This window comes from Lysinibacillus sp. BPa_S21 (assembly GCF_023337795.1).
Classification (GTDB): domain Bacteria; phylum Bacillota; class Bacilli; order Bacillales_A; family Planococcaceae; genus Lysinibacillus.
This window is the reverse complement of record NZ_JALIRS010000001.1, coordinates 576,716-629,221: the sequence shown is the minus strand read 5'-3', so window position 1 is coordinate 629,221 and position 52,506 is coordinate 576,716. Positions and strand designations below refer to the sequence as shown.

General features: G+C 36.5%; 50 protein-coding genes, 4 pseudogenes and 1 riboswitch (1 of these 55 running past the window's edge). Of the genes and pseudogenes, 14 read left to right on the top strand and 40 right to left on the bottom strand.

The window, feature by feature from the left end:
* Together MOK21_RS03290 and MOK21_RS03285 are read right to left on the bottom strand one after the other, a co-directional pair.
* A partial coding sequence (locus MOK21_RS03290; protein ID WP_483869388.1) for an alpha-helical endospore appendage domain-containing protein occupies nucleotides 1–701 on the bottom strand: 701 nt, incomplete at its 3' end.
* A 547-nt stretch (nucleotides 702–1,248) separates the two neighbouring features.
* Nucleotides 1,249–1,416 (bottom strand): hypothetical protein, encoded by a 168-nt coding sequence (locus MOK21_RS03285; RefSeq protein WP_249072558.1) that lies wholly within the window; start codon nucleotides 1,414–1,416, stop codon nucleotides 1,249–1,251.
* A gap of 243 nt (nucleotides 1,417–1,659) precedes the next feature.
* Here MOK21_RS03285 and MOK21_RS03280 point away from each other — a divergent pair, with 243 nt between their 5' ends.
* Together MOK21_RS03280 and MOK21_RS23975 are read left to right on the top strand one after the other, a co-directional pair.
* Nucleotides 1,660–1,926 (top strand): hypothetical protein, encoded by a 267-nt coding sequence (locus tag MOK21_RS03280; protein ID WP_249072545.1) that lies wholly within the window; start codon nucleotides 1,660–1,662, stop codon nucleotides 1,924–1,926.
* A 504-nt stretch (nucleotides 1,927–2,430) separates the two neighbouring features.
* Nucleotides 2,431–2,717: pseudogene (locus tag MOK21_RS23975) on the top strand (Lrp/AsnC family transcriptional regulator).
* 58 nt (nucleotides 2,718–2,775) lie between these two features.
* Here MOK21_RS23975 and MOK21_RS03275 read toward each other — a convergent pair.
* Entirely contained in the window at nucleotides 2,776–3,261 is a 486-nt protein-coding gene (locus MOK21_RS03275) for a hypothetical protein (RefSeq protein WP_249072544.1), read from the bottom strand.
* A gap of 134 nt (nucleotides 3,262–3,395) precedes the next feature.
* On the opposite strand from MOK21_RS03275, the gene MOK21_RS03270 reads away from it, so the two are divergent.
* The gene (locus tag MOK21_RS03270) at nucleotides 3,396–3,575 is read left to right on the top strand and encodes a hypothetical protein (RefSeq protein WP_249072543.1); all 180 of its coding nucleotides are present in this window, start codon (nucleotides 3,396–3,398) and stop codon (nucleotides 3,573–3,575) included.
* A gap of 293 nt (nucleotides 3,576–3,868) precedes the next feature.
* On the opposite strand, the gene MOK21_RS03265 is transcribed toward MOK21_RS03270, so the two are convergent.
* The 3 genes from MOK21_RS03265 to MOK21_RS03255 all read right to left on the bottom strand — a co-directional run bounded on the left by MOK21_RS03265 (nucleotide 3,869) and on the right by MOK21_RS03255 (nucleotide 8,379).
* A complete protein-coding gene (locus tag MOK21_RS03265; protein WP_249072542.1) occupies nucleotides 3,869–6,976 on the bottom strand; it encodes a hybrid sensor histidine kinase/response regulator in 3,108 nt (1,035 codons plus the stop codon).
* 347 nt (nucleotides 6,977–7,323) lie between these two features.
* Nucleotides 7,324–7,953 (bottom strand): HAD family hydrolase, encoded by a 630-nt coding sequence (locus MOK21_RS03260; RefSeq protein ID WP_249072541.1) that lies wholly within the window; start codon nucleotides 7,951–7,953, stop codon nucleotides 7,324–7,326.
* Between the two features lie 9 nt (nucleotides 7,954–7,962).
* Nucleotides 7,963–8,379 carry an NUDIX domain-containing protein gene (locus MOK21_RS03255; RefSeq protein WP_249072540.1) on the bottom strand — a complete coding sequence of 139 codons (417 nt, stop codon included), beginning with the start codon at nucleotides 8,377–8,379 and terminating at the stop codon, nucleotides 7,963–7,965.
* Between the two features lie 213 nt (nucleotides 8,380–8,592).
* Here MOK21_RS03255 and MOK21_RS03250 point away from each other — a divergent pair, with 213 nt between their 5' ends.
* On the top strand, nucleotides 8,593–8,697 hold the full coding sequence (locus tag MOK21_RS03250; RefSeq protein WP_249072539.1) for a YjcZ family sporulation protein: 105 nt from the start codon (nucleotides 8,593–8,595) through the stop codon (nucleotides 8,695–8,697).
* Between the two features lie 195 nt (nucleotides 8,698–8,892).
* Here MOK21_RS03250 and MOK21_RS03245 read toward each other — a convergent pair whose 3' ends face one another.
* Nucleotides 8,893–9,177 carry a hypothetical protein gene (locus MOK21_RS03245; RefSeq protein WP_249072538.1) on the bottom strand — a complete coding sequence of 95 codons (285 nt, stop codon included), beginning with the start codon at nucleotides 9,175–9,177 and terminating at the stop codon, nucleotides 8,893–8,895.
* A gap of 62 nt (nucleotides 9,178–9,239) precedes the next feature.
* Nucleotides 9,240–9,776, bottom strand: coding sequence for a GNAT family N-acetyltransferase (locus tag MOK21_RS03240; RefSeq protein ID WP_249072537.1), 537 nt, complete (start codon nucleotides 9,774–9,776; stop codon nucleotides 9,240–9,242).
* Between the two features lie 669 nt (nucleotides 9,777–10,445).
* Here MOK21_RS03240 and MOK21_RS03235 point away from each other — a divergent pair.
* The gene (locus tag MOK21_RS03235; RefSeq protein WP_249072536.1) at nucleotides 10,446–10,580 is read left to right on the top strand and encodes a YjcZ family sporulation protein; all 135 of its coding nucleotides are present in this window, start codon (nucleotides 10,446–10,448) and stop codon (nucleotides 10,578–10,580) included.
* A 376-nt stretch (nucleotides 10,581–10,956) separates the two neighbouring features.
* Here the strand turns inward: MOK21_RS03235 and MOK21_RS03230 are convergent, their stop codons facing one another.
* The 3 genes from MOK21_RS03230 to MOK21_RS03220 all read right to left on the bottom strand — a co-directional run bounded on the left by MOK21_RS03230 (nucleotide 10,957) and on the right by MOK21_RS03220 (nucleotide 13,670).
* Nucleotides 10,957–11,595 carry a class I SAM-dependent methyltransferase gene (locus tag MOK21_RS03230; protein WP_249072535.1) on the bottom strand — a complete coding sequence of 213 codons (639 nt, stop codon included), beginning with the start codon at nucleotides 11,593–11,595 and terminating at the stop codon, nucleotides 10,957–10,959.
* Between the two features lie 416 nt (nucleotides 11,596–12,011).
* Nucleotides 12,012–12,797 carry a glucose 1-dehydrogenase gene (gdh, locus tag MOK21_RS03225; RefSeq protein WP_249072534.1) on the bottom strand — a complete coding sequence of 262 codons (786 nt, stop codon included), beginning with the start codon at nucleotides 12,795–12,797 and terminating at the stop codon, nucleotides 12,012–12,014.
* 15 nt (nucleotides 12,798–12,812) lie between these two features.
* On the bottom strand, nucleotides 12,813–13,670 hold the full coding sequence (locus MOK21_RS03220; protein WP_249072533.1) for a RhaT/GlcU family sugar-proton symporter: 858 nt from the start codon (nucleotides 13,668–13,670) through the stop codon (nucleotides 12,813–12,815).
* A gap of 468 nt (nucleotides 13,671–14,138) precedes the next feature.
* Here MOK21_RS03220 and MOK21_RS03215 point away from each other — a divergent pair, with 468 nt between their 5' ends.
* Nucleotides 14,139–14,285, top strand: coding sequence for a YjcZ family sporulation protein (locus MOK21_RS03215; RefSeq protein ID WP_249072532.1), 147 nt, complete (start codon nucleotides 14,139–14,141; stop codon nucleotides 14,283–14,285).
* A 274-nt stretch (nucleotides 14,286–14,559) separates the two neighbouring features.
* Here the strand turns inward: MOK21_RS03215 and MOK21_RS03210 are convergent, their stop codons facing one another.
* The 4 genes from MOK21_RS03210 to MOK21_RS03195 form a co-directional block, all read right to left on the bottom strand.
* Nucleotides 14,560–14,802: a hypothetical protein gene (locus tag MOK21_RS03210; RefSeq protein WP_249072531.1), complete on the bottom strand. Its 243-nt coding sequence runs from the start codon at nucleotides 14,800–14,802 to the stop codon at nucleotides 14,560–14,562.
* A gap of 210 nt (nucleotides 14,803–15,012) precedes the next feature.
* Nucleotides 15,013–15,660: a DUF2306 domain-containing protein gene (locus MOK21_RS03205; protein WP_249072530.1), complete on the bottom strand. Its 648-nt coding sequence runs from the start codon at nucleotides 15,658–15,660 to the stop codon at nucleotides 15,013–15,015.
* Between the two features lie 201 nt (nucleotides 15,661–15,861).
* Complete coding sequence (locus MOK21_RS03200) at nucleotides 15,862–16,167, bottom strand: DUF4131 domain-containing protein (RefSeq protein ID WP_249072529.1); 306 nt, start codon at nucleotides 16,165–16,167, stop codon at nucleotides 15,862–15,864.
* Nucleotides 16,168–16,401: 234 nt separating this feature from the next.
* On the bottom strand, nucleotides 16,402–17,289 hold the full coding sequence (locus MOK21_RS03195; RefSeq protein ID WP_249072528.1) for a DMT family transporter: 888 nt from the start codon (nucleotides 17,287–17,289) through the stop codon (nucleotides 16,402–16,404).
* A gap of 314 nt (nucleotides 17,290–17,603) precedes the next feature.
* Here MOK21_RS03195 and MOK21_RS03190 point away from each other — a divergent pair.
* Nucleotides 17,604–17,768, top strand: a pseudogene (locus MOK21_RS03190) (NUDIX hydrolase); the annotation flags it as partial.
* 447 nt (nucleotides 17,769–18,215) lie between these two features.
* Here the strand turns inward: MOK21_RS03190 and deoD are convergent.
* The 7 genes from deoD to MOK21_RS03155 all read right to left on the bottom strand — a co-directional run bounded on the left by deoD (nucleotide 18,216) and on the right by MOK21_RS03155 (nucleotide 23,782).
* Nucleotides 18,216–18,923, bottom strand: coding sequence for a purine-nucleoside phosphorylase (gene deoD, locus MOK21_RS03185; RefSeq protein ID WP_132357991.1), 708 nt, complete (start codon nucleotides 18,921–18,923; stop codon nucleotides 18,216–18,218).
* A gap of 113 nt (nucleotides 18,924–19,036) precedes the next feature.
* On the bottom strand, nucleotides 19,037–19,255 hold the full coding sequence (locus MOK21_RS03180) for a YozE family protein (protein ID WP_249072527.1): 219 nt from the start codon (nucleotides 19,253–19,255) through the stop codon (nucleotides 19,037–19,039).
* Nucleotides 19,256–20,295: 1,040 nt separating this feature from the next.
* Nucleotides 20,296–20,724: a peptide-methionine (R)-S-oxide reductase MsrB gene (gene msrB, locus MOK21_RS03175; protein ID WP_249072526.1), complete on the bottom strand. Its 429-nt coding sequence runs from the start codon at nucleotides 20,722–20,724 to the stop codon at nucleotides 20,296–20,298.
* Nucleotides 20,721–21,251, bottom strand: coding sequence for a peptide-methionine (S)-S-oxide reductase MsrA (gene msrA / locus MOK21_RS03170; RefSeq protein WP_249072525.1), 531 nt, complete (start codon nucleotides 21,249–21,251; stop codon nucleotides 20,721–20,723). Before msrA ends, msrB begins: the two co-directional genes overlap by 4 nt.
* A gap of 12 nt (nucleotides 21,252–21,263) precedes the next feature.
* Nucleotides 21,264–21,839, bottom strand: a complete 576-nt coding sequence (locus tag MOK21_RS03165; RefSeq protein WP_249072524.1) for a YpmS family protein — start codon at nucleotides 21,837–21,839, stop codon at nucleotides 21,264–21,266.
* A gap of 4 nt (nucleotides 21,840–21,843) precedes the next feature.
* Nucleotides 21,844–22,776: a GDSL-type esterase/lipase family protein gene (locus MOK21_RS03160; protein WP_249072523.1), complete on the bottom strand. Its 933-nt coding sequence runs from the start codon at nucleotides 22,774–22,776 to the stop codon at nucleotides 21,844–21,846.
* Between the two features lie 163 nt (nucleotides 22,777–22,939).
* Nucleotides 22,940–23,782: a DegV family protein gene (locus MOK21_RS03155; protein WP_249072522.1), complete on the bottom strand. Its 843-nt coding sequence runs from the start codon at nucleotides 23,780–23,782 to the stop codon at nucleotides 22,940–22,942.
* Between the two features lie 274 nt (nucleotides 23,783–24,056).
* Here MOK21_RS03155 and trhA point away from each other — a divergent pair, with 274 nt between their 5' ends.
* On the top strand, nucleotides 24,057–24,692 hold the full coding sequence (gene trhA / locus MOK21_RS03150) for a PAQR family membrane homeostasis protein TrhA (protein WP_249072521.1): 636 nt from the start codon (nucleotides 24,057–24,059) through the stop codon (nucleotides 24,690–24,692).
* A 48-nt stretch (nucleotides 24,693–24,740) separates the two neighbouring features.
* Here trhA and MOK21_RS03145 read toward each other — a convergent pair whose 3' ends face one another.
* The 3 genes from MOK21_RS03145 to MOK21_RS03135 form a co-directional block, all read right to left on the bottom strand.
* Nucleotides 24,741–25,235 carry an HIT family protein gene (locus MOK21_RS03145; protein WP_249072520.1) on the bottom strand — a complete coding sequence of 165 codons (495 nt, stop codon included), beginning with the start codon at nucleotides 25,233–25,235 and terminating at the stop codon, nucleotides 24,741–24,743.
* A 56-nt stretch (nucleotides 25,236–25,291) separates the two neighbouring features.
* Entirely contained in the window at nucleotides 25,292–26,743 is a 1,452-nt protein-coding gene (locus MOK21_RS03140; RefSeq protein ID WP_249072519.1) for a vWA domain-containing protein, read from the bottom strand.
* 373 nt (nucleotides 26,744–27,116) lie between these two features.
* Nucleotides 27,117–27,596, bottom strand: coding sequence for a dihydrofolate reductase (locus tag MOK21_RS03135; RefSeq protein ID WP_249072518.1), 480 nt, complete (start codon nucleotides 27,594–27,596; stop codon nucleotides 27,117–27,119).
* A gap of 172 nt (nucleotides 27,597–27,768) precedes the next feature.
* On the opposite strand from MOK21_RS03135, the gene MOK21_RS03130 reads away from it, so the two are divergent.
* The 3 genes from MOK21_RS03130 (at nucleotide 27,769) to MOK21_RS03120 (ending at nucleotide 30,820) form a co-directional block, all read left to right on the top strand.
* Complete coding sequence (locus tag MOK21_RS03130) at nucleotides 27,769–28,686, top strand: alpha/beta hydrolase (RefSeq protein WP_249072517.1); 918 nt, start codon at nucleotides 27,769–27,771, stop codon at nucleotides 28,684–28,686.
* Nucleotides 28,687–28,748: 62 nt separating this feature from the next.
* Nucleotides 28,749–29,945, top strand: a complete 1,197-nt coding sequence (locus tag MOK21_RS03125) for a class I SAM-dependent rRNA methyltransferase (protein WP_249072516.1) — start codon at nucleotides 28,749–28,751, stop codon at nucleotides 29,943–29,945.
* Nucleotides 29,946–30,277: 332 nt separating this feature from the next.
* A complete protein-coding gene (locus MOK21_RS03120) occupies nucleotides 30,278–30,820 on the top strand; it encodes a GNAT family N-acetyltransferase (protein ID WP_249072515.1) in 543 nt (180 codons plus the stop codon).
* 174 nt (nucleotides 30,821–30,994) lie between these two features.
* Here MOK21_RS03120 and MOK21_RS03115 read toward each other — a convergent pair whose 3' ends face one another.
* Together MOK21_RS03115 and MOK21_RS03110 are read right to left on the bottom strand one after the other, a co-directional pair.
* Nucleotides 30,995–31,876 carry a M23 family metallopeptidase gene (locus MOK21_RS03115; protein WP_249072514.1) on the bottom strand — a complete coding sequence of 294 codons (882 nt, stop codon included), beginning with the start codon at nucleotides 31,874–31,876 and terminating at the stop codon, nucleotides 30,995–30,997.
* The gene (locus tag MOK21_RS03110; RefSeq protein ID WP_249072513.1) at nucleotides 31,836–32,468 is read right to left on the bottom strand and encodes a TetR/AcrR family transcriptional regulator; all 633 of its coding nucleotides are present in this window, start codon (nucleotides 32,466–32,468) and stop codon (nucleotides 31,836–31,838) included. Before MOK21_RS03110 ends, MOK21_RS03115 begins: the two co-directional genes overlap by 41 nt.
* 104 nt (nucleotides 32,469–32,572) lie before the next feature.
* Between MOK21_RS03110 and MOK21_RS03105 the strand changes: the two are divergent.
* Nucleotides 32,573–32,725, top strand: a pseudogene (locus tag MOK21_RS03105) (glycosyl transferase family 2); the annotation flags it as partial.
* Between the two features lie 317 nt (nucleotides 32,726–33,042).
* Here MOK21_RS03105 and MOK21_RS03100 read toward each other — a convergent pair.
* Together MOK21_RS03100 and MOK21_RS03095 are read right to left on the bottom strand one after the other, a co-directional pair.
* Nucleotides 33,043–33,513: a hypothetical protein gene (locus tag MOK21_RS03100; RefSeq protein WP_249072512.1), complete on the bottom strand. Its 471-nt coding sequence runs from the start codon at nucleotides 33,511–33,513 to the stop codon at nucleotides 33,043–33,045.
* Between the two features lie 455 nt (nucleotides 33,514–33,968).
* The gene (locus MOK21_RS03095) at nucleotides 33,969–35,957 is read right to left on the bottom strand and encodes a S9 family peptidase (protein ID WP_249072511.1); all 1,989 of its coding nucleotides are present in this window, start codon (nucleotides 35,955–35,957) and stop codon (nucleotides 33,969–33,971) included.
* Between the two features lie 277 nt (nucleotides 35,958–36,234).
* Here MOK21_RS03095 and MOK21_RS03090 point away from each other — a divergent pair, with 277 nt between their 5' ends.
* Entirely contained in the window at nucleotides 36,235–38,196 is a 1,962-nt protein-coding gene (locus tag MOK21_RS03090) for an elongation factor G (RefSeq protein WP_249072510.1), read from the top strand.
* 779 nt (nucleotides 38,197–38,975) lie between these two features.
* Here MOK21_RS03090 and MOK21_RS03085 read toward each other — a convergent pair.
* From MOK21_RS03085 to MOK21_RS03035, 11 genes and pseudogenes are all read right to left on the bottom strand, one after another.
* Nucleotides 38,976–39,713 (bottom strand): hypothetical protein, encoded by a 738-nt coding sequence (locus MOK21_RS03085; protein ID WP_249072509.1) that lies wholly within the window; start codon nucleotides 39,711–39,713, stop codon nucleotides 38,976–38,978.
* Nucleotides 39,714–39,958: 245 nt separating this feature from the next.
* Nucleotides 39,959–40,142: riboswitch (cobalamin riboswitch) on the bottom strand.
* A 156-nt stretch (nucleotides 40,143–40,298) separates the two neighbouring features.
* Nucleotides 40,299–41,269, bottom strand: a pseudogene (locus MOK21_RS03080) (DUF2268 domain-containing putative Zn-dependent protease).
* Between the two features lie 231 nt (nucleotides 41,270–41,500).
* Complete coding sequence (locus MOK21_RS03075) at nucleotides 41,501–42,970, bottom strand: amidase family protein (protein WP_249072507.1); 1,470 nt, start codon at nucleotides 42,968–42,970, stop codon at nucleotides 41,501–41,503.
* 545 nt (nucleotides 42,971–43,515) lie between these two features.
* A complete protein-coding gene (locus tag MOK21_RS03070) occupies nucleotides 43,516–44,763 on the bottom strand; it encodes a methyl-accepting chemotaxis protein (RefSeq protein ID WP_249072506.1) in 1,248 nt (415 codons plus the stop codon).
* Between the two features lie 255 nt (nucleotides 44,764–45,018).
* On the bottom strand, nucleotides 45,019–46,437 hold the full coding sequence (gene aspA / locus MOK21_RS03065; protein ID WP_249072505.1) for an aspartate ammonia-lyase: 1,419 nt from the start codon (nucleotides 46,435–46,437) through the stop codon (nucleotides 45,019–45,021).
* A gap of 173 nt (nucleotides 46,438–46,610) precedes the next feature.
* Nucleotides 46,611–47,240, bottom strand: a complete 630-nt coding sequence (locus MOK21_RS03060; RefSeq protein WP_249072504.1) for an NAD(P)-dependent oxidoreductase — start codon at nucleotides 47,238–47,240, stop codon at nucleotides 46,611–46,613.
* 74 nt (nucleotides 47,241–47,314) lie between these two features.
* Nucleotides 47,315–47,725 carry an Rrf2 family transcriptional regulator gene (locus tag MOK21_RS03055; protein WP_249072503.1) on the bottom strand — a complete coding sequence of 137 codons (411 nt, stop codon included), beginning with the start codon at nucleotides 47,723–47,725 and terminating at the stop codon, nucleotides 47,315–47,317.
* A 102-nt stretch (nucleotides 47,726–47,827) separates the two neighbouring features.
* Complete coding sequence (locus tag MOK21_RS03050; RefSeq protein WP_249072502.1) at nucleotides 47,828–48,034, bottom strand: thymidylate synthase; 207 nt, start codon at nucleotides 48,032–48,034, stop codon at nucleotides 47,828–47,830.
* Between the two features lie 320 nt (nucleotides 48,035–48,354).
* Nucleotides 48,355–48,819 (bottom strand): hypothetical protein, encoded by a 465-nt coding sequence (locus MOK21_RS03045; RefSeq protein WP_249072501.1) that lies wholly within the window; start codon nucleotides 48,817–48,819, stop codon nucleotides 48,355–48,357.
* A gap of 180 nt (nucleotides 48,820–48,999) precedes the next feature.
* Nucleotides 49,000–49,977 (bottom strand): thymidylate synthase, encoded by a 978-nt coding sequence (locus MOK21_RS03040; protein WP_249072557.1) that lies wholly within the window; start codon nucleotides 49,975–49,977, stop codon nucleotides 49,000–49,002.
* 85 nt (nucleotides 49,978–50,062) lie between these two features.
* Nucleotides 50,063–50,977 (bottom strand): hypothetical protein, encoded by a 915-nt coding sequence (locus MOK21_RS03035; protein WP_249072500.1) that lies wholly within the window; start codon nucleotides 50,975–50,977, stop codon nucleotides 50,063–50,065.
* A gap of 205 nt (nucleotides 50,978–51,182) precedes the next feature.
* Here MOK21_RS03035 and MOK21_RS03030 point away from each other — a divergent pair, with 205 nt between their 5' ends.
* Nucleotides 51,183–52,506: the 5' portion of a sensor histidine kinase gene (locus MOK21_RS03030; protein WP_249072499.1), read on the top strand. Its footprint extends 860 nt past the window's final position; 1,324 of the gene's 2,184 nt are visible here — the first part of the coding sequence; its start codon is at nucleotides 51,183–51,185; its stop codon lies off the right edge, out of view.

Sequence of the window (52,506 nt, the reverse complement as noted above, 5' to 3'; positions counted from 1 at the left end):
GTTGGACCCGTTGCTCCTGTGGCACCCGTTGCTCCTGTTGCTCCGGTTGCTCCTGTTGCTCCTGTTGCTCCAGTAGCTCCTGTTGCTCCGGTTGGACCCGTTGCTCCTGTGGCACCCGTTGATCCCGTTGGACCCGTTGCTCCCGTTGCTCCTGTGGCACCCGTTGGACCTGTTGGACCCGTTGCTCCTGTTGCTCCGGTTGGACCTGTGGCACCCGTTGCTCCTGTTGCTCCTGTTGCACCCGTTGCTCCTGTTGCTCCGGTTGCTCCAGTAGCTCCTGTTGCTCCTGTTGCTCCGGTTGCTCCTGTGGCTCCTGTAGCACCTGTACCTCCTGTAGCCCCAGTTGGCCCCGTTGGCCCTCCAGCTGGTCCAGTTGGTCCAGTCGGTCCAGGGGGTCCTGTAATATTTTGGGCAGACAATACATTCTCCAACTTGTTTTGCAGTAGTAATTCATTTTGGGCTACTGCCTTTAACGTGCTTTGTACACTTGTGTTCACATTTAAAATATCGGTGATAGTCGCTATTGGTGCAGTAACTCCAGGCAGTGTACCGAGTACAAATTGAAGCTTTTCGCCTTCTGCATTTAGTATATGGCTAAGCCCTAGTTCTTCCAGTGCAATCGAGGACAGTAATAGGGAAATAGCATCATCACGAGTCAAAGTAATACTCGGTGTAATATTAGGTAAATTCGGTTGTGACACTAACATGTCTCCTTTCATTTTATTTGTTCTATATTCTCTTTGTTTGAACAAGAGAGAAGTATCAAACAATATAATGTATGAAATCGGCTAGACAATGGTATAAACGGGAGTCTACATTTTTGAAAATTATGCTTTTGACTATAAAAGCGTCAAGACTAGACAATTATATTTGTTCTGAACCTTTACCAATAAAAACACCTATTAAACTAAAAAAGCGATTTAAAGGGAAGCCAATCAAAATAATACGCGTCGCCATTCAAATGCTCTGACACATAATCAGGTATATAAACCTCTGTACCAACTCAATAACATCCTTCATGCCTATAGGGGTTTGTATCAGGATACTCAAGGTTATTAAAAGGTTTTTTAGTGCCGATTACGATAAGTATTTTCCTTTCCTGAGGTAACCACATATTTGCATTGACTGGACACTCTACTTTTACATAATAATTTGGCGGTTTCTCCATACACTCCATTACTACCTGAAACTTTTTCATCCGTGGAACATTTTCAATTACATAAACCTTGGTTGTGCAAGAACTACATGTCAGAAAAACTGCAAAAATAAACCATCACCTGTACGAGTACCATATATGTCTGCAATGTTGCTATTGCGTGTACAAGGGAAAGTTCCGATATAAATATCTGCATCCTGTTGATCTAAAACTGTAATTTTAGTTATATTTGTTTCATTTAAAGTGTGTTTAAAATTTATAAGGGTTACGCATGCTTTCTTGTCAATTTCAAACGATTCTAATGCCAGTATCGAGCATGCCTAAATCCATACTTCCGCAACTACTAAAGTAGCTTTTAGCTGTAATCAAATAGGTTCCCACCTTGAATATTTTCCTGATTGCTCAGAAAGGGATATCTAATATTTGGATGTTTAATATAACCATGGTCTTTTGTTAAATAAATTCCTATACTAGTAACATCTTATATATTGAGGTGGATAATATTGAATATATTCAAAACATCGAAAACAAAGAAAACTGCTTTATCAAATGACTGGACTCTAATAACACATGAAAACTGTTCTGTATACATCAGCATTGATAATCCCAATAAATTTTCTATTCATGATTGGGATGACGACGAAATGTTAATCTTAATTACAGAAGATAGTTCAGTTGAAATTCAAACTAATAGATATGATTTGAGACATAAGGTAAATCTACTAAATCGTTCAATCACTGTATTTGCTGAACCGAACGAAGAAGAATAAAATGTTGCTGAGCATCAAATTGATGCTCTTTTTGATGCCTGTAACAACGGGCATTTTGTAGAATGATAATAAAATTGTTATATTGACAATAGGGTCGTTAGAAACAAATAGAGTTATTTATAAAGGTGGGGTGAAATTGAATTTTCATTTCATCTTTCTCACTATTTTCGTAAAATAAAATCAAGAATATTTAGGTATTCAATCATTCATTTTTGTTGAAATAAGATGAAGGAGAATATTTGAAAACATTATCATTTCTCAACTAGACCTAGAATTAGTAGAAATAGCAACAGAGAAGATTACGATGCTTTACGAGGATATCGGATAACAGGAGAAATCATTTCTGAAGTACATACTGAAGCGTTATAGGGCGAGTATCTGTTTGTGCCGAAGCCATTGCGATTTTTCGAATGGACAATAGAATTTCGACACAATTGTAGCGTTTAGGCACCATTATTCTGACGAAGTAAATAGAAATATTCGAGTGGTGAGTCGCGTATTACGATGAAAGAATTGGGTGAGAAGGTTTATTTGACTGGGGAAGCGGCTTCATCGAGGGTAGCAAGGCTTGATAAGATACTGTAAATCATGATAGCAATGTCCATGCATCTATGAATATTTATACTAAAAGTCCGTACCTAGAAACTTATCTGTCATTTATTAAAACACAGCAGCAATTTATTGTTAATAATTTTATAATTAATGGAGATAGTTGTTATCTTCTTAATGTAGGTTCCCGTCAAACGAAGTATAGATCAATTTTAAGTCATTTAAATCAGCATGCAAACTAAAAATAATAGTGCGATACCAGGCTCTCTCCATGGATAGCCTGGTATTTTTCAATTCCTTTCAATTTTCAACTTTTACATAAACGCTACTAAATAACTTCTCATCAATTAAGGCGTCCAGCTTCCACATACCACCATTTGGGAAAGTCATATTAGTTGGAGCATGGTTGTCTGCGCCACTGTTCGGTCCAAGTAATTTAGCATTTGAAACCAATTCCACTTCTCTACCTGTCAATTGGTGAGTTCCCTTGATGCGAAGGAAGTCTCCTGATTTAACGCTCTCTCCCCAAAAATGCCAGCCATATTTTCCTGTTTTGCTAGCGACTATTTTTTCTTCGTTACTATGAGTAAATCCTAATAACTGCGGTTTACCAATGAAGCTTAAATTTTCAGATGTAAAATACCCACTTTCTTGCCATTCATTTTCTTTTGCTTCTCCAACAAGTCTCGAACTATTACTTTGTAGAATGAGGTCGTTGGATTCTTTATGAGAGCAACCTACTAATACCAAGCCACAAATTGTAACGAAACCTATAATTCTTTTCACGTTTATTTCCCCTTTTTATTGTGGAACGATTATTTATCATTTTTTGTTACAAAATTTATCATTGTCATTTCCGTTATATTCTAAGTGTAATTGCACAATCTAAATTGTAACTAACAATAATGGAGGTTATAGCAATGAAAAAAATATTTTATATCGGAGCACTGACAGCATTCCTATTAAGTGCTTGTTCTTCTCATGATGAAGCTCCAGCTAGTGAACAAGCGGAAGCAAAAGAAAAAACTGTGAATGCAGAAACAAAAGAAAATCTTGAAAAAAGTTTTCTTTATGAATCGGAAGATCCGTTTACAAAGTGATTGAAGAAGGCAGATAACTAATTAAGGTTATCTGTTCTTTATTGTGTACTCTCCGAATACATTACATCACTGAAATTGTTCGTTTAAAAAACATTTTGAAGCCTACTAATATCAGTCCTTATCATGTGGAATTTGATCAATCATATGCGTTCTTAAGCTCATGTTTCATGACTGTTGTTAACTTTATAACTTAAAAATGCTTCATTTAAAAACAAGATTTTAATCAAACTTTATTTTCTTTAATTTAAAAACTGCACCCCCATTATTAATAGAGGTGCAGCTCAATATTTTTACTATGAATTCACGTCTAATTTACTTTGATTTTTCTTTCTTTTTAGAACAACAAACGAAATTGATGTCCCTTGGTTGAGTTTACTTTTAATTTGAAGTCCCTTACCATAATGTTGTTTTAAACGAAGATCTGTATTTAGCAATCCAATGCCAGTTGAAGTCTCCGATTTTCTTTCAAGTAAATGTTCCATTGTAACCTCATCCATTCCAATACCATCATCTGACACAGTGATCTCAATGTACGTGTCGCAATCTACAATGCGAATATGAATATTACCGCCATTTTCACGAGGTAAAATACCATGTTTCAGAGCATTTTCAATTAATGGTTGGATGGTCAGTGATGGGATCATGACATCTGTAGTAACTTCCAAATCCCACGTTGTATTGATCCGCTCCCCAAAACGTTCTTTATGAATATATAAATAGGATCGAACAAGATTTAACTCATCCTCAATTGGAACAAGCTTATCAATATTTTGGAATTTAAAAGATTCCCTTAAAAAATCACTCAGTGCTTCAAGTAGCTTACTCGTACGTTCGATGTCTATTTCACTTAATGTGATAATGGCATTTAATGTATTGAACAGAAAATGGGGCTGTATTTGTGCCTGAAGCCAGGCTGCCTCCATTCGAAGCCTTTCTTGTGCTGACTGTTTAACATCAGTTAGTGCCTTTACTCTTGACCTTAACTCTAAAGCGTCCACTGGCTTTGTGACATAATCATTGGCACCGGCTAAAAATCCATTTTTAATGTCTTGAGACTGGCTTCTTGCCGTAAGAAGTAACACAGGAAGTTCCGTTATTGAAAATTGTTGACGAACCGTTCGTACTAGTTCGTAACCAGACATTGTTGGCATCATGACGTCTGAAATGATCAAATCCCACTCTTGAGACATTATTATTTCGAGAGCTCTACTACCACTTGTAACCGTCACTATGTCGTATTTCTCTATTGAAAGGATTGTTTCGATCACTCTTAAATTAACTGGATCATCATCGACAACCAAAACTCTTGGGCGTTGTTTTACAAAAAATGAATGATCTTCAATTGTATCATTACATGTATTTGTTGAAGTAACGACCGCAGATTCTACCTTCGTACTTGAAAGCAACTCCAAATCTTCTGTGACCTCTTGTCTATCAGATATAGGTAAGGTAAAAGTAAAAACTGACCCCTGACCAACAACTGAAGTTGCCTGTAATGTTCCCCCATGCAGTTCAACCAAACGATTACTAATACTTAATCCTAGCCCAAATCCACCTTCAATCATCGCCTTACTAAGAGTACCTTGCTCATATGGTTCAAAAATACGCAAGATGGTTTCCTCATCCATACCAATACCTGTATCCGCTATCACAATTTCCGCCATACCATTTTTCACATGGCCAGAAATTTTCACTTCACCTTCGTTCGTGTATTTCACTGCATTATGAAGTAAATTGAAAACAATTTGAATAACTTTATTTTCGTCTGCCATTACTTTGGGAAAATCTTCAGGAATTTGATTCATTAGCTGAATCTGCTTACCTTCCCTCATCACGTAGAGCATATCTAATACACCTGATACAATAGTGTGAATTGAAAAAGTTTTAAGCTGTAACTTTGGAGTATTGTCTTTTAAACTCATAACATCCAGTAAATCATCTAACATAAGTGACATTCGATTACCTACAGACAGTACTGTTTTTAAATCCTTAACACTCTTGTCACTGAGTACATGTTCTTCTCTTTCCAAAACAGCTTCCGAAATGTTAAGGATCCCATGAAGTGGATTTCGCAATTCATGAGACGTATTCGCAAGGAATTCATCCTTTAACTTATCATTCTTTTGTAGCTTAATAGCTAGTTCTTTCGTATCCGAATAGACTTTAGCATATCCTTTAAACCATAAAATAGCCAAACAAGCCACTGTTATAATAAGATCAAATGGATACATGACCACTTTAATTCCTAAAATGAGAAGGAGGCCATCCCAAATAAGATTATTAACAAATGCTAAAATGGCAAGAAGTAAAAAAATATTACTTTTTATCTCTTTAATAGATTTTCGCGTTACTGTTAGGATCGTTATAACTGCTGAAATCCCAAAAATCATAATATATATGCCTTGATTAGTTACTATATAGCGAGTAGGTAGGACGATTGCCAACAATGAAGCTATACCACAGAAAATACTAAACCAATGCATATATTTTATTACATGTTGAGGCAGCCAATGTTTTATACATTGAAGCAGTGAAAAGCCTATACCGACCATTGAAAGATGAACTAATTTAAAGCCCCAGTCATAATTAATCGGAAACCAATAAGATAATAATTTGTCATCGCTCGCTAATAGGTAATAAACCATCGTGCTAAACGATAAGAGAGAAAAGTAAAGTAATCTTCTTTCTTCCCTGTTTCCTACAAAAAATAAAATGATAGAATAGATCGCGTGTATTAAAAAAACCACCGCCACCAGTTGTTGCATAGTGATCGACAATTGAGTTTCCCAAGCTAGTATATCTTCTTTTCCTAATTTAATGGAGCGCACAATTCCACCATTACGAGGATCTTTAAAGTTAGCAGCCTGAACAACGATTTCGATCTCGGTGTGACCATTAGCTTCAAATGAGACAGTATACGGTACGTTTTTGGCAACTGTTTTTTCTGCATTTTCTCCTATCTCACCTGATTTAGCTAATTGTCTACCATTTACATATATTTCTGAGGAGCTTCGAACACTCGGAACTCGAATACTGTAGGTTATCTTGTCATCCGGATTGACGAGTAATGTTAAGCGATAAGAACCGTAGCCATAAGGCGTTATCTCTTCTTCTTGAAAGGAAGTATTCCACCCTTCTGGAACCTGTATGTATTTAGCATGATCCTTTTTAGATTCTAATTGTTTTTCTTCGCTAATCATCCATTTATAAGGATAAAACTCCCACTCACCATCAAGTGTAATAGCATGACTATCATTAAAATTCCAATTCCTTAAATCCATTTGCCCTTTAACAGCATAGGGTTGCTCCGTACCATTAAATATCTCTAGCCATAAAATTCGTGAGCCTGTCAGAAATATAAGAAACAAGCTAATGATGAGAGCAATTTTTCTTCTTTTCATTCATCATAATTGTCAAAAGGTATAGTGTGTTTTTCAAATATAAACACAGCTCCTTAGGCCAAATCACACCTCCTACGATATTTTATGCTAACAGAGTTACCGTAACATTTAAATCTAATTTTCATTTAAATCCAAAATTTCCAATTACGTAATCTAATAATTAACAAAAAAAGTACTTATTTAGATTGAAGTACATTTTTACAACCATTAAAAAAATCACCACAACCGAACTTGGTGATTTTAAATAGTAGTCAAACGCACTTTGTTTGTAGTCATTGCAAATGGCAAAAAACGTTATTAGAATGTTTAAGAGATCTTGAAAGCAACCGAATTATCCTTGTGGTAAGCTAGTTTCGATGAATAACTAATATATCTTCGGGCTTTTGTAATAAAGCTGTAGGAAACGCCCCTTCTAATTTATCTTTAGTGCCTTCTCCCCATAATGCACCAAAGCTCATGATACCAGCCGCATTAGCCGCTAAAATATCAGTGGGCTGATCGCCAATATAAAGACAATCCTTTGGTTCAATCTGTAATTCATTTACAGCTTTTAATAAAGGCTCGGGGTTGGGCTTAGGCTTTTTACAATCATCTAGCCCTACAATCACATTGAAAAATGGATAGAGTTCTGTATGTAATAATTCTTGGACAATATATTTTTTATATTTGGACGATACAATGCCCATTGTCACCTGTCTATTCTTTAATTCCGTTAATACATCATAAATGCCGTTATATTTTTTTACATGATTGTTACACATTTCATAGTGTTTAAAAAAGGTCGCCAACACTTCATCTTTTTGATCATTAAACCATTCATCAATTATTCTAGTAATTGGTTTTCCAATCAAATAACTTTTTTCTTCTTCAGTAAGTTTTCTTTTTTTAAATAGTTCTAGGCTGCCACAGCATGCTTGAATGTAACAGCTTTCACTGTCATGCAGTGTTCCATCTAGATCAAACAAAATAGTTTGCATAATTCCCTCCTAAAACTCCAATAGCTTTAACTGTTTAAGAGCATATTCTGTAGTCATTGTAATGTTTTCTGGGATCTCATTTATTGAAAACCACTGCACATCCTCCAAAGCATGGGGCTCTCTATTTTGTACTTCCCCATTCGTAATACGAGCTGTGAAAGTAGGTGCAACATAATGTACATCTTCTGATTGAATAATATGATTGGTCACACATACCAATTGTGTAATTTCAATTTCCACACCAAGCTCTTCCTTAATCTCACGCATGATCGCATTTTCTATTGTTTCCATGTAGTCCACCTTGCCACCAGGTAAGCTCCAGCAGCCAGCTTCTGGTGCTTTTTTACGTAAAACAAGTAACACTTTGTTCGCCTCATCTAGGATAACTGCCCCCACGCCAACTTTTGGCAATTTTTGTTTTTCCATATACATGTCCTCCACTTATTTGATTCCCCCTTATCAAAGCCTATTATTAGTAAAATATTTGTAAGAGTAGCTATAAGATAAGATTACTTTCTAATTTCGAGATTATTTTTTATTATAAAGGGTAAAATATTTTATTTCTCTAAGTTAGATGATTACCTTCTCTCCTTTCTACTGCTTTACGTATTATAGAATATAGAAAGGAGGGATGTAAAAATGGGCTGTTCAGGTACAGGTTACGGCACGGGGTCCGCTTTTGCCCTAATTGTAGTATTATTTATTCTTTTGATTATCGTTGGCGCTACTTTCATGAGGTACTAAAAAAATGACACCGCCAATATCTCAATTGCTCATACTTTTCCTAGGGTAATAATAAAGTATCCCTTACCTTCTAAATGAATTACGAAGGGTCGCTTTCCTCCGGCGACCCTTTTTTACTTTGAACATAAGCTGTTCACTTTCGAGGGGAAAAATAGTGCTACTCGATACAAGTTCTTCGGGTTATAATGGATTCTATCATTCGTTCCCTAAATCCATTTCCTTTATAAATTTATAAAGATACATACAAAAACATGAAAGTCCAACCGATAGAATAATTCCGCCAGCTATGAAATTCGATAAAATGTATCCTTTCATCATTACTAGGAAACTATCTGTACCCATGCTTCCATCCATTTTTATAGTTAAATAGTCATTTGCTGAATCTAGCCCATTTTCAACACCGTTTATTATTAGTAAAAATCCGATTGCGGTTAGGACAATTGTAAACACTCCAAATCCATACTTTTTAAAATACTTCATCCTGTCATCCTTTCTCCCCTTCTTAAATTACCCTATTAGAGATGGATCCAACCAATAATATTTTATGAGGTTTGACCTTTTATGAGAGAAAAAATATTCGTATCATACGGAACACCGTTTTGATGCATATAGTTTTTTAATATTCCTTCTTTTTCAAAGCCTAATTTCGTTAATAACTTGTTTGAAGCTTCATTTTCAGTAAAAACAATAGCTCCAATACGCATTAAACCCATTTCTTGAAAGCCAAAAGATATGACTCTATTTACAGCTTCCTTTGCATACCCTTTCCCCCAGCTCTCAGGAAATAGTGCATAGCTGATGTCAGCTCTTTTATGCTCAGTAGACCATTCCTGAAAACCAATCGTACCAATAATTCCTTCTTGTTCTTTTAAAGCAATTCCCCATTTAATACCGCGTTTTTCATGATAATTATTTGAAAAATTATGAATGATTTCTTTAACCTGCTCTAAACTTGTTAATGGATTCTGCCCATAATGGCGTAATACATCAGCATTAGAAAAGCAATTTAAAACATCTTGGGCGTCCAGTTCAGTAAGTTCTCTTAACACTAACCGTTCAGTTTCTAAAATAGGAAACATTTACTCCACTCCATTTCCAAATAAGGTATTATTTAATTCTATCTAATAAAAAGAGAAATGCATAACTAATTTTTTATTACTATGTTTTTCCAACAAATTCTGTAAAAATAATAACTTGCCGTGGACAATCCTACACTTAATAGCTCTTACTAGATGAATTATGAAATGGTCTCTCACAAATCAGTTTCTTATAATGCTATCTTCAACTCGTAGCGCTGAAATAATTTATTATACTTCGGCATTCATCCCACCATACATAAGGTAATTGGCCCTGAGTTTATTACTCTTTACAACATAGTATAAAGAAAAAAAGGAAGTATCATTTGTTTGTAGCTGTAATTTTAATCGCACAGCATTGTCCCTATTTGATTGCACCGTATTCTCTATTTCAGCAATAATGCAGATCGCCGCTGTAGCTTATCAGCCCTTAATTGTGGCGCTTGCTTATATGGGCCTAGAGGAAGTGGGTAATCCCATTCAAGCGTAAGTCATAATTTCAAAATAATCTAAAAGACAAACTATGTAGAAATGGACGCCGTTTTATGGGAACCAATATTTTAAAATAACAGCAGAAAGTTGCCATTAGTCCCTTCTTTCCCAGTGCCCAAAGCTGTATATTTCTTTTCTTCAAATAATCCTGCTATAAATTTTTATAAGGAGGGGATTGTTTTGAGTTATCCATCTTATGGAGTAAATTCACCAGGTTCAAATTTTGCCTTTGCTATTGTTTTATTCATTCTATTGATTATTGCTGGTCTTGGCTTGTTTTATTTATTAAGAACTTTAGTATGGACCAGTGCGTAGTGTTACCAATTATCACTAATACTCAAAATAAAGTGTGTTGGATACTACTTAAACATTTTTAAAGGCTTCTTAAAATTATGAATGGGCTAACGAACTATTGTTTGGCTCTATTCTAGGGCTTGCGTGTATGAACGGAAGTCCTTTTTCAATGCCTTTTCTTTTAAACCAAAATCATGATTGTCTTTTTTTAAATATTGAAAAATCACATAATTGGTATAGTGATATCTTAGGGTACCAGCAAATGGTGAGATATTTTTGGGTCATTTATATAGTGTCTATGAATGGAACCAGAATTGTGTTGGATAGTTGGATTTTATCAACTGTTTCATTTCAAAGACCCTGATGGGACCTTAATAGTTTGCAAATGTTAAACTTGTTACATTGAATTAGGCGTTTTGTACACTTCTTTTATCTTTTCAATTATTATTTTCCTATACATCCCTTTTAGCATGATTGGACTATCTTCTTTTACTACTATATTTTCAGGTGATATTTCTTCAAAGCTTCGGCCAATGTCAGTTCCTAATATGCTTATAATGGGTCTTAGTAGCATTTTGGGCATGGACAGTTTTTTGTATTTAGGGACAAATTTATCAAAAACAATTATTTTCCCTTCTTGTTTTAAAACCCTTGTCATCTCTTGAAAACATTTAGTTGCATCAGGTACTACCGAAAGGATTAAACTAGCTATGATATAGTCAAACGATTCATTTTCAAATTCAAGATTTTGAGCATCCATTTCTAAGAATGTTATTGTTGAATTTTCGAACTTCTTTTTTGCTATTCCGAGCATATCAGGTGAATAATCAATTGCCGTTATATTTAGGTTAGCGTGATTTATTAGCTCTAAATCAGCTCCTGTTCCTACACCGACAAACAGGATCTTTTGTTGATTATTGAATGGTATGGATTGAAATATTTGTTTTCGAGCATTTAAAAATTTCCCTGAATTAAAGAACTTATCGTAAATCGGAGAACCAATCTTATAGATAAATTTATTCCAAGAATTATTCAAACGTCTTCACTCCTACTACAATAGTTATTCCTCTAAATCCTATAATACATCCAATCATTTTCCTTTTGTAAAAAAATCACCTATTCAATAAACCTTTGACGATGAGTTAAAAAACCGATTACAATGAGTACGAGACTTTTCTTTATTTCTTGAAAACTCCTCCATTGTAGGATTAAACTTTTTCAGGACACCACTTCATGATAAGCCCAGCATGTGTTAGGCCACCACCAAACCCATAGATTAATAAAGTATCCCCACTAAAAATACATCAATTTTCATCATCTAGTTCCAGTACCTGGTACTAATCACAAGAAAAATTAAAAATTTATTACTTTAATTTCAAACTCAATCAAGTCGCTTCTTGGTAAATAAAAAAGGCATCAAGAAACCCTTGATACCTTTTTTAGTCTGTTTTTTTATCCACGACCAGCTTGGAATTCAGGATATAATGTCATCCCGCCATCCGCAAATAGCGTAATGCCAGTTACATAACTTGCCTGTGAGGAAGCAAGCCAAACTGCGACTGCAGCAATTTCTTCTGGCTTTCCGATATATCCCATCGGAACCATGCTTTCCACATCTGCACGTTTTGCTGGATCTGCAAATTTTTCTGCATTTATAGGTGTATTGATCGCTCCAGGTCCGATGTTATTGACACGAATTCCCTTTGGAGCATATTCTAACGCTAACGTTTCAGTCATCAATTTAATGCCGCCTTTACTAGCGGCGTAATGCACGAATAATGGCCAAGGAATTTTCTCATGAACACTGGACATATTAATAACAGTACCTTTAATATCGTTCTCCACGAAGTATTTAATCGCTTCTCGACTTCCTAAAAATGCACCCGTTAAATTTGTATTGATGACTCTATTCCAGTCGCTTAACGGCATTTCATGGGATGCTACCGGATTTTCTATACCCGCATTATTAATCATTACATCGAGGGTTCCAAACTCTTTTATAGCGGTTTGAACAAGATTTATGACATCCGCTTCAACTGTAACATCACCTTTTACAGCAATGGCCTCTCCACCGGCTTTTTTAACCTCTTCAACGATAGCATTTACATCCGCTTCATTTGAACGGTAGTTAATAACTACTTTCGCTTTTTCTGCTGCAAAGCGAATGCCCATTGCTTTACCTAGTCCCGTTGCAGCACCTGTAATCACAACAACTTTTCCTTCTAAATCTGGATACATACAAGGCCCTCCCTTTTATCTTTTTGCTATTCCTAACATAATTCCAGCAGCGACTATAAAAACAATCCCTATAATAATGGCGATAAGTTGCCGCTTTGTTTTTTTCTCACCTAATATAAAAATTCCGCCTAGTGTAGCAATAACAATCCCCATTTGGGAAAGAGAAAAACTTGTTGCGACTCCTACACGTGGCTGAGAGATAAATAAAAACATATTTCCGGCTGCCCAGATTAAACCTGGGATTATATTACGAAAAGCATATTTGTTAAATGGTTTATGTTTAAATGTTAATAAAACTCCACCAATTACCATCCCGATAGCTTGCGGTAATAAAGCAGACCATCCACTTACATTAAATAAGCGTATTATGACCACATATACTAAATATCCGAAAGTTGAAACAAGTAAAATTAAAATTCCTTTTTTCAAATTGCTACCGTGTTCTTCTTTTTTCTCTTCTGGATTTGGAAGAGATGTAAGAACGATACCAACAATAATACTTATAAGTGCAAGAACTCCTAATATAACCGACATGGTTGTCGACCATTCATGGAACACAATTACACCAAATAAAGTGGTTGATACTAATTGTAGCCCTGTTGAAATAGGCATTGTTTTAGAAACACCAATTAAATCAATACTTTTCAATTGGTTTACTTGTCCTAAAGCCCAAAAGAGTCCTGATACAATGCCGACACCAAACACTATAAGAGATAACTCAGGCTTTACAAAAAAGTAAATACCTATAGAGAAAATAAGTGCACCAAACGTCGTCCCAAGTACTTGACTATAAGGTCCGCCACCTAGCTTGACGTTAAATAATACAATACTTCCCCAAAAGAGAGCTGGTAATATTGCTAAGATAATGTCCATTCTTTAAATTATTCACCTCTCTAATTGCTTTATTTGATTTAACAAAACATCTATAATATTCTTCTATGATGCGCGAAGAGGAATTTTTTATACTGTAAATTAGAACATCTTTTAAGTGGTTTAATTTGTTATGTAAAACTCTCACTTTTGTCACACAAAATAGACCAAGACGGCAATTAAGCTTCTTGGTCATAAAAAATCCCCTGTTTGCATGGTGGATTTTATAAAAATGTTTTCGTAAGGCTATCCACTATACAAAAAGTAGTTATCATCATAATAATATAATAAGCTAAATTTTAGCTTACACCGCCTTGAATTGTTACTGAGGGTCACTTTCAGACAGTGGCCCTTTATTCATTTCAATGATTTCCTAAAATTTCTAATAGCAAGGTTCTTTTTTGTTGGATAAATACCTCCTCAACTTTCTAAAATGATACATATTATAGGGATAGAAAGGAGGAATGCTTCATGGGATGGTTCAGTGGCAATTATAACAACAATTGTTGCTACGGAGGTTATAGCTATGGAGGTGGCAATAACGGTTCAGCATTTGTTCTAATTGTTGTTCTGTTCATTCTTTTAATAATTGTCGGCGCTACTTTCATAAGCTATTAAAGTCCTAAGTTTTTAAAGCTTTTCAATTCATTCAAGGTCACTTATACAGAGTGACCTTTTTTTACTCCCAAGCCTCTCTATATTCCCCAACTTTGATGGAAATTATTAATACAACAAGTATCCACTTAAATATTGTCGGCATTAGCTTCATTATGAATAAATAATACCCTTTAATAGAATCATTTCTTAAAACATTCATGAACAGTCATCACATTAGCATAACGGAAAGCACTTCATTGACTCTTATAAAGAAATTGTTCATGTATTTTTTATATTAGTAATAGCGTGGGTTCGGATTGTGCTGATGGTGGTGATGGTGGTGGTGCGGATGGCGATGATGTGTTGGATATGTTGTATGGGTTGGGTAGTAATGCATTGGGTAATAAGGATGGGTCGGGTAGTGATGGATTGGATGTGTTGTATGAGTCGGATAATAATGTGTTGGAGAAACCGGATAATATGGATGCCTTCCCCCATGTTGTCCTCCAAAAGTATCATGCCCGTAATCGTATCGCATAATTTTTCCTCCTTTCGATTTCGATATAGGTTATGCTATTTAAGGGTTAACAGTCTACGCAAATGCCTATAGGCTAGTTGAATCTCCTCCTCTTTACACCTACAAACAAAAGAACAATTACCACTCCAACTAATTTTTCTATGTACTTCCCCTTAAGCGCTGTCCACTTTTATGCGTAAAAAAACTACTCATATTAGAGTAGTCTACTATTTATAGTTGTATCTTCACATTTTCCTGCATCGTATTGATTTTACGTTGAATAATCCATTCTGCAACGAATAAATTGGGTACCCAACATAACCAAGCAATTATAGCGTAACTAAGATTAAAACGTTCAAATCCAAATAGGACTGTAAACAAAGGTAGCCAAATTCTTAAAGTTACAGCTGCAAAAGTTAAAGAATAATTTCTGATCATCCACTTTTGATGATCACGAATTTTTTTATGTTTAATGTTAGCAAGAGCTTGGATTGCTGTTATCATCCATAATAGAGCTAAGAAACCAAACCCCAACTGAGACACCAATCCCCCTGTGGCGTAATAGGCTAAATAAAGCCCTGAAACACTACCTAAAAAAATACCTAGCATATAAATTTTCCCCATCATCCGATGACGATTTATATTTTTTTCCCTAAACCTTGAAAACAGTGTAAAGGGACCAATTACTAAAGCTACTATTCCAAATACGATATGCGCATATAGCATTATGTACCAAAACGAACTCAATGTTGAATCTAACATAAGCTTCAATTTAACAAACCCTGCTTGATGTGCATCCATAAAAAAGTATTGAACTACGGAATATCCCGCTATTAAAATCGCTAAACAAATAAATACAAGCCAAGTTTTTTTATGCATCATTCTATCTCCTAAAATTTTATTTGATTTTTACAATTCCCCTTCTTTTAACATGTTTAATTTACGAAAAGTTTTTCTTTCCTGTTCATACTGTAACATTTATTTTCAACACCTCCCCCTTTCACCAAATAAGTGGTAAAAATCAGTGTGTAAGAGGTATTATCTTTTAAATGAAATGTATTCACCCAAAGTAACATAGCTTTACTCAACTAATTCAACAGTAAGTGTAGTAACTGTCATTGGCGCTGTAGGTTGGACTGTTCCATCATAGCCAACCTTTACCTTATCACCAACCTTAAATGTTTCTTCTGGATTTTTCGCTATATTTACATAAACAATTCCAGAAATCGCATCATTTTCAGCTTCAGTTACATACACAAAAGCCCCTCGATCGTCTATCACCTCTTCAATCACCCCAACAAAAGTTGCTTTAACTTCACTTTTACACATATACAATAAACTACAGCATATAAGAACTATAAATAGCAAAATAAATGCCTTTTTCAAAATGTTATCCCCCTAAATCTTAGAAGTGTCTTTTAGATTAATAATATCTTATTACAGGAGGATATTTCCATTCACTATTCAAATCCCATGTTTTTTCCTAGAAAAAGCCTGAGTTTTGTTAATCTTTAGCTGTCGCGGCACTAGAGGTTAACCCCGAACTTTGTCCTCACAGATAATGAAATTCCATATACAAAAAACCACCCAATTTAAACTGAGTGGCATACTGTAATAAATTTAAGTTTGTGTAATTCTGCGCGGTATTCTAAATCCTAAAGCTATAGCTGCACCTATACAGCTAGATAGACATCCTATGATCAAATAGATTGAAAGCGGTGATTCTCCAATTAGAACAGAAGCTACCCCTCCAATTACTGGGAACAAAGCTACCATGTACCCGCTTCTTGCGGCACCTATTCGTTCAACAAGCTTTAAATAAAATAGCCACGCTAGGAAAGATGCAATCAATGTTAAGTACAATAAAGCTGATATGTATGTTATTGATGTAGGAATAATGACGTTTTGCCCTTGTAACAAGACAATGATTGCCATTAAAATACTTCCCACAGTAAAACCAATAGCATTCGAATAAATAGGGTCAATCTTTACGTTGGCGTTTCTTGCAGAACTAACATCACCAATAGCTGTTAGAACTGTACCTAAAAGAGCAATCATAATGCCTTTTACAACAGCTAAGCTAGAAAAACTACTTAAAGAAGGATAAATGAGAACACAAACTCCAAACACTCCTAACACTCCTCCAAACAAAACACGAGGATGTAGTTGCTCTTTTAAGAAAATACGAAGTGCTAGCGGCGTCAGGATCACTTTTAATGAAAAGATTAATGTAACAATTGCTGCTGAGCTTAATATTGTTGCGTAGTATAAGCATAAGTAACTTAAAGCAAAGTTACAGACACCAAACACAATGATGAAAGGTATATCTTTACGTGTAGGCATCCCTTTTGGCTTAAGAAACAATACTAGTGCAATAAATAAAAATGCAGTAATAACTAGTCGATAGGTCAAGGATAATTCTAAGCTTACTGGCGTCCCTTGAATTTTCACTGCAATAAAATTAAGTCCCCATACGATTAAACAAAATACATACATTAGATTTGTCACGATATTTACTATACCTTCTGTCGTTCTAAATTAACGAAACTTCTAAACTAGGAAAGGATTCTCTCCGTTTGAAATTATCGCCTAATATATAGTATCATCGCATATTACGTTTGTAAAAAGGTTTTCTAATGATGGTTACGTTCTTTCAGACTTAATTCCTTTACTCCCCTATCAACGCTAGCAGGCTCGTTACATGCTTTTAGTAGCTTATTACCATTGCTTGTAACTAAAATCTACTCAACTATGTTATGATTCTTTAAAGATAAAATTTTCCATTTAAAAGAACAGAAATATGGCTACATAAAGGAGGAAATATGAATTATATAAAATCTTTACGCCGATATGTTGGAACAAGTCCTATTATTGCACCAGGCTCAGCGATCATTGTTTTAAATGAAAAAAATGAAATACTATTGCAATTACGTTCAGATACAGATGATTGGGGGCTTCCAGGCGGTGGAATGGAACTAGGAGATACTCTTATGAGTAAAACTGTCACTTTTGCGGTTAATACTAAATATGAAGATAGAATACAAGAAATTTTTACTTTTGAAGAATTAGGTATTGATGAGAATATGCACACTGAAGAAATTAAAAAGAAAATAGATGAAATTTTTGAGGCTTGGGTTACTTCTAGACTCAATATTTCCTACAGTATCATAATAGACAAGGATTAAATGATACCTAACAACCTTGACCGCATGGGTAGACAAAGGGCTGATATAGGTTCACGGCTTACGTCACATATTCGCTTCATACATATCAGAAGACCAAAAAGCTCCATCAAGTTTCCTTTTCGATGATTTTTAGTAAATAAAAATGCCCATTAGGCTCTGAGGTACTCAGTCACCTAATAGGCAATTAATATAAGAATTTAAGGGTTAGTCCCTTTGAACTTTATTCCAAACTATATACTCTTGATTAGACTACTCTTGGATAGCCGCTTCAAGTGCAACAACGATCATGTCGTTAAATGTAGTTTGGCGTTCTTCTGCTGATGTTACTTCACCAGTTAGAATGTGGTCACTTACTGTTAGGATAGAAAGTGCTTTACGGCCGTGTTTTGCTGCTAATGTGTAAAGTGCTGCTGATTCCATTTCTACAGCAAGTACGCCGTATTGAGCTAGTTTTTCATTTTGGTGCTCATCAGAATAGAACATATCTGCTGTGAAGATATTACCCACTTGTAAGTTTAAACCAGCTTCTTTACCTGCATTGTATGCTTTTAATAATAAATCAAAGTCAGAGATTGGCGCGAAGTCGATAGCGCTGCCCCAAATGATTTGGTTCATACGTGTATCAGATGTTGCTGCTTGCGCTAAAATTACGTCACGAACTTTTACATCTTTTTGAATTGCACCACAAGTACCCACGCGGATTAATTTTTGTACATCATATTCTTGCATTAATTCTGTAGCGTAAATCGAGATTGAAGGTACACCCATACCAGTACCTTGTACAGAAATACGTTTACCTTTATACGTACCTGTATAACCAAACATATTACGAACTTCGTTATAGCAAGTAACATCTTCTAAAAACGTTTCAGCGATGTACTTAGCACGTAATGGATCTCCTGGAAGTAAAATTGTATCAGCGATTTCGCCTTTTTTTGCATTAATATGAATACTCATACTGCAATCCCTCTTTTCTGTCAGTTATCACTATAAATAATACTTTGTTTCTCATCTTTTCGCAATGCTAGACGTCTAGCAACTCGAAATAAATTATATTGTTTAAACTTATATCATGCATGATCTACATATAATGCCCACAACTCATCAAATACTTCCGTTTTTAAGTTATCTGTGGCATATGATTCAATATAGGAAGAAAGCTCATCAAAGTCTGAGCTCTGCTTCGGAAAATTATGCTCATTGAACATTTCCTCCGCAAACCGTACCTTTGGATCTGACCAATCCCCACCTCTAAATGATAGTACATACAAATAAAAGCTCTTTTTCATACTAGAAATCCCCTCTTTACTTTCTGCTTTCCGCTAGTTTATCAAAAAATAACTTCACCGTCATAAAATTTATCTATTAATTATTCCCGTCTACTTTAAACCGAGGAACAATTTTCAAACGATGCTTGGTCCTTTATCACAAAAGATTACTATGAAATTTTTATCTAAGAAATGAAACAAATCAATTTTTATGTATACTTAAGAAACGACGACCACCATTATCTCAACTATGGTATGGAGAATTGCATTAACATTTGAATATAGTAATGCTGAAGCAAATGATTTTGTCCATGTGAATGGCATTATGCTGAACAATCCATAGTTTACGTAATCTTATTCTAGTATTTTATTATAATTCATCACTGGAGATCATAATATCTAAAGGAGAGGACAATGTACATTAATTTAAATCATTACTTTAAAAAATTAATGGTGTATATCCCTTAAGAAGAAATTCGCCCTCGAGATTTTCAGAGCGAGAAAAAATGGATTAGTTCAAACTATAAATTTGGAATGCCGGGTAAAAGGAAAAATTTAAAGGAAGTTTTTTGGCATGTTGAGATAAAGCCATTGTAAGAGTATGCCTAATTTTTTATCTGTAGCTTCGTTGGACCTTCCCGTCACTTTGTTTAAATAAATACTTTAAACCGAATCATTACTCCTATACTTTGGTGATTTAAGTTTTCTTAATGAGGTGGATTACATGTTTAAATCGTTAAAAATGCAATTTATTTTGTTATCAATTGCTTCAATTCTTTTTACGATCTATACTTACCTGAATATAAATAATCCTGATTTGCAGATTAGCAAACTAAGGGTAAATCTTTATTATTTTATAACAGTTTATAGTGCATTTGTCGCCGGACTTCATACACAAAAATATATTCAGTCGAAAAGAGAAAAATAAAGTAAATAAAAATATGAGCGTTACGATTTTATCATATTAGTAAGAAAAACGTCCTCAAGCGATGATGTTTTTGGTATTTTATACCATACCATACAAAAACTCCTAGCAAGGTACATTCTGCTAGGAGTTTTTATTATTTAAATAATGAAAGATATTTTTCATAGCCTTCTTTTTCTAAATCCTCTTTCGGTACAAAGCGAAGGGCAGCGGAGTTAATACAATAGCGTAAGCCTCCAAGTTCACGTGGTCCATCAGGAAAGACATGTCCTAGATGGGAATCAGCTTCGTTGCTTCGAACCTCTACGCGGCGCATTCCGTGAGAAGTATCGAAATGCTCTGTTACTTCTTCCTTTTCAATCGGCTTTGCGAACGCTGGCCAGCCACAGCCGGAATCGAATTTATCGAGTGAGCTAAATAACGGCTTCCCTGACACGATATCTACATAAATACCCTCTTCAAAGTGCTTATCAAATTCATTACGGAACGGTGGCTCTGTGCCATTTTCCTGTGTCACGTAATATTGCATGTCCGTTAACTCTTTTAAACGTTGTTCTTTATTCATTTTTCAGCCCCCCAGTGTTTCTCCTGAAACGCTTTGCGACCAGATCCTATAGCATAGCGCTCGTAGTGCATTGGATTTTTCTTATAATAATATTGGTGATACGTTTCTGCTGGGTAAAACAAACTTGCCGGTACAATTTTCACCGCGATAGGTTTATCAAATTTACCTGATGCTTGTAAATCTGCTTTGGAACGCTCAGCCAAACCACGTTGCTCCTCATTGTGGTAAAAAATTGCGGTTGTGTAGGACTCGCCACGATCATAAAATTGTCCTCCAGTGTCTGTTGGATCAATTAATGTCCAATATACCGCGAGTAATTGCTCATAAGAATAGTACTCGTCGTCATACACAATTTGAACCGCTTCAACATGCCCTGTTGTTTCCGAACAAACTTGTTCATATGTTGGATTGACAACATGTCCACCCGTATAACCAGAAATTACTGATTCAATGCCAGGTGTTTCGTCAAAAGGCTTCACCATACACCAAAAACAACCACCTGCAAATGTTGCAAATTGCTTTGCCATTCATCCCACTCCTTATTCTCCAGGAACAATAACTTCCAGTAAAATCTTATCCTTAGGCAAGTCTAATTCTTTTGCTTTAATCCGGGATCCTGAAGCAATGTTAATGCGGGATAAGTCAATATAAATTTCCGCCTTACTTGGATTTACTGAAATCCAAGATGGGAAATCCACTGTGTCCCGCATAATTTTCATAGTTGTCTCAGGCGGAATATTTAACAGTCCAACATTCATTCCCGTCTGTTTTAAAATAATATTCCCTTTGTCATCCACTATCGGATCGAAGTTCATAGAAATATCAATTTCAGTATAGAAAACCTTTAATGTGCTTTTTAATTGAATATCATCACCAATTGTAAAATCCAACGGTAAGGGTGATCCGGCATCTTTCAAATATTTCTTCGTTATAGATTCTAATTCCTTCGTTGTTGTTTGCACAACGAGTACATTTCCTTTTACTTCACTTTCACCTTTTGAACTCTCCGCTACATTTACACCTTCTATTGGTCTAGTTACTAAAAAGACGACGAGGAGGATTGCAAAAAGCACTGTGCCCGCAAAGGCAAAAAAAGCAAATTTCCATTTATTCATTTCGTCACTCCTCGAAGCCTATTTCCTTGTTGATCTTTTGTTCCATGTTACACTTCTCCATTGCTTTTAAAATTCGATAATTCATTTTTTCATAACCTTTTGCATTTGGATGGAAGAAATCAGTATGATAAACGAGCTCTTTATTTGAATCAAACAGGTCCTCCACTGAGACATAGCACGCATTTTGATCTTTTTTTGCTATGTCTTCAATGACTTTATTCCATTCCGTAATAATCGTATCAAATTCATTCGCTTCATTTGTCACAATTGAGAATGGATTATAAAAACCGATAAGTAATAATGGCACTGTTGGATTTTTCTCTCGTATGCCTTCAATAATTTTACTATAACGCTTTTTATATGCTTTTAATTCTTTATCAAAAGCATCCTTTTTCAAATTAAACAGATCGTGTTTGACAATCTTCATGACATCATTTCCACCCATTGTAATTGAAATGAGCTGTGCTTTTTGCAACTCTTCATCATAATGCCCTTTTTCCACTAATTTTAATAGCTGATCACTACGTCTTCCTCTTTTTCCTCGATTATCGACTTCAACATCGGAAATCGAGGGCCAAGCTATTAACGAATCTGCTAATCTTCCAACATAACCGTCTTTACTATACTCATCACCTACACCGGCTGTTAAAGAATCTCCGAGTGCTAAGTAATGTAGTTGCTTTGCGTTATTATCATCAATTTTCCGTAAATCCTCTGGTGATGGCTCAAAAAAATGTTCAAAAATTTGCGTCAATACATTCTTTGAGGTTTTTTCCTCATTTTCTGTTTGTTGCTCATCCTGTTTCATATCTTGCTCCGTCCCTGCGTGCTCCCCTTCTGGTTCTGCTTGCGGATTCGGTTCATCTATTGATATTGTACAACCACTAAGTACAAAGACGGTCAAACATGACAAAACTATCATTCGCCAAATGTTCATTTGACCACCTTCCATCATTTACTTACTTCTATTATAGAATAGTTCATGCTGCAATGAAAAGTGACTATACCTAAGTATTGAGTAAAAATATGGTTTAACATGCACTTTTCAACAATTACATGAAAAAAGCCACTACAATTATTTATGTAGTAGCTCTTATATATTATTCTGCAAAATAAATAAAACCAATTGCGCCTGGGCCAGTATGTGTCGAGATGATTGGTGAAGTAAAGGCAATTTCTACATCATTAAAACCTGTTCCTTCAATTAATTCTTTTAATGGTCCACCCATCGTTGTTAGACCCTCTGCGTGAGAAATCCCAACTGATTTTACTGTTTTTCCAGCAGTGTCTGCTTGGAATTGTTTAAATAAGTAGTTCACCACTTGTTTATGGCTGCGTACTTTAGATACAGGATTGTAAGCGCCACCTTCTAAGTTTGCAATTACTTTTATGTTTAGCAAAGATCCGATAAAACCTGTACCTTTCCCAATTCGTCCACCTTTAATAAGATTTTCAAGTGTATCAACAATCACATACAAATACGTATTTTCGCGCACTTTCTCAAGACGTTCAACAATTGCTTCAACTGTAGCACCTGCATCGCGCATTTTAATCGCTTCACGTATTTGAATAGCTAAACCGATGGCAATGAAACGTGAATCAATTACCGTAACATCAGAGTCCGTCATTTGCGCTGCCTGACGAGCTGACTCCACTGTTCCACTCATACCACCAGTCATATGAATAGAAATAATTCGATCTCCATCTTTACCTAGCTCGTCGTATAATTCTTTAAATTTCCCCGGGGCTGGCTGTGAGCTTTTTGGTAAATTTTTAGCATTTTTCATTAAACCTAAAAAAGGTTGTGGTTCTAAATCAACACCATCTATATAAGTTTTATCGTCAATTTGAATCGTTAAAGGCACAATATGTATACCATGCTGCGCTACTTCTTCTTTTGTTAAATCACAAGTTGAGTCCGTTACTATATGAATTCGTCCCACTTCGACACATCCTTTTACTTCATTAAAATTTATTATATAGACTAATGAATCATTATGTAAACATGACATTTGTCATCAGATTTCGCACGTATCAGTCCATTTTGTACGTGCTACCTTGGATACTATAGCGTTTTGTCGAATCCTTGTCTAACAATGTCCCTCAGGCATTTCAACATTTATATGACAGTTTTGATACTAAAAACATGACAAATGTAAATACCAGGATGAAAATTATTGGGGTATAGTAAAAGTATGCACGAAAGGAGTGTTCAATATGTTAGATTCTTTTGACTACAAAACATGGAAGGAAGAATTGTGGAATGCCATTACACACGGCATTGGATTTATCGCAAGTATTCCAGCATTAGTTGTTCTTATTTTAGCAGCTGTACAAACCGGAAGTGCGCTCCAAATTACAACGTTTACTATTTTTGGTGCCTCAGTGATTATCTTATTTTTAATGTCAACGCTGCTACATAGTATGCCAGAAAAATACAAGAACTTTTTCGCCATTCTTGACCATTCTTCCATTTACATTTTAATTGCAGGAACGTATACACCTTTTCTTTTAATAGCGGTAGGTGGCACACTAGGTATTACTTTATTATGTATTATTTGGTCACTTGCAATACTAGGCGTTATTTTTAAATGCTTTTTTATTAATCGATTCGAGAAGCTTTCATTAATTTTTTACATCGGTATGGGCTGGCTCATTATTTTTGCCATTAAGCCTGTCTATCTGTTCTTAGGTTTTAACGGTTTCGCCTTACTGTTAGCAGGTGGCCTTTTCTATACGATTGGAGCTATCTTTTACGCTTGGCGTTCACTTCCCTACAATCATACGATTTGGCATCTATTTGTGTTAGCTGGATGCGGTGCGATGTATGCTTGTGTTTATTTTTACTTATAAAAACTCAACAAAAAATCGCCCTACACATGCATAGGAGCGATTTTTTTGTTACAGGGTGTTACCTTTTAATTCCTCCGCTAATGCCTTTATTGCCCACATCATTTTTTGCTTATTTTCTTCATTATTCATGTTATTCCTTGCATGAAGGAGAACGGGTCTAATCGATTCTACTGAACGTCCAAATTCGTACATCCATTCATAGCGTGGCACCATCCAAGTATGAAAATGATGGGTCGTATCTTCATTATAAAAATAATAAACATACTCTATCCCCAAAACGTTCCTTTGAGCCTTTCTGATTTTTGATATAAGGTTTATATAATCCATTTTTTCCTCAGCGTTTAGCTCATCAAAACATGTAATATGGCGCTTAGAAGCCAAAATAATTAATCCTTTTATCGGATAAGCAACATCTTGATGGGCATGAAAATAATCAGTCTCAATGATTACTCCTCCATCCGCTTCAATGCGTCCACTTGTTATTGCACAGCTTAAACATTCAACTTCAACCGTTTCTCCGTTTGATAAGGTTATTTTTCTCACAGATGTTCCCCTTTTTTGATTAATCTTGGAATATTGATCGCTTAATTAACGCCAAATTACTTTTGATTTTCCCGTAGCTTATTCATTCGATTGCTCCACTCATTAACTCGTTCGATAATTTGCTGACGATTAGTTTCGTTTTCATCCATCTTCTGTTTATCTAATTTATTTCGAACATTTAAAACAAGATTTGCTTTATTTTCAATGAGTTCTGTTAATTTCTTAGATGTCTCTGGCGTAATCATTTTTTCTGCACTCATAATATTGAGCGCAGAGTAGAAACGGCTTTTTTCATTTATGCTGGCATAATAAATCTTATCGGCTAATCTTGTTCGGTCTTTCATCTCATCAAAGCTTTGCTCCCACTGTTTCAACAAGGAATTAGATTTACTTGCTACCTCCATAAACGAAGGGACCCATGTTTTTTTAATGGAGTTATTTAGATCGTCGATGGTTTTGGCTGATATATATTCACCATTTCCAGCAGCAGCTATTTCTTTCAATGAATTCTCCCCAGCTTGATCAACATTAAATCCGATAATGTTCACAGATCGATTCGCGTCTTCTTTGGCAAATGCCTTTGCTTCTGCAACTGGGTTACCACCACATGTCTCAGCTCCATCGCTAATAATATAGAGTGTGACATTATCTTTAGAATCTGTCATTTTCTCACGGGCAGCTTTAATTGCATTTGCGATTGGCGTCCATCCCCTAGCCTGAACCCCCTCAATTGCTTGAGTAAATTTTTCTGGATCAAATGACTGAAGGGGGTAGACTTCATCAATAGTAGTACAAGATAATTGTTTATCTTCATTGTTTTGAGTCCCTGCATGACCATAAACAATCAAAGAAACATCATGTGTGTTGCCTATCGTATTAGCGAATCGAGTCGCAGCAATTTTGGCAACGCTCATCTTTTGTTTGCCTTCCACATTTAACAGCATGCTTGAGCTTGCATCCAGAAGGATCAAGGCTTTGCCAGGGTCAACAAAATTTTGTTTTTCCTCCATTTCGCTTGGTTCAGGCAAATAAGGCTCATACCAATCTACCGTAAATCCTTTTAGTTCGGTAATGGTACGTTCATATGCATGACTGCCAATATAATACTGAAGAGCTTGGAAAATCACAGTAGAATCTTGAGTGATCTTAGTAACCTGTCTTAATTTTTCCGTCAATTCACCTTCATAAGCCCCAAGGCCAAAATTACCCCAACGTTGTTTTGTCTCCTCTTCGTAAGGAACGTCTTTTGTGAAAATTCCGCCAATTTGCTGGAGAAGTTCTTTCTCGGTCGTTGGAATAGTAAGATTTTCAATTATTTTGGATTCCTCATCAAACTCTAATTTTGCATCTACTACAGGTTCCTTTTCTACGTTGTCTTCAACCCTATTCGTTTCATTTGTTGTAATATCTTTGTTCGCATCTATTTGTTTTTCCTTTTTTTCATTGCTAGAGCAACCCCCTAGTAAAAGCAAAACAAACAGCCAGAAGAATATCCATTTCCTCATCATTTATCTACCTACCAATCTATTAGCTTTTTTTAAGTGTATCTAAAAAAAGTTGGGAAAGACGAGTTACTTAGGAAGCATTTTTAAGTGGCATTCTTGACCATCTTTCCTTTAGAAATAAACATGTTGTAAAGCCAATTTTTCCTATAAATATTCAGTCCTCAATATGTCTCTTTTACTGATTTTTGATAAAGAGTTATTTGAATCCATTAATGAACATCCTCAAAAATAAATTCTAAGATGATTGGAATATTGCCTGGCTATTCACGCTGGAGCTATCCGTTGTTTTAAATTAAACAAATATGTTTACATAATGCTTTATTAACACCAAAAAGCACGGTCCATTCATAACCGTGCTTCGTAGTACCTATTTTCTTTAGTCCTTACGTTCAAAAATCTGATATTGGAATGTGTAACCCTCTGGTGCAGTTTCTGGCTCCTCTGAGGTTACTTCTACAAAATTCTGCTCATACTCCGGGAAGTATGTATCCCCATTGAATGCATGATTGATTTTTGTAATATACAAGCGATCTGCAATATCCATGGATAAACGGAAAATTTGCTCGCCGCCAATAATCATAATTTCTGGGACATCCCCAGCAAGGGCGAGGGCTCCCTCCAAGCTTGTCACTACTTCAATCCCATCCGCATAGTAGCTTTCGTCACGAGTAATGACAATATTGCGTCGACCCGGAAGCGGTCTACCGATCGATTCGAACGTTTTACGTCCCATAATCATTGGCTTCCCCATCGTTTTATCCTTAAAATATTTTAAATCCCCAGGCAAATGCCATGGCATGCCATTTTCATAACCAATCACATTATTATTATCATGTGCCACAATTAAAGAAATCATCTTGTCCCTCCAAATACTATCGTCCATTATATTATAAACATAATTTTACTTTACAATCAGATTATTTCTGCATAGAAAATAAATTATTTTGTTTTCCGATATTAAATCCTAGTAATTTTATATGAATAGTTTATAATAGTGTGTACAAAGAAATTTAAAAGGATTGATGAACATGACAAAATTAAAAGAAGAAGCGGTCCAATATATTAAAGTTAGTCATTCTTCTAAACAATATTACGATGTAACCCCTCAAGAGGCGAGAGCTCTACGCATGGTACCGAAATGGACTTCACCAAATTGTCCACAACTTGCGGCCATTGACAATAAAATAATAACAGTTCGAGATGGAGCACAAATTAATGTGCGCATTTATAGACCTATTTTAGATAAAACGCTTCCCGTCATTGTTTATTATCATGGCGGTGGTTGGGTATTCGGTAATTTAGACTCTACGGATGCAGGCTGTCAGCTATTAGCAGAAAAATCTCAAGCCATCGTTGTATCGGTCGATTATCGCCTGGCGCCAGAATTCCCATTCCCTACTCCACTCCATGATGCCTATGACGCCTTAACGTGGGTTTCCGAAAACATCGAAAATTTTGGTGGAGATGCAGCAAACCTCACAATAGCCGGTGATAGCGCAGGCGGAAACTTAGCAACAGTTGTCGCCTACTTGGCTGCTACATTAAATGGACCAGCTATTAAAACGCAGGTACTTATTTATCCAGTAGTCAATGTTGATTTTACAACGCCTTCTTATAATGCGTACGGCGAGCACTACGGCTTAGACAAACAAGGAATGCAGTGGTTTGCAGGTCATTATACGAATAAAGAAAACTATATGAATCCACTTGTGTCTCCTCTTCAGATTGAGGATCTAAGTGTTTTACCGAAAACGATTATTATTGCTGCAGAGGCAGATGTCCTTTACGATGAAGGACTTGCATACGCACAAAAACTTACGGATGCTGGAGTGATGGTTGAACATGTAAATATGACGGGATTAATCCATAGCTATTTCAGTAAAATGACTTTTTTCGAAGAAGCAACTATTGAAACGGCTGAAAAAATTGCTAATTTCGTGAAATAAGTTTGTCTAACCACATAAAATAATGCGATAATAGAGCAAAACGTTTTTTAAAGGATGACACCATGACACAAACGATTGCTTTACAAATTAACAAGCCCTATTCAGATCAATTAAAGAAAGGCTATCCTCTTATTTCAAAAGAGGCAGTTGATGCACGCCATCTTCCCAAAGAGGAAGGCGCTCTACTAAAACTTACTGATAATCATAACCGTTATATTGGCACTGGATACTATGGCTTACAAAACAAAGGTATTGGTTGGGTGCTAACAACCGATGCTAACGAAAATATAGATAAAGCCTTTTTTATGAAAAAATTTAAGAAGGCCATTCAAAATCGTGAAGCGTTTTTCAACGATCCTCACACAACAGCCTTCCGAATCTTTAATGGTGAAGGCGATGGCATTGGCGGTTTAACAATTGACTTTTTCGATTCTTACTTTATGGTTAGCTGGTATAGCGCCGGCATTTATTCATTTAAAGAAGAGGTTTATGAAGCACTTGCAGAAGTAGTTAGCTACAAAGCCATTTATGAGAAAAAACGTTTCGATACGAAAGGCCAGTATATGGAACAGGACGATTTCGTCATGGGAACACCTGGCGAATTTCCGATTATCGTAACGGAAAATAATATGAATTATGCTGTCAATTTAAACGATGGGGCCATGACAGGTATTTTCCTCGATCAACGAGAAGTGAGGCTTGCCATTCGTGAACGTTATGCAGACGGTAAAAATATGTTAAATACGTTCTCCTATACGGGGGCATTTTCTGTCGCAGCGGCACTTGGAGGAGCAGTGAAAACAACAAGTGTAGATGTAGCAAAGCGTAGTTTAGCCAAAACAATTGAGCAATTTAGCGTAAATAGCATTGACTACGAATCACAGGATATTAAAGTCATGGATGTCTTTAACTATTTTAAATATGCGCAGCGCCACAATTTAAAATTTGACCTTGTCGTTTTAGATCCACCAAGCTTTGCACGTACGAAGGAAAGAACGTTCTCAACTGCAAAAGACTACCCTAAATTACTCGTAGATACAATCGCCATTACAGAGAAAAACGGTATCATCGTTGCTTCTACGAACAATGCAAGCTTTGGGATGAAAAAGTTTAAAAGCTTTATAGACCAAGCATTTAAAGAGACTAAAACAGCCTATAAAATTATTGAAGAATACAGTTTACCAAAGGATTTCCGTGCCCCACGTGAATATCCAGAATTCAATTACTTAAAGGTTGTTTTTATAAAAAAACTTAACTAAATCAAACCAGACAGAATCCAACTTCCAGTGATTCTGTCTTTTTGTTTTGACACACTCTTTTATGTTATTGTTCAATATTTCCATTTAATATACAATGGTATCACATTATCTCTAAAATATGGGATGATATTATTATAATATTTCTTGAATATTAGTTGATTGGAGCGGAGATTGGCGCCCTCTTGGGGATTAGCGTCACAGACCGAGCTCCTCGGACGCCCCCAGGAAGATTTGCCCTGTGCGAAAGCGAAGCGGCAGCTACTAAGCGCCAGTCGGAACGGAAGTCAACCAGACGTTTTGGCGACAAAATATTGATAAACGGAGATGATTATATGGGTTATGTTCGTGAAAAGTTTATGATTACTACTGAAAGACTCACTCTTAGATTATTTCAAACATCGGATGCTGCCACAGTTGCGAAACTTTGCAATAATTATAATATTTATAAAAGCACCCTGTACCTCCCTTATCCATATAATTTACAAGATGCATTATCGTGGATAGAAAATCATCACGTTAATTTTATGAGAGATTTTTCGTACGAGTTTGCCATCACGAATAAGGAAACTGGCGAATTATACGGAGCAATTGCGTTATCGAACAATACAGATTTTAATCAAGGTGAAATAGCCTATTGGATTGGCGAGGAGTATTGGGGAAAAGGCTATGCCACGGAGGCAGCGCAGTCGATTGTACAATTTGCTTTTGAAGAAAAGAAAATGCATAAAGTATTTGCCCGATATTTTTCATCAAACCCCGCTTCAGGAAAAGTAATGGAGAAGATTGGCATGAAACAGGAAGGAATTTTAAAGGATCATCTCATTAAAGACGGTAAATATGAGGATTTAGTATATTATGGAATAATAAATGAATAGCTCAGTCTCAACAGACTTCATCCAGGCTGTCATTATTGACAGCTTTTTTCTTATGGAGCAAACGGTGCACGATAGCTAAATCTGTAGTCTAGAAAACATTGTGGAGAAACTACCGTTAGGAAAATACAGATTTACAACGTTAAGCCTATTTTCCTGACGGTACCCCTATTTAATTTATTCCCGTTCATCATATTTTTGAAATCTTATTCTATCCTTATTTGTTGGAATCCCATTAGTCACCTTTTCCCAAATGCCATTTTTAAATATCTCATATTGTTCAAAAGCACAAGGCAATCCTTTTGCAGTAGCTATGTCACTACTATCCATAAGTTGAAAATGCAAATGCGGAGCAAAGGAGTTTCCTGAATGACCAACTCTACCAATAATTTCACCTTTTCTAACACGCTGACCAACTGACACCTGAATGGATCCTGTTTGAAGATGGACTAATGCAGCATATACATCGTCGGCACATTCTATAATGATGTAGTTGCCAGCAACTGATTGTATGTCATCTTTCTTCAGGTCAAAATAATGGGCATTTTTATAAGCGTTCGACATATCTGAAAGCAACTTTGTTCGTGTTCGTTCTTCATAGCCATCCTCCACTTGGACAATGACCCCATCGCAAGGAGCATATACATCTTGCCCCCAACAATAATATTCATCTAAGGGAACCCCAAAAAGTAGATATTGCGCCAGACTAACGCGATAGGCGGGCCAGCCCTTTCTATCCCAATCCACTTGTACAAAGTCATAAGCATATCTTGCAGCTAATTTGTTTGTGCCGTGACTCGGAATTTTTGTCCCCGGAGTGTTTGGAGAAAGCCATTCTCCTCTCAAAGGAAACTCTACAATAATTGGCTCAAGCGCATCAATCATTTCATATCCCTCCTCCGTCGATACTTTTCCTTCATTATTGAAAATGACTAGTGCTACAAGGACAAGTCCCAGTAAGATACTGAAAAGTGCAGGCATACGTTTTTTTCGTGTTGAACGTACTTTTCTCACCCCATTATTCATTGCTTGACGTATAGAATACTTTTCTAAGTTCATCTAAATATCCATCGAGTTTTTCAACAACTAGTTCATAGTTCAAAGCAGGAGATTTTGAATTTCTCATATCATCTAATATTTCATTAGTAAATCCAATATTAGACCAAAGTATAAACTGCTTGCACTTTTCTATATCTAGCTCCTTTCTAAACTTAGCTTCATCTATTTCATCAAATAATTTTGGACAACAACTTGAATGTTCTTTACGTGTTCTATTTTCGAGTTGCTCATTAATCTCGTTGGAGTTAGTAGTTCGTGAAAGTTTATGAAACTCTAAAATCCAAGGGTACTTTTCCGATAATTTAATTTGCAAAAGATATGATTGACGCAATCTGTCAAAAATATCTTTTTCATCATAATTCATTACTTCAAAATATTCCTTTTTAATTAGTTCAGAAAAGTAATCATACACAACAAGAAAAAGCTCCTGCTTGCTACTTACATAGTGGAACATAAGGGCTTTAGAAATTCCGGCTTCTTTTGATATTACATTTGTCGAAGCGTTGTCATAGCCCTGTGATGAAAATTCTTTTAATGCTGCATTTAGAATTGCATTCCTTCTTTCAGAGTCTAAATCTAATAATTTCGTCAACTTCCTCACTCCTTTACCTACTAGGTCAATTTCATTGTAGAATTATTTACCTGAAAGGTCAACAGATATGTTAGTTGAACAAAAATTAAACAAATTTATGCTAAACGATTCAAAATGTGACGCTAACTTCAACCAGAGAGTTTGATAAACGTGAAGATTGGGTTTTACTTAAACGTCCGAAAATGATCCTTGCCTTTCTTAAAGGAACAGACCAGAAATATGCGAATGAAGCATATTATGAAAATCAGGATAGATAAAAATGTAAGTGCCCTGTTAAACTAAAGACAGGTTTTAAGATGAAAGATGAGATAAATGATAAAGAAAAATAGGGACACAGATTGTGAAAAAATGTATTTAATTAAACAGTGACGTAAATCGAAGAAGGATTAGCGCTTTTTTGTTGAAGTTACTAAAATATCATGTGCTTTAGTTCAATTACGATATTCAACAACACCATCGCAATCATAATTCTATTTGTATTTTGTTTCGATATTCAAAGTTTCCATTTCTTTCTACACTGGAATCCTCGCTAATTATATTTCAATTGCTTTCATTTTTATTTCATACGGATAACTTACTCCTGTTTCCATTTGTTAATGTCTATATTTTTTAAAGGCACAGTAATTCCAAACATAGTTTCTTCATCGAAATTAAGCTTGGATATATCTTGCCACTTAAAATCTCCTTGTTTATATTCACTTACCCCATCTTTATTCAATTTTTTAATTGCATCCTTTAGTGAGTTGATAAGTTTATTATCTTTAACTCTTTCATAACCTTTTAATGATAAGTTCGTGTTACCTGAAGAGCAACCACAGTCTTCTTTTTCTTTTGCACTCGCCAAGTTGTTTTCTGTTAAGTCTTGGAAAACCTTTGTGTTAATAGAATAGGGTTGTACCAACAACACAACTACAGCAATAAATAAAATAAGATATTTTAGTAACATTCCACCAACATCAGAGATTATAATTCCACTAATGAAGCCGGAACAAATAAGAATACCTATCTTCCCAACTGCAAATAACACAACAACTAACAGTACCAAGAAAATCTTCCAACCAATAAGGTATTTTTTAATTCTTTTACACCCCCTTACTAAAATATATTCCAACGGTATGTAAAATATTTAAATGATTATTTATAGATAAATACTATTACTAAAGTAAGCTAAGTACTACTAACTTCCTAACTCTTTTTTTGTAAAAGTGAATATAGTTGGTAGATATGCTTCCAGAATGTAACTAATATAATATAGTAGAACAAACATGTTAGATTAATACTTTTACGTCACTGTCTCTCCTCTATTTGTTCGATTAATACGCATTGCGTATATTTTTACGCTGAAATGGACTTATCTAAATGTAATAGCCTTTCTAATACGAATGGGTGCTTTAGTTGAAGAAGATGACCAAATCAGAAGCAACAATCTTTGAGAAAATAGACCTAAATAAAAAGATGGCCAAAGAAGTATTATCACCTCTTCAGCCACCAGTATTTCCCTTATAGATATTTCACAAACCAATCCCTAATATATTCTAATCTATTGATTCTTAACGTTGGTTTTCCGCTCCTTGATAGTTCGTGATTGGATTCTGGGAAGCGAACAAATTTTGTTTCTTTTTTACGATGTTTTAAGGCGATAAATAATTGCTCTGCCTGTTCAATCGGACAACGATAGTCTTTTTCGCTGTGTAAAATTAACAACGGCGTCTCCACATTGTCCACATATTTCAGTGGTGAATGATGCCATAACTTCTCTATATTGTCTAGTCCTGCTTGAATTTGCCAGTCATTGAAATAATAGCCGATGTCACTTACGCCGTAAAAGCTAATCCAGTTAGAAATGGAACGTTGCGTAACTGCTGCTTTAAAGCGATTTGTATGTCCGACAATCCAGTTTGTCATAAAGCCCCCATAGCTCCCACCAGTAACACCGAGACGCTCTTGGTCGATAAAATCATACTGCTCACATGCATAGTCAACCGCGGCCATTAGATCATTAAAATCATTACCGCCATAATCACCACGAACTGCATCCACAAATTTTTGACCATATCCATGACTTCCACGTGGATTCGTATAGAGAACCGCAAAACCTTGTGCAGCAAGGATTTGGAATTCGTTAAAATAGGAGTTGGCATACATGGCATGCGGACCACCGTGGATTTCAAGAATAAGTGGATATTTTTCCCCTTCTTCATAGCCAATCGGCTTCATCATCCAGCCGCTAACTTTCCAGCCATCTGCTCCTTCATATTCAATTGCTTCTGGAACAGATAATGCTCTCGTCTTTAAAAATTCTTCATTAACTCTAGTCAACTGTTCCTTTTCACCTGTCGTTAAATTTACGTAAAAAAGATCGCCAGGATTTGTCGTATTGCTGATGGCAGCTACCGCTTTATCATTTTTAGAATCAAGCGAAAAACCATAAACATACTGATCATCATGAATAGCTGGATATAATTCGCCAGATAAATTGCCAAAATACATTACTGTATTTCCACGATCGGTTACTTGGAAATAAAAACTTTTATTATCCTCCAACCATTGAACAGACGGAGCAACAATCCCCTGAAGGAAATCTCCCACAACAAAATCACCAACCGGCGCGTCAAACTCACTCGTTACACATGTCTTATTGTTATTTTCCAAATCATAAATCCATAGCTTTGTATGTGTTGCATTTTCAAACTCTCTTTCACTTCCAACATAAGCTATAAAGCGGCTATTCGGAGACCATGAAGTTTGGTAGAACACCCCTGTCCCTTCTGTTAGCTTACGACCATGTTTCGTTTCTAAATCCAATAAGTAAATATCATTTATGAATGAAAAGTCGAGATCCTCTGTTAAGTCAGCCATGTAAGAAAGATATTTACCGTTCGGTGACCATGTACCAAGCTGCAAATTATGTTTTCCTTCCGTTACTAGCTCTAACTCACCTGTTTTAAGATGAACTATTGCAATTTGAGCAAATTGCTCCATATCCATAAAACCAGCTGCATCTGATTTATGTTTCATCTTATCTATTTCAAGTGGTTTTAGTTCTTTGTCTTCTTTTTGATCCTTTTCAGGTTGATCATTAATATTTTCACCTTTACCAAGCTTGACAGAGAAGGCTATTTTCTCTCCACAAGGAGACCAAGTAGGCGATGTCGCACCATTTTTACAATTTGTAACTTGTTTCGCTTCCCCACCTGCTTTTGAAAGAACGAAAATTTGTGGCTTGCCATTTCTCGTTGACACAAACGCGATTTTACTGCCATCAGGAGACCAAACAGGTGAATTCGTTTTATGATCTCCAAATGTCCATTGTTGTGGCTTTTTGTCATGTAAGTTTATGTAGAATAAATTAGACACGTAATCCTTTTTCTTCTTGTCAATATGCGTCTCAACATACACAACTTCTGTTCCGTCAGGTGATACTTGTGGATCTGCCACTGATTTTAATTGATATAGATCTTCTGGTTGAATCCCTTGTTTCGATGTCATATTTAAAATCCCCTTTGTGTTGAAATTTCATTACATACTAAACTATTTCGATACCCTAAGTATTATTCCTTCTTTTAAAGAGAAATTGTTTTTTTATCTAAGGTAGGGATTTAAACATCTAAAAATACCTTTGCCACTCTGCAATAATTACGAAGAGCTATGGATATATACGCAACATGCAATGCTCAACGCTTGCACCCATCCACTTTCCTAAGTATTTTCCAGTCCAATTCTGTTACAATATTGATAAATGAATTCATAGAAACGAGGATTTTTTATGCATGTAACAATTGGAGTACTCGCTCACGTGGATGCAGGAAAAACAACATTTTCTGAGCAGTTACTATTTCATACAAACAGTATTCAAGCTCGTGGACGAGTAGATCACCAGGACACATTTCTAGATAATCATGAGCTGGAGCGTCAGCGAGGTATTACGATTTTTGCGGAGCAAGGTCGCATGACGCTTGGGGATGATACATATACGTTAATCGATACACCCGGGCACGTCGATTTCTCTCCAGAGATGGAGCGGGCCATTCGGGTTATGGATTATGCCATTATTATTGTTAGTGCGGTTGAAGGACTACAAGGTCATACAGAAACAGTGTGGCAACTTTTACGCCAATATCACGTCCCAACCTTCTTCTTTATCAACAAAATTGACCGTGAAGGGGCAGACGTTGAAGCCGTTCTAACACAGCTTCAACAGTATTGCTCTACGGACGTACTATTCGTAGATGAACCGCTCCGTTCTGATTATGTATCAAATGCCATGATGGAGTGGCTTGCTGAACGTGATGAGCAGCTTCTCGATGCATTTCTTAATGATACATTGGAAAGCTCTAGCTGCATGGCTCATATTCAAACGTTGATTAAACAGGAAAAGGCATTTTTGTGCTTTTCTGGCTCAGCCTTAAAAGATATTGGGATAAAGGAATTTATTTCACAGCTCCCCCTACTTACAGAGACACATTTTAATAACGAGGTGCCGTTTCAAGGCGAGGTGTTTAAAATTCGCCATGATGGGCATCAACGCTTAACGTTTATCAAGGCTTTACAAGGTACGTTGCATGTGCGTGATGAGTTTTCTTTTGGTGATGTGACTGAAAAAGTGACGGAGATTCGACTATACAATGGCAGTCGTTATGAAACAGCCCAAGAGGTCAAAGCTGGAGAAATTTTTGCAGTAAAAGGGATTAGCGAAGCAAACATCGGCGATATCATTGGTCATTCAAGGAACCCACAACCCTATGAGTTAGTACCGACTTTACAGGCAAAAGTACAGTATGAAGGCGATCAGCATATAAAGGAAGTTTTAAAAATTTTCCGCACACTTGAAGCAGAAGAACCCTCGTTACGTGTGCTTTGGCATGAAAAATTCCAAGAAATTCATGTGCATATTATGGGTGTTATTCAACTCGAAGTGCTTATCGAAGTGCTTCGTGAGCGCTTCTCGCTAGACATTTCATTTAGCGAACCACAGATTTTATATTTGGAAACGATTGCTACAACCGTGACAGGCTATGGTCATTTTGAGCCATTAAAGCATTATGCGGAAGTACATTTATTAATGGAGCCAAATACACGAGGTACCGGCAACACATTTGTCAATGCCTGTCACGCGGATGATTTATCGGTTGGGCATCAACGACTCATTGAAAAACATCTATTCGAGCGCGAACATCATGGGCTGTTAACCGGATTCCCCGTGACAGATATTCGCTTTACGCTCTTAACAGGTCGCGCACATATAAAACATACTGAAGGCGGCGATTTCCGCGAGGCAACAGTTCGTGCATTACGGCAAGGTCTAGAGCAAGCAGAAAATGTATTACTAGAGCCGTATTACCGCTTCAAGCTTAAAGCCCCTAGCGATTTTATCGGTCGCATGATGACCGATATACAGCAAGCTGCCGGTACATTTGACGCCCCAAACTTAACAGAAAATGAAGCAATTTTAACCGGTCGCGCGCCTGTCGCAACATTTATGAGCTACAGTACAACCTTTGCCGCCTACACCAATGGTAAAGGCGTCCTTTCTCTACAATTTGATGGCTATGATGTGTGCCACAATACAGAAGCCATTATTGCAAAAATTGGCTACGATAAGAATGCCGATCCTGAGTACACATCATCGAGTATTTTTTGCGCAAAAGGCAAGGGCTACGCCGTTCCATGGGATCAAGCTGAGGCCGCTATGCATTGTATTGACCAAACTCATAAAAACAGGACTTGATTCGTTAGATCAATGTCCTGTTTTCCGGGGTATCTCTTGCTTCGCGGGTATTCTCTTCCTTTTCGCGGGTATTTGCCCTGCTTCCGCGGGTATTCACTTTGATTCCGCGGATATCTCTTGCTTCGCGGATATTTGCTCTGATTCCGCGGGTATTCTACTCCCTTTCGCGGGTATTCACTCTGATTCCGCGGGTATTTCTTCCTTCGTGGATGTTCACTTTGCTTCCGCAGATATCTTGCTTCGCGGGTATTTGCCCTGCTTCCGCGGGTATTCTACTCCCTTTCGCGGGTATTCGCTCTGCTTCCGCGGGTATTCTACTCCCTTTCGCGGGTATTCACTCTGACTCCGCGGGTATTCACTCTGACTCCGCGGGTATTTCTTCCTTCGCGGATGTTCACTTTGCTTCCGTAGATATCTCTTGCTTCGCGGGTGTTCGCTCTGCTTCCGCGGGTATTCTACTCCCTTTCGCGGGTATTCATCTGATTCCGCAGGTATCTCTTCCTTCGCGAATGTTCACTCTGATTCCGCGGGTATCTCTTGCTTCGCGGGTATTCTCTTCCTTTTCGCGGGTATTTGCCCTGCTTCCGCGGGTATTCTACTCCCTTTCGCGGGTATTCACTTTGATTCCGCGGATATCTCTTGCTTCGCGGGTATTTGCCCTGCTTTCGCGGGTATCCACTCTTATCCCGTGGGTATCTCTCCTTCGCGGATGTTCACTCTGATTCCGCGGATATCTCTTGCTTCGCGGGTATTCGCTCTGATTCCGCGGGTATTCATATTCAACCCACGAAATTATAGGAAGGCTCCACGACAGCGTAGCTATGAGGATTTGAGAAATCCATTAAAACCTTGCCAGGTCGACTTTTTAAAAGCTGTAAATTATCAATTAACTCTAGTAATTGTTGATGTCCATTACCGCGTGGGTGCCAGTTTAAATGATATTCATTTAGTTCCTTCACTGCTTCTAAGAACTGTTGATATTCTCGCTCTACAAAATGAATCAGTTGTTTGTCTTTATGAGCTACCTGTGATAAATCCTCTAAATATATTTCATAGAAGCGCATCACTATTGAGCACAATAAATCATTGACACGAGCAGCACTTAATATTGGCTTAGGGACTTGTGAGAGTCGCTCTAAATTTGGTTTTGCACGAGTTGAATCAATGCGTGTAATTAGATGATAATGTTCACCATTTACCTCATACACAATGGGATTGGTCGGCATGTACATCATAAAACCGTTAGTTTTTGTTTTCAGCTGATCTGTACTATTCGCCTTTGCCAAAAGGTGCCCGTTAAAACTGTCATTTTGGATCCAAATAATATCTTTATTATATAAAATTTGCTCAAATAATCGTTCATTGCTTATAAGATTGCTAGCTATCAATTGATCGACAAGCGATTCTACTACCTTTCTTGTTGCCGCTTTTTTAGTAACTTCGGTGCGTGGCTGCTTACAAATTTTCATATCTAAAGATTGTGATTCCTGTGCTGTGCATACATGAATATTCGTCATCTTGGCATCCTCTTTTCGTACATATTTTCAAAACGGAATTCATCAGTAAAAAAAGGATTTCCTATTGTACGAGGAAATCCTTCATTCTATCTTTTTCGTTCATCATATACTGTCAAACAATGCCCAAATCCGGAAGAACTAGCTTGATAGCAAATCCATTTTTTGATTTGGGACGTTCGACGTACAGTGACGAACAGAGTATTCTGTTTAGTCAACATGCCACCTCCTATTCCTCGTAGGGTTATGGTGTGTACTCATAATAGGCAGGTATCCTGACTTATGGTCATCACTACTTTTCTCCTTCCCGTCGTTAAACAGTGGTCTATGAAAAGTCGCTCACATTTACAGTTGCGGGACAGTGTCGGATTTGCACCGACTTCCCTTTTAAGTAAATTGCACGCAATTTACACCTATTACTCCACGCTATTTAGTTGTAAAAGGAATCTAGTAAATTCTACATTCCTTATTGAATATTAAATTAATTGTAAATGAGTGTATTTCCAAAGTCAAATAACACAATAAATTCCAGTTTCTTAATCTTTTTCTTCTATTTTCTGCTTTCCCATAATGCGTTTTATAAAATTGTTATTTATAGTTTTCAAGGTAATCCCCTTTTTCAAAAATTTCTTTTGAACTTAGGGCAGTCCATTCCTCTGGTGTTAAAGTTGGGTTCAAATCAAGAAAGGATTTAACCAATTTATAGCCCACACCGTAACCATATTGACTAGGAAGGCCATTACCTCCCGAAATAATTTCGTAAGATCGATTCACGTCAGACTTTCCGAGATCTAATGCAATTTTCGACCAATCATCTTTGGTGTATGTTGTATATATTGGAGCAAAATAAATGTCAGGATAAACTAACTTATCAAACATAATCGCCTTTCCTTCAAATATTAGGTTATCCAAAACTGTAACAGGTACATCTTTACGTGCGTACTTCTCAGTCCAAACACTATGATGATATTCGTGAGCTATACTAGACCTTAAATCATTTTCGGTATAATATTTATTGTAAAAGACTATTATTTTTCCTGCCCCCACAGTAACCATATTTGCATTTGCATCTGCAACAGGAAAAACACATACTGTTGTTTCATTTCCGGATGCAATAAGGTCAGAAGATTTCAAAAGAGCTTCTTTAAGAATATTTTCTGTTTTTTCCCTATCAATGTTTTCACTTAAATTTTGATTTTCTGTTAAGCTATCAGGATCTATATTTAGAACTGGATCAGCCATATGAAGATATTCACCATTCTCAAAACAATCACTATATATTGGTTTAATTACTTCTTCATTATAAATTTCCAATCGTGATTGTTTGGGATTACTTTCAACCTTATCTTCATAGTTATTGTAAAGTTTATAGGCATTTACTATTTTAAACTTTTGCTTCGTTTGAGGGTGCTCGAATGATGTAACTATACTTTCAATATCTTGTTTTCATCGGGAACGATACGTTTATTTTTCGAGTTTTCTGTCTGTGTACAAGAAGCAAGTGTTAGAGATGAAATCATTAGAAAAAATACTGCAACTATTTTCAGATAATTTTTCAAGGAAAATCCACCCTTCTCAAAATGGAATTTTTTACTTTTTTACTATTAAATATATTTTATCATATTATTTTCTTATTATTTCGAATTTCCTCGCTTGTTTTTTCCAAAAAAAAAAAGTTTTGTAAGTTCCATGAAATCTTCTAAAAAATCTAGCAAACTTTAATAACACAAAAAAGATACTTTCGTTTAGATTTTAATATCCTAAGAAAGTATCAGATTGCCCAGAAAATCTTATGACAATTTCGGCGCTTTTCGTAATTTAGTTGCTTGCTCAAATGAAAATGCGAGTTTTATGAGTACATCCTCACTAAATGCAGTGCCTGCGAAAGTTATACCAAACGGTCTCCCATTTTCCATATACCCTGCTGGTACGGCAATTGACGGATATCCAGCTTTCGCGCTAATTGTCGAGCCAATATATGATGGAAAGACAATCGCATCTAAATCATATTTTTTTAATGTATAGTCGATTCCTTGTTCTTGAGAAAAATACAAATCCTCTAGCTTTGCATTTAGATAGTCAGGATCTCTTAACGTGTTCGCTAAATTCTCTTTCGATTCCAATTTATCCTGCCCATACTTTAATGACTTTTCTTCCGAGAGTTTATTAAATTGAATTAATTCAGAAATAGAATGTACAGGCATATGGGAAGGTAGATTTATAAGGAAATTATTTAAACTATGCTTGAATTCATATTGCGGTACTCCCCACTTCCAGTCCCTATGGAAAGAAGGAATATCGATGTCTTCAATAATGACGGCTCCTTGCTCTTTTAAAGCTTGAATGGCCTTCTTAAAAAGGGTTTCGTCATATTCCTTTGAATCATAATAAGTTTTGGAGGCATTCGTATAAACACCGATTCTAGCACCCTTTAATCCTATATCATCTAAAAAGATTGAGTAGTCTTGATGTATCTTACTTTCACATTTATATGTAGCTACGTCGGCTTTATCTACTCCTGTTAATACGCCCAATAAAATAGCAGCATCGGTAACCGTTCTTGCCATTGGTCCTGCTGTGTCTTGAGAGTATGTAAAAGGTATAATTCCTCGTCGGCTAATTAACCCAACAGTCGGTTTTATGCCGACTACTGAATTTGTAATAGCAGGACTTAAAATCGAGGCATCTGTCTCCGTTCCAATTGATAGAACAGCAAAATTCGATGCCACTGCTACCGCCGACCCCGAGCTGGATCCTCCAACAAAAAGTTCTGAATCTCCATAAGGATTAAGCGTTTGTCCACCTCGAGAACTATAACCTGCCCACATTGTACTCGACATACCGTTTGCTAATTCAGTCATATTTGCTTTCCCTAAAATAACAGCCCCCGCTTCACGGAGCTTTTTTACTAGAAATGCATCCTGCCCAGCTACATAGTTTTCTAAAGCTATTGCTCCTGCACTAGTATGCATAAAATCTTTCGTTTCGATATTGTCTTTTAAAACAACCGGAATTCCGTGTAGAGGTCCCCTAGCCCCTTTTGACACTCTTTCCTCATCTAAAGCTTCAGCAATAAATATCGCTTCAGGATTAATTTCAAGCATTGAATTAATTTTCCGTCCACTTTGGTCATGCTTAGCAATTCTGTGTAAATAATACATCGTTAATTCCTTTGATGTGATCTCACCATGTTCCATAGCTACTTGAATATCAATTACTGACAATTCTTCTCTAAAAAAGCTATTAAACTTTATCCCCATTTAGATCTGCCCCCTCTTTCAAGATTATACCAATAAAATTAATTAATACCTAAAGCTATTTTCAGCTTTTAGTGTTTTCAAATTTCTCTGCCCCTTACATATAAATCTAAAGGCTTTATTTCCTGCATTTAACCTGGTAATTAAAATTGTCACACACCCTCCAATTAATTACCAAATAATTATCTACTGTGCTACACTCTCTTTACAGATAAAATTTTTAGTTAGTTTTGAAAGGCTGGGATAGAGATCAAATGAAGATTCTTAGGGGCATTTGGGGTGTCTTAATGTGCATATATGGCGTGTCTTTATATATCAAATATTTTCAAAAAGTCAGTGAAGGATGGAATATAACCCTTCATGTTTTATCAGGGAGTTTATGCATTATAGGAATAATATTAATTGTTCAAGCAATAAGAATACATAAATAACTTGGAGCTACTAAACCGATTTTTTCGGCTTATTATAAAGCATAGCAGCTTTAAAAAAGCTATGTTGCAGATAATCTATCCTCTGCAACATAGCTTTTTTATATTTATAACACCTTATTACCCACTAAACCTTTGTGTAAGCTTTTGTAAATTTTCAGCTTGTTGGCATAAGTCTTGTGACACCACCATGTTGACCGCTTGCATGGAAGCACTTTGCTCATCGACCGACTGAAGGACGACCTCTGTGTGATTAGACAAATTATCCATTCCATGTGCGATTGTCGATACTAATTTTGTCACCTCATTCGCGCTACTAGAAAGCTCTTCAGCTGTTGCGGAAATATCCTCGAGCTGGTTCGTCATTTTGCTAACATGCTGAGAGATCGTACCAAATGACTTTGTGGCCTCATCAATGACATAGACGCCCTGTTGAACGTTTTTCAAGTCCTCTTCGACAGAAGTAGCTACTTGTTTTGTATCGCTTTCAATACCAACTACAAGCTCGACAATTTGAATAGCCGAATGCTTGGATTGCTCTGCCAATTGTCGAACTTCTTCTGCTACTACCGCAAAGCCTTTCCCATGCTCTCCCGCACGCGCTGCTTCTATTGCTGCATTTAATGCTAGCAAATTTGTTTGATCTGTAATCGCCGTAATCATGTCTGTCATAGATTTGATATCTGTCATTTTGCCAGATAATTGCTGCATTAATTCACTAGTTTTTTCAGTAGATGTTGAAATAAACTCCATTTGATTTTTAGCTACGTGTAATATTTCCGCGCCGTTGCCTGCGATGTCATTTGCCTCTTTTGCATGATCAAATACATCTTGCGTTGCCACGGTAATACGTTCAATGCCATCAGCAGTTTCTTGCATAGCCATGGCACTATCATTTGCAGACTGCGCTGCTTTCTTAAGACCCTCCGTCGTTTTCTCCATCTGTGCATCAACTTCGTTTACTGCATCTGTAATTTCATTTGTACTTGCTGATAACTCCTCTATGCTCGCAGATAGATCTGTTGAACTACTTGCAATTTTTTGTGTCATCATATGTAATTGTTCCTTCATTTCTATAAACGCTTTAGCTAGCTCCGAAATTTCATCATTGGAATTTATCTCAATAGAAGAAGTTTGCATATCCCCCTCAGCTATAGCTTGAGCAGATGCAGCTAATTGTTTAATGGGCTTAATAATTTTATATTTTATGTAGAAAATACACGATAATGTCATTGTGATTCCTATTACTGTTAATAAAGTAGATAGCCATTCTAATGACGTTACATTTGCTAGGTCAATGATTAAAATGACACCCATGAGAACATTTAAAGTAGAAAAGCAAATGATACTTTTTTTTCGTAAACTCATACTAAATTCCCCCAACTATAATATTATTCCGACGTAGTTATTATAGTTTAAAAATCCTAAAATTCATAGAAAAAAGACCAACTTTTGTAATGATAAAGAAATGCGAAAGAACTTTTCTTTACAGAAAGTGCTTCTGTATAATTGACTTCAGTTCCAACTAGCTACTTTCTTCAAGGTGTTTGGAAAAATCGGCACTACATATTTTCAAACAAATATAAAAGCACCTTGCCTTAGACAAAGTGCTTTCATGACAAATTATTTTAATTTCATAATACTTGATCCTGCGATACCTGGATGCGTCATTTCATATGGATCTAAAATTAAATCTAATTGCTCCTTCGTAAGTACACCCTCTTCAAGGCAAAGCTCACGAATTGAACGACCAGATAGGATTGCTTCACGTGCAATTCTGGCAGCGATTTCATAACCGATATGTGGGTTTACTGCAGTTAGTACACCAACGCTTTTTTCCACATATTCTTTCATGCGGTCTTCATTTGCTTCAATATCCTTCAAGCAGTTTTGTGTAAATGCTCGGAACACGTTGTTCATAATACTAATAGATTGAATTAAGTTAAAGACAAGCACAGGCTCCATTACGTTTAATTCTAATTGTCCTGCTTCAGATGCTAAAGAAATCGTATGGTCATTACCGATTACTTGGAAGGCAACTTGGTTCAGAACCTCTGGCATAACAGGATTCACTTTCCCTGGCATAATAGAAGATCCAGGTTGGCGAGCTGGTAAAATGATTTCCCCTAATCCAGCACGTGGACCAGATGCCATTAAACGAAGGTCGTTAGCGATTTTCGACATATTAATCATACAGATTTTTAATGCGCCTGAAACTTCTGTGTAGGCATCCGTATTTTGTGTTGCATCCACTAAATGTGTAGCGCCTTTAAGCGGTAACCCTGAGATTTCAGCAAGATGTATATCAACTGATTGAATATAGTCAGGGAATGCATTTAAGCCTGTACCGACAGCTGTTGCTCCCATGTTTACATCATATAAATTTGGGCGAGTTTGGCGAATGCGCGCAATATCACGAGTGATTACACGGCAATATGCTTCAAATTCTTGCCCTAATCGAATCGGCACAGCATCTTGTAAATGCGTACGACCCATTTTAATGACATGGGCAAATTGCTCCGCTTTTTGGTGGAACACTGCTTGCATGTTTTCCATTGTAAGAAGAAGTTCATCTATCAAATTCAAAACAGCAATATGAATAGCTGTTGGGAAAGCATCATTTGTTGATTGTGACATATTCACATGGCTGTTAGGGCTAATTGTTTTATAGTCCCCTTTTTCTTTGCCTAAAATCTCTAAGGCACGGTTCGCGATCACTTCGTTGGCATTCATATTAATAGATGTGCCAGCACCGCCTTGAATTGGGTCGACGATAAATTCAGCATCCCACTCGCCATCAATAACTTCTTGTGCAGCCTCGACAATTGCATCTCCGATTTCTTTTGAAAGTAGGTGTACTTCTATATTACTCATCGCAGCTGCTTTTTTAACAATCCCCATTGCTTTAATAAGAGCAGAGTGAATTGTGTACCCTGTAATCGGGAAGTTTTCAGTCGCACGAAGCGTTTGAATCCCATAATAAGCATTGCTTGGTAATGAACGTTCACCTAAAAAGTCTTTTTCTATACGTTGTGTGGACATAATTGTCGTCTCCTTTTATGTAATCCTCACACTTGATAGTAGCTAATTAATGTCGTATTGTAAACAGTCAATTGTCTGTAAAAAGAAAAATAATCAATTTTCGTCTTTGTGGAGTTGCGTTTAAGGCTTTATCTTATTTAAAACCGAGCGCAGTGATTACGCTCGGTTTCTTATTATTTATTAGAAGTCACTGTAAAACGGCTATTAACATGCTTTGGTTTTTCAATTTCATCTAACACTGCAATTGAATAATCCGCATAACTAACATAACTTTCGCCAGCAGCATTTACTAATAGATGATCTTCTCCAGTAGTATAGCTACCTGTACGCGGACCTTCCGGATCAAAGAAAGCAGATGGGCTTAAAAATGTCCAAGTAATGCTAGATTGTTGTAAGTCACGTAGATTCTCACCTTGGTTTTTAGCTGTCGCATAAAACATTTCTGGAAAATCTGGTGTATCCATTACACGTACAGTTTTTTCTGGGTCTACAAACAGACTTCCTGCACCACCGACAACGAATAATTTTGTGTCAATACCCGTGAAAATATCTATTAAATGACGGCCAGCTTTCACATGTAATTCCTCTTGACCAAAAGGAGCAGCAAAAGCATTCACTACTACTTCAAATCCTTTTACATCTTCTTGTGATAATGCAAAAACATCTTTTTCAATTACATCAATATTTGCTGTTACTTTTGAAGCTGAACGTACAATCGCTGTCACATCATGACCGCGCTGTAGTGCCTCCTCCACAATTTTTTGTCCCGCTTTCCCTGTTGCACCTATTACTGCGATTTTCATCCTAATATTCCTCCTATTTTTCATTTGTAACCATTTTAGTTACAGGTTAGATACAAAAGACCTACTTCGTTTATTTAACGAAGTTGATCTAACACATCCTGTAAAGTTTGTGCTTGTAGTTGTTCTTTCATTGCATACCAGACAGATGTATAAACACCCTCCAATGTATGTTGGATTTTTCGACCAACCGAACATGCTGGATTTGGCTCATCATGAATGGCAAATAGCTGCTCTGGCCCATCAATCGCATGGTAAATAGCTAATAGTGTTAAATCTTTTGGCTCCACTAAAAGGTCATAACCTGCAATACCTGATTGCGATGTAAGCAAGCCCGCTTTTTTGAGCACCCCAATCATTCGTCGCACGACTACAGGATTTGTATTAACACTCCCTGCGATGAAATCAGATGTCAGCTGGCTTTTATCAGATGTTGTTGCAATGAGCGAAAGTATATGGATCGCTACCGAAAAACGACTGTTCACCATATGTATCACCACCTGTTGTAACTATTATAGTTACAGGAATAAATAAAAGCAAACAAATTGCTCAATTTGCACCTGTATTTATTTTTTCCATTAAACAAAACATTATACTCTCTTCACGTAAATGACCAATTCTTGTCGTATTTCCCCATCTTGCTCATAAAAGTCTAAGTTATGGAATTCATACTTAAAATGACCAATTGGAAACGTCACACTTTCCCCTTGTGCCGCAGCTAATATGCCTGCCACATCATGTGACACCATTTGTAAAAGCTCCGTACCTAAAACCGAATCTACAAATATCACGTTCATTATCAAACACCTCCTCAGCTATTATAGCTTAGAAGGCGCTTACATTTACAGTCTTTCTTTATAACGTTTCAGCCGAATGTTCTCAATAACCTGCATCATTTCATTTATTTGCGCCTGTGTTAATTTTGTAGAGGTGTGTGATAGCTCATGTGATTGAATAGTTTCCTCTTTAAGTTGAGTAGTATTTGAAAGCAATTTCATCCTCAAACGCTGCCCACTCTCTCTTCCGTCTATTTGAAACGCCCACGATCTCCTCACATCATTCACCTCTAAAATTTATTATTAGGACTTCTAAATTAATACTTATATCGGAAAAATTTTCATAAATTTAAACATTCTTCATATAAAGTGATAGAGAATTTAGCTCTATCTAAAATAAGGATCTCTTTTTTGGCGGTAGTATCCGGCGGCACTTTGACGGTTCTATCCGTCGCTTTGGACGTTCTATCCACGGGGATGGACGTTCTATCCACGATTTTGCTGGCTCTATCCACGATTTCAGCCTTTCTATCCGTCACTTTGCCTCTTCCATCCGTCACTTCGACCCTTCTTTCCGTCACTTTGCCGACTCTTTCCGTCACTCCGACTCTTCTTTCCGTCACTTTGCCGACTCTTTCCGTCACTCCGACTCTTCTTTCCGTCACTCCGACTCTTCTTTCCGTCACTTTGCCTCTTCTATCCGTCGCTCTGACTTTTTCCGTCACTTTGCCTCTTTCATCCGTCGCTCTGACTTTTTCCGTCACTTTGCCTCTTTCATCCGTCACTCCGACTCTTTCATCCGTCACTCCGACTCTTCAATCCGTCGATCTGCCAGTTCTTTCCGTCGCTTTGCCTCTTCTATCCGTCACTTTGCCGGCTCTTTCCGTCACTCCGACTCTTCTTTCCGTCGCTCTACCATTCTTTCCACCGCTCCGCCTTATCCTTTGCTATAAAAAACAGCAACCAAAAATGGCTGCTGCTTTAGTTTATACCGCTATTGGTGCTTTAATTGTTGGGTGTGGATCATAGCCCTCAATTGAAATATCTTCGAGTTCAATGTCGAAAATTGACGATTTATTTGGATTTATTTTCAAGGTTGGTAGGGCCTTTGGTTCGCGTGAAAGCTGTTCTTTTACTTGCTCCACGTGATTTAAATATATATGAGCATCCCCAATACTGTGTATAAATTCGCCAACTTCTAAACCACACTCATGTGCAATTAAATGTGTCAGTAGTGCGTAAGAGGCAATATTAAATGGACAGCCTAATAATGTATCTAGACTGCGTTGCATAAGCTGGCAGCTTAATTTTCCATTTGCGACATAAAATTGGAACATTACGTGACACGGAGGTAATGCTGCTTTACTACCCTTTGCTCCGGCATTGATCACATCCTCTGGGTTCCATGCATTGACAATAATGCGTCGAGAATCTGGATTGTGCTTGATTTGCTGGATGACATCTTGCAATTGATCGATGCTTTCCCCTGTTGATGTTGTCCAATTACGCCACTGCTTACCATAAACATTTCCAAGTTCCCCGTATTTACGTGCAAACTCATCGTCTGTTATAACACGCTCACAAAATGATGCTAATTCTTTTTTATAGACTGCATTGAAAGACTCGTCTACTAAGCAACGACGACCAAAATCTGTCATGTCCGGGCCTGAATATTCATCAGATTCGACCCATTTTTTAAAAGCCCATTCATCCCAAATATGATTGTTATTTTGCAGTAGATAGCGAATATTTGTATCCCCTTTAATGAACCAAAGTAGCTCACTTGCTACAAGTTTGAATGGTACGCGTTTCGTCGTTAAAAGAGGGAAGCCTTTGCTTAAATCGAATCGCATTTGATAGCCAAATACACTGTATGTACCTGTGCCTGTACGATCTTCCCTCTTAACGCCATTCTCTAATATATGTTGTAGTAAATTTAAGTACGCGATTTCTGGATGCGCCATGTTCATCAACAGCTCCTTCAAGTATGCTGTTGACCATTATAACATCTAATATCTACATTTGGACTCCCAAAAATAAAAACAATATTTACATATACGCGCCAAAGGAATTGTCTTCCAACTCCTTTGAAATTTCCCTCTCAATCGTGACAAAAAACGTTGGTATTAGAATTACATTCACTAATATAGGAACAATAATCAGTAAAAGATCTATCCCTGGGGAAAAATAGAGACTAAAAGCAGTCAGCAACTCTGACATAACTAGAAAAACAATTTGCACGCCGATCATCAGTATCGGAATGATTTGATACATATAGTAAAGTTTTCGATACTGATGTATTTTTTCTGGATCTTCTATAACTCTGTTTTTTAAGCGTCTTGATAAAATGATACATGCGATAAGTTGGATAAAAATAAAACTTAAATAAATAGCACTATGTAAAACCAATTGCCCTTTCATAACTGTACCATTAAAATGTCCTACCCGCTGCTGCAGTAGCTCGTTGACCGCTCCTTCATAAACATATTCCTGCTCACTAAAATAAGTGAGCGGTGCCGCAAAACCGAGCCGAGCCCAGTCCTTCGAATTCGCTTCCCAGTCGATTAATTTGCTAGCCAAAATACGTAATTGGATGGGATCATTTTCACCAAACATTCCTACTAAAAAAGAATAGGGTATCGCTACCTTCATTTGCCCATCTTGCTTTTCATTAATTAAATCTTTAATGAAAAAAGTATACGCAACATTTGTCTGCTGATCTTCAAAACGAGCATCCTCAATCTTCCAATGACTTGCTAAGGAAGACTCAATGTTATTCTTCATTTCCACATACGGTGTATCATTATGTAAATTTTTAGGGATTTTGTAAACAAAACGATTGTCCTCCCCAATAATGCAAATATCGACTTCCACCGCGTCATTCACAATGTTAGTAGCGATCGTTGTCATCGGGTACGACATTATGAGAAAAAAAAGGACTAGTAGCAATCTTTTCTTTGTCATGCAACGTTCCCCCTTTTCGTCACATATGTTAGCTTTACATTATCATAGGCAACACCGAAAAAACTATTTCGTTATTCCGAAAAAGCAATAGTGGTTTTCCGAAACAACTTTTTCGGTATTCCAAAATTACCAAAAATTATGGATAATATAATAGTACTTACGATTGAAATGGGGCAGTATTATCATGGTTAATGGAGAGAAAACGATGAGTAAATGGACATATAGTATTTTAATAACCTACCTACTCCTTGGTATTTATGTGCTAGTAGTGGCAATACGAATACCTTATATTGGTATTGGACTAGACACAACTAGCGAACAACCAGTCATGTCCGAGTTTTATTATCCCAAATGGGCACAGCAATCTAATATAGAAATTGGAGATGTTCTGCTGACTATTGATGGCAAGCCTACAAAAGATATTCGATCTATCCAAGTCGATTCTTATGTTTGTTGTGCAAAAGAACTAACGTTTAGGAAGCCTAATGGGGATGTTCATTCTGTCTTAGTGAAGCATAAAGATATTCCGGAAGAATTATATTTGCAAATTATTTTCCCTTTGTTTTATTTTGTCTTATCGTTTAGCGTTGCCATCTATTTATGGAAAAGAAATAAAGATAATCAACTAACTAGCCTACTTACATTATTTTTATTAACCTGTTCATTGACTTATATAAGTACAGGAGCTTCAGTTCGAGGCAATCAAATTGGAGCATTAGTAATAGGTATTGGCATAATTTTATGCATCGTACTGTTTATTCACTTTTTACAATTTTATTTCCGCTACCTACGTATTGAATGGCCCTACATTAATACTAAATGGCTCTATTTAACACTACTACTGATCCCTTGCTTTGAGGTCATTGAAAATGTCAATTCCGACTTCAGTACGAAAGCATCATTAATTACCTTAGGAATGTTTGCTGTACTAGTGCTTTATGCCATCTATATTTTATTCATAAGTTATATACGAACTAAACTTGAAAAAATCCGTTTAATCACTTTTGCGTTTATTACGCCTTTCTTGCCGTTTTTATTGTGTTTCGTTATACCTATAATAGTAGGTCTGAGGCCTATTTTATATTCTGAGGTAGCCGCATTATTTTTGTTGTTTATTCCTTTTTCTTTTATTTTCATTCAAGTAAATGAGCGATTGTTCGATATTGAATATCAATTATCTCGTTTGCGTTATTATTCAACACTTGCTTTTTTTAGTGCTTTACTAGTAACTACGGTCATTTCCATATTGTTACTAGATAAATTATCGATTATTGAAATTACGAGTGTCTTAATACTTGTATTCCTCATCATCATTACAAGCTTCTATATTAAAGAACAGCTTGATTATAAGTATCGAAAGATTATTTTTTCATCCACCGGGGATTATGTACATAATTTATATGCTGCCGTTAATCGTATGGGGAAAGCAAATAATCAGCAAGAATTACTGGATCAATTAACGTATGAAATAACAGAAAAGCTTGGTACTACAGCCTTTTCGATTACAACCATAACGGAAGATGCACCCT

Bases quoted from the DNA above. Each gene is read 5' to 3' on its own strand.
- MOK21_RS03215 (WP_249072532.1), top strand. From the start codon at position 14,139: ATGGGATGGTTCAGTGGCAATTATAACAACAATTGTTGCTACGGAGGT.
- MOK21_RS03180 (WP_249072527.1), bottom strand. From the start codon at position 19,255: ATGAAAAAGAGCTTTTATTTGTATGTACTATCATTTAGAGGTGGGGAT.
- MOK21_RS03050 (WP_249072502.1), bottom strand. From the start codon at position 48,034: ATGAACGTGATATTTGTAGATTCGGTTTTAGGTACGGAGCTTTTACAA.
- MOK21_RS03090 (WP_249072510.1), top strand. From the start codon at position 36,235: ATGCATGTAACAATTGGAGTACTCGCTCACGTGGATGCAGGAAAAACA.
- MOK21_RS03245 (WP_249072538.1), bottom strand. From the start codon at position 9,177: ATGAAGTATTTTAAAAAGTATGGATTTGGAGTGTTTACAATTGTCCTA.
- MOK21_RS03255 (WP_249072540.1), bottom strand. From the start codon at position 8,379: ATGGAAAAACAAAAATTGCCAAAAGTTGGCGTGGGGGCAGTTATCCTA.
- MOK21_RS03265 (WP_249072542.1), bottom strand. From the start codon at position 6,976: ATGAAAAGAAGAAAAATTGCTCTCATCATTAGCTTGTTTCTTATATTT.
- MOK21_RS03070 (WP_249072506.1), bottom strand. From the start codon at position 44,763: ATGAGTTTACGAAAAAAAAGTATCATTTGCTTTTCTACTTTAAATGTT.
- MOK21_RS03250 (WP_249072539.1), top strand. From the start codon at position 8,593: ATGGGCTGTTCAGGTACAGGTTACGGCACGGGGTCCGCTTTTGCCCTA.
- MOK21_RS03115 (WP_249072514.1), bottom strand. From the start codon at position 31,876: ATGAACTTAGAAAAGTATTCTATACGTCAAGCAATGAATAATGGGGTG.
- trhA (WP_249072521.1), top strand. From the start codon at position 24,057: ATGTTAGATTCTTTTGACTACAAAACATGGAAGGAAGAATTGTGGAAT.
- MOK21_RS03260 (WP_249072541.1), bottom strand. From the start codon at position 7,953: ATGCAAACTATTTTGTTTGATCTAGATGGAACACTGCATGACAGTGAA.
- MOK21_RS03040 (WP_249072557.1), bottom strand. From the start codon at position 49,977: ATGGCGCATCCAGAAATCGCGTACTTAAATTTACTACAACATATATTA.
- MOK21_RS03135 (WP_249072518.1), bottom strand. From the start codon at position 27,596: ATGATTTCTTTAATTGTGGCACATGATAATAATAATGTGATTGGTTAT.
- MOK21_RS03055 (WP_249072503.1), bottom strand. From the start codon at position 47,725: ATGGTGAACAGTCGTTTTTCGGTAGCGATCCATATACTTTCGCTCATT.
- MOK21_RS03075 (WP_249072507.1), bottom strand. From the start codon at position 42,970: ATGGGGATAAAGTTTAATAGCTTTTTTAGAGAAGAATTGTCAGTAATT.
- MOK21_RS03240 (WP_249072537.1), bottom strand. From the start codon at position 9,776: ATGTTTCCTATTTTAGAAACTGAACGGTTAGTGTTAAGAGAACTTACT.
- MOK21_RS03125 (WP_249072516.1), top strand. From the start codon at position 28,749: ATGACACAAACGATTGCTTTACAAATTAACAAGCCCTATTCAGATCAA.
- msrB (WP_249072526.1), bottom strand. From the start codon at position 20,724: ATGAATAAAGAACAACGTTTAAAAGAGTTAACGGACATGCAATATTAC.
- deoD (WP_132357991.1), bottom strand. From the start codon at position 18,923: ATGAGTATTCATATTAATGCAAAAAAAGGCGAAATCGCTGATACAATT.
- MOK21_RS03210 (WP_249072531.1), bottom strand. From the start codon at position 14,802: ATGCGATACGATTACGGGCATGATACTTTTGGAGGACAACATGGGGGA.
- gdh (WP_249072534.1), bottom strand. From the start codon at position 12,797: ATGTATCCAGATTTAGAAGGAAAAGTTGTTGTGATTACAGGTGCTGCA.
- MOK21_RS03095 (WP_249072511.1), bottom strand. From the start codon at position 35,957: ATGACATCGAAACAAGGGATTCAACCAGAAGATCTATATCAATTAAAA.
- MOK21_RS03085 (WP_249072509.1), bottom strand. From the start codon at position 39,713: ATGACGAATATTCATGTATGCACAGCACAGGAATCACAATCTTTAGAT.
- aspA (WP_249072505.1), bottom strand. From the start codon at position 46,437: ATGTCCACACAACGTATAGAAAAAGACTTTTTAGGTGAACGTTCATTA.
- MOK21_RS03220 (WP_249072533.1), bottom strand. From the start codon at position 13,670: ATGGACATTATCTTAGCAATATTACCAGCTCTCTTTTGGGGAAGTATT.
- msrA (WP_249072525.1), bottom strand. From the start codon at position 21,251: ATGGCAAAGCAATTTGCAACATTTGCAGGTGGTTGTTTTTGGTGTATG.
- MOK21_RS03035 (WP_249072500.1), bottom strand. From the start codon at position 50,977: ATGACAAAGAAAAGATTGCTACTAGTCCTTTTTTTTCTCATAATGTCG.
- MOK21_RS03060 (WP_249072504.1), bottom strand. From the start codon at position 47,240: ATGAAAATCGCAGTAATAGGTGCAACAGGGAAAGCGGGACAAAAAATT.
- MOK21_RS03270 (WP_249072543.1), top strand. From the start codon at position 3,396: ATGAAAAAAATATTTTATATCGGAGCACTGACAGCATTCCTATTAAGT.
- MOK21_RS03165 (WP_249072524.1), bottom strand. From the start codon at position 21,839: ATGAATAAATGGAAATTTGCTTTTTTTGCCTTTGCGGGCACAGTGCTT.
- MOK21_RS03130 (WP_249072517.1), top strand. From the start codon at position 27,769: ATGACAAAATTAAAAGAAGAAGCGGTCCAATATATTAAAGTTAGTCAT.
- MOK21_RS03205 (WP_249072530.1), bottom strand. From the start codon at position 15,660: ATGCATAAAAAAACTTGGCTTGTATTTATTTGTTTAGCGATTTTAATA.
- MOK21_RS03140 (WP_249072519.1), bottom strand. From the start codon at position 26,743: ATGATGAGGAAATGGATATTCTTCTGGCTGTTTGTTTTGCTTTTACTA.
- MOK21_RS03120 (WP_249072515.1), top strand. From the start codon at position 30,278: ATGGGTTATGTTCGTGAAAAGTTTATGATTACTACTGAAAGACTCACT.
- MOK21_RS03160 (WP_249072523.1), bottom strand. From the start codon at position 22,776: ATGAACATTTGGCGAATGATAGTTTTGTCATGTTTGACCGTCTTTGTA.